General features: G+C 40.3%; 41 protein-coding genes and 2 pseudogenes. 21 read left to right on the forward strand and 22 right to left on the reverse strand.

What is annotated here, in order from left to right:
- Nucleotides 1-92: 92 nt before the first annotated feature.
- From EDC41_RS09360 to EDC41_RS09370, 3 genes and pseudogenes are all read right to left on the reverse strand, one after another.
- Nucleotides 93-1,445, reverse strand: a pseudogene (locus EDC41_RS09360) (AMP-dependent synthetase/ligase); the annotation flags it as partial.
- 225 nt (nucleotides 1,446-1,670) lie between these two features.
- Entirely contained in the window at nucleotides 1,671-2,240 is a 570-nt protein-coding gene (locus tag EDC41_RS09365; protein ID WP_006252200.1) for an elongation factor P hydroxylase, read from the reverse strand.
- Nucleotides 2,241-2,249: 9 nt separating this feature from the next.
- Nucleotides 2,250-4,013, reverse strand: a complete 1,764-nt coding sequence (locus EDC41_RS09370) for a protein-disulfide reductase DsbD (RefSeq protein WP_020824179.1) — start codon at nucleotides 4,011-4,013, stop codon at nucleotides 2,250-2,252.
- Between the two features lie 208 nt (nucleotides 4,014-4,221).
- Between EDC41_RS09370 and artP the strand changes: the two genes are divergently transcribed.
- From artP to artM, 4 genes are read left to right on the forward strand one after another with little or no spacing between them, the layout of a single operon-like run.
- Nucleotides 4,222-4,956: an arginine ABC transporter ATP-binding protein ArtP gene (artP, locus tag EDC41_RS09375; RefSeq protein ID WP_006247948.1), complete on the forward strand. Its 735-nt coding sequence runs from the start codon at nucleotides 4,222-4,224 to the stop codon at nucleotides 4,954-4,956.
- A 27-nt stretch (nucleotides 4,957-4,983) separates the two neighbouring features.
- Nucleotides 4,984-5,709: a transporter substrate-binding domain-containing protein gene (locus tag EDC41_RS09380; RefSeq protein WP_006252202.1), complete on the forward strand. Its 726-nt coding sequence runs from the start codon at nucleotides 4,984-4,986 to the stop codon at nucleotides 5,707-5,709.
- Nucleotides 5,709-6,380 (forward strand): arginine ABC transporter permease ArtQ, encoded by a 672-nt coding sequence (gene artQ / locus EDC41_RS09385; protein ID WP_006247946.1) that lies wholly within the window; start codon nucleotides 5,709-5,711, stop codon nucleotides 6,378-6,380. The genes EDC41_RS09380 and artQ overlap by 1 nt, the downstream gene beginning before the upstream one ends.
- Nucleotides 6,380-7,063 (forward strand): arginine ABC transporter permease ArtM, encoded by a 684-nt coding sequence (gene artM, locus EDC41_RS09390; protein ID WP_006247945.1) that lies wholly within the window; start codon nucleotides 6,380-6,382, stop codon nucleotides 7,061-7,063. The genes artQ and artM overlap by 1 nt, the downstream gene beginning before the upstream one ends.
- Nucleotides 7,064-7,161: 98 nt before the next feature.
- Here artM and ruvB read toward each other — a convergent pair whose 3' ends face one another.
- The 11 genes from ruvB to EDC41_RS09445 all read right to left on the reverse strand — a co-directional run bounded on the left by ruvB (nucleotide 7,162) and on the right by EDC41_RS09445 (nucleotide 15,136).
- Nucleotides 7,162-8,166: a Holliday junction branch migration DNA helicase RuvB gene (ruvB, locus tag EDC41_RS09395; protein ID WP_006252203.1), complete on the reverse strand. Its 1,005-nt coding sequence runs from the start codon at nucleotides 8,164-8,166 to the stop codon at nucleotides 7,162-7,164.
- Nucleotides 8,167-8,302: 136 nt separating this feature from the next.
- Complete coding sequence (gene ruvA / locus EDC41_RS09400; RefSeq protein WP_006252204.1) at nucleotides 8,303-8,908, reverse strand: Holliday junction branch migration protein RuvA; 606 nt, start codon at nucleotides 8,906-8,908, stop codon at nucleotides 8,303-8,305.
- A gap of 111 nt (nucleotides 8,909-9,019) precedes the next feature.
- The gene (locus EDC41_RS09405) at nucleotides 9,020-9,643 is read right to left on the reverse strand and encodes a LysE family transporter (RefSeq protein WP_006247941.1); all 624 of its coding nucleotides are present in this window, start codon (nucleotides 9,641-9,643) and stop codon (nucleotides 9,020-9,022) included.
- A gap of 6 nt (nucleotides 9,644-9,649) precedes the next feature.
- The gene (locus EDC41_RS09410) at nucleotides 9,650-10,123 is read right to left on the reverse strand and encodes a phosphatidylglycerophosphatase A family protein (RefSeq protein WP_006247940.1); all 474 of its coding nucleotides are present in this window, start codon (nucleotides 10,121-10,123) and stop codon (nucleotides 9,650-9,652) included.
- Between the two features lie 4 nt (nucleotides 10,124-10,127).
- Complete coding sequence (thiL, locus tag EDC41_RS09415; protein WP_006247939.1) at nucleotides 10,128-11,108, reverse strand: thiamine-phosphate kinase; 981 nt, start codon at nucleotides 11,106-11,108, stop codon at nucleotides 10,128-10,130.
- A 62-nt stretch (nucleotides 11,109-11,170) separates the two neighbouring features.
- A complete protein-coding gene (gene nusB, locus EDC41_RS09420; RefSeq protein WP_006247938.1) occupies nucleotides 11,171-11,584 on the reverse strand; it encodes a transcription antitermination factor NusB in 414 nt (137 codons plus the stop codon).
- Between the two features lie 80 nt (nucleotides 11,585-11,664).
- Complete coding sequence (gene pilQ, locus EDC41_RS09425) at nucleotides 11,665-12,978, reverse strand: type IV pilus secretin PilQ (RefSeq protein ID WP_006252205.1); 1,314 nt, start codon at nucleotides 12,976-12,978, stop codon at nucleotides 11,665-11,667.
- A gap of 8 nt (nucleotides 12,979-12,986) precedes the next feature.
- Nucleotides 12,987-13,400: a hypothetical protein gene (locus EDC41_RS09430; RefSeq protein WP_006247936.1), complete on the reverse strand. Its 414-nt coding sequence runs from the start codon at nucleotides 13,398-13,400 to the stop codon at nucleotides 12,987-12,989.
- 2 nt (nucleotides 13,401-13,402) lie between these two features.
- The gene (locus EDC41_RS09435; protein ID WP_006247935.1) at nucleotides 13,403-13,939 is read right to left on the reverse strand and encodes a hypothetical protein; all 537 of its coding nucleotides are present in this window, start codon (nucleotides 13,937-13,939) and stop codon (nucleotides 13,403-13,405) included.
- 1 nt (nucleotide 13,940) lies between these two features.
- Nucleotides 13,941-14,462, reverse strand: coding sequence for a hypothetical protein (locus EDC41_RS09440; protein ID WP_006247934.1), 522 nt, complete (start codon nucleotides 14,460-14,462; stop codon nucleotides 13,941-13,943).
- Nucleotides 14,438-15,136 carry a hypothetical protein gene (locus EDC41_RS09445; RefSeq protein WP_006247933.1) on the reverse strand — a complete coding sequence of 233 codons (699 nt, stop codon included), beginning with the start codon at nucleotides 15,134-15,136 and terminating at the stop codon, nucleotides 14,438-14,440. The genes EDC41_RS09440 and EDC41_RS09445 overlap by 25 nt, the downstream gene beginning before the upstream one ends.
- A 123-nt stretch (nucleotides 15,137-15,259) precedes the next feature.
- Between EDC41_RS09445 and EDC41_RS09450 the strand changes: the two genes are divergently transcribed.
- The 12 genes from EDC41_RS09450 (at nucleotide 15,260) to EDC41_RS09510 (ending at nucleotide 28,705) form a co-directional block, all read left to right on the forward strand.
- Nucleotides 15,260-17,824 (forward strand): penicillin-binding protein 1A, encoded by a 2,565-nt coding sequence (locus EDC41_RS09450; protein ID WP_020824178.1) that lies wholly within the window; start codon nucleotides 15,260-15,262, stop codon nucleotides 17,822-17,824.
- Nucleotides 17,825-18,060: 236 nt separating this feature from the next.
- Nucleotides 18,061-18,582 carry a shikimate kinase AroK gene (aroK, locus tag EDC41_RS09460; RefSeq protein ID WP_006247930.1) on the forward strand — a complete coding sequence of 174 codons (522 nt, stop codon included), beginning with the start codon at nucleotides 18,061-18,063 and terminating at the stop codon, nucleotides 18,580-18,582.
- 23 nt (nucleotides 18,583-18,605) lie between these two features.
- On the forward strand, nucleotides 18,606-19,694 hold the full coding sequence (gene aroB, locus EDC41_RS09465) for a 3-dehydroquinate synthase (RefSeq protein ID WP_006247929.1): 1,089 nt from the start codon (nucleotides 18,606-18,608) through the stop codon (nucleotides 19,692-19,694).
- A 13-nt stretch (nucleotides 19,695-19,707) separates the two neighbouring features.
- Nucleotides 19,708-20,535, forward strand: coding sequence for a Dam family site-specific DNA-(adenine-N6)-methyltransferase (locus tag EDC41_RS09470; protein ID WP_006252207.1), 828 nt, complete (start codon nucleotides 19,708-19,710; stop codon nucleotides 20,533-20,535).
- 69 nt (nucleotides 20,536-20,604) lie between these two features.
- Nucleotides 20,605-21,963: a sodium-dependent transporter gene (locus EDC41_RS09475; protein ID WP_006252208.1), complete on the forward strand. Its 1,359-nt coding sequence runs from the start codon at nucleotides 20,605-20,607 to the stop codon at nucleotides 21,961-21,963.
- 255 nt (nucleotides 21,964-22,218) lie between these two features.
- The gene (locus EDC41_RS09480) at nucleotides 22,219-23,394 is read left to right on the forward strand and encodes a phosphoglycerate kinase (protein ID WP_006252209.1); all 1,176 of its coding nucleotides are present in this window, start codon (nucleotides 22,219-22,221) and stop codon (nucleotides 23,392-23,394) included.
- Between the two features lie 96 nt (nucleotides 23,395-23,490).
- Complete coding sequence (gene fbaA / locus EDC41_RS09485) at nucleotides 23,491-24,567, forward strand: class II fructose-bisphosphate aldolase (protein WP_006247925.1); 1,077 nt, start codon at nucleotides 23,491-23,493, stop codon at nucleotides 24,565-24,567.
- A gap of 100 nt (nucleotides 24,568-24,667) precedes the next feature.
- Nucleotides 24,668-25,462 carry a peptide ABC transporter ATP-binding protein gene (locus EDC41_RS09490; protein ID WP_006252210.1) on the forward strand — a complete coding sequence of 265 codons (795 nt, stop codon included), beginning with the start codon at nucleotides 24,668-24,670 and terminating at the stop codon, nucleotides 25,460-25,462.
- A 141-nt stretch (nucleotides 25,463-25,603) separates the two neighbouring features.
- A complete protein-coding gene (locus EDC41_RS09495) occupies nucleotides 25,604-26,242 on the forward strand; it encodes a nitroreductase family protein (RefSeq protein WP_006252211.1) in 639 nt (212 codons plus the stop codon).
- Nucleotides 26,243-26,336: 94 nt separating this feature from the next.
- Nucleotides 26,337-26,861, forward strand: a complete 525-nt coding sequence (locus tag EDC41_RS09500; RefSeq protein WP_006247922.1) for a TIGR00645 family protein — start codon at nucleotides 26,337-26,339, stop codon at nucleotides 26,859-26,861.
- A gap of 76 nt (nucleotides 26,862-26,937) precedes the next feature.
- Complete coding sequence (gene gorA, locus EDC41_RS09505; RefSeq protein WP_006252212.1) at nucleotides 26,938-28,308, forward strand: glutathione-disulfide reductase; 1,371 nt, start codon at nucleotides 26,938-26,940, stop codon at nucleotides 28,306-28,308.
- A gap of 10 nt (nucleotides 28,309-28,318) precedes the next feature.
- Nucleotides 28,319-28,705: a hypothetical protein gene (locus EDC41_RS09510; protein ID WP_006247920.1), complete on the forward strand. Its 387-nt coding sequence runs from the start codon at nucleotides 28,319-28,321 to the stop codon at nucleotides 28,703-28,705.
- A gap of 69 nt (nucleotides 28,706-28,774) precedes the next feature.
- Here the strand turns inward: EDC41_RS09510 and fdhE are convergent, their stop codons facing one another.
- The 4 genes from fdhE to fdnG are packed head-to-tail and all read right to left on the reverse strand — an operon-like array spanning nucleotide 28,775 to nucleotide 34,406.
- Complete coding sequence (gene fdhE / locus EDC41_RS09515) at nucleotides 28,775-29,692, reverse strand: formate dehydrogenase accessory protein FdhE (protein WP_006247919.1); 918 nt, start codon at nucleotides 29,690-29,692, stop codon at nucleotides 28,775-28,777.
- A 55-nt stretch (nucleotides 29,693-29,747) separates the two neighbouring features.
- Nucleotides 29,748-30,425: a formate dehydrogenase subunit gamma gene (locus EDC41_RS09520; protein WP_006247918.1), complete on the reverse strand. Its 678-nt coding sequence runs from the start codon at nucleotides 30,423-30,425 to the stop codon at nucleotides 29,748-29,750.
- Nucleotides 30,418-31,332 carry a formate dehydrogenase subunit beta gene (gene fdxH / locus EDC41_RS09525; RefSeq protein ID WP_006252214.1) on the reverse strand — a complete coding sequence of 305 codons (915 nt, stop codon included), beginning with the start codon at nucleotides 31,330-31,332 and terminating at the stop codon, nucleotides 30,418-30,420. Before fdxH ends, EDC41_RS09520 begins: the two co-directional genes overlap by 8 nt.
- A 2-nt stretch (nucleotides 31,333-31,334) precedes the next feature.
- Entirely contained in the window at nucleotides 31,335-34,406 is a 3,072-nt protein-coding gene (gene fdnG / locus EDC41_RS09530) for a formate dehydrogenase-N subunit alpha (protein ID WP_080549952.1), read from the reverse strand.
- Nucleotides 34,407-34,641: 235 nt separating this feature from the next.
- Here fdnG and fdhD point away from each other — a divergent pair, with 235 nt between their 5' ends.
- Entirely contained in the window at nucleotides 34,642-35,454 is an 813-nt protein-coding gene (fdhD, locus tag EDC41_RS09540) for a formate dehydrogenase accessory sulfurtransferase FdhD (protein ID WP_006247915.1), read from the forward strand.
- A gap of 2 nt (nucleotides 35,455-35,456) precedes the next feature.
- Nucleotides 35,457-36,384: pseudogene (locus tag EDC41_RS09545) on the forward strand (AEC family transporter).
- A gap of 91 nt (nucleotides 36,385-36,475) precedes the next feature.
- Here the strand turns inward: EDC41_RS09545 and EDC41_RS09550 are convergent.
- Nucleotides 36,476-36,985 (reverse strand): peptidylprolyl isomerase, encoded by a 510-nt coding sequence (locus EDC41_RS09550; RefSeq protein ID WP_006247913.1) that lies wholly within the window; start codon nucleotides 36,983-36,985, stop codon nucleotides 36,476-36,478.
- Nucleotides 36,986-37,140: 155 nt separating this feature from the next.
- Between EDC41_RS09550 and cysS the strand changes: the two genes are divergently transcribed.
- A complete protein-coding gene (cysS, locus tag EDC41_RS09555; protein ID WP_020824176.1) occupies nucleotides 37,141-38,520 on the forward strand; it encodes a cysteine--tRNA ligase in 1,380 nt (459 codons plus the stop codon).
- A 114-nt stretch (nucleotides 38,521-38,634) separates the two neighbouring features.
- Here the strand turns inward: cysS and thrB are convergent, their stop codons facing one another.
- On the reverse strand, nucleotides 38,635-39,582 hold the full coding sequence (thrB, locus tag EDC41_RS09560) for a homoserine kinase (RefSeq protein WP_006252220.1): 948 nt from the start codon (nucleotides 39,580-39,582) through the stop codon (nucleotides 38,635-38,637).
- Entirely contained in the window at nucleotides 39,582-42,038 is a 2,457-nt protein-coding gene (thrA, locus tag EDC41_RS09565) for a bifunctional aspartate kinase/homoserine dehydrogenase I (RefSeq protein WP_006247909.1), read from the reverse strand. The genes thrB and thrA overlap by 1 nt, the downstream gene beginning before the upstream one ends.
- A 443-nt stretch (nucleotides 42,039-42,481) precedes the next feature.
- On the opposite strand from thrA, the gene sodA reads away from it, so the two are divergent.
- A complete protein-coding gene (sodA, locus tag EDC41_RS09570; RefSeq protein WP_006247907.1) occupies nucleotides 42,482-43,123 on the forward strand; it encodes a superoxide dismutase [Mn] in 642 nt (213 codons plus the stop codon).
- Nucleotides 43,124-43,185: 62 nt separating this feature from the next.
- Here the strand turns inward: sodA and alr are convergent, their stop codons facing one another.
- A complete protein-coding gene (alr, locus tag EDC41_RS09575) occupies nucleotides 43,186-44,310 on the reverse strand; it encodes an alanine racemase (protein ID WP_006252221.1) in 1,125 nt (374 codons plus the stop codon).
- A 129-nt stretch (nucleotides 44,311-44,439) separates the two neighbouring features.
- On the opposite strand from alr, the gene recD reads away from it, so the two are divergent.
- A complete protein-coding gene (gene recD / locus EDC41_RS09580; protein WP_006253010.1) occupies nucleotides 44,440-46,401 on the forward strand; it encodes an exodeoxyribonuclease V subunit alpha in 1,962 nt (653 codons plus the stop codon).
- Nucleotides 46,402-46,535 lie beyond the last annotated feature (134 nt).

Below are 46,535 nucleotides of genomic sequence, written 5' to 3' on the forward strand. Positions count from 1 at the left end.
CCTTTTTGTTTAGATTGATTTTTGACACTCATATTCTAAACGGGAAACTCTCACTTTTTAGAGTGAATTGTCAGATCAAGTCTGATCTTCTACATATAAAGATTGCCTTCCGAATCCAGTTCACCGGCATCTCCCGTTTTTAGAAAACCTTCAGCAGTAAAGGCTTGAGCAGTGGCTTCCGGTTTTTTGTAGTAACCTTTCATAACCAAGCCTCCACGCACTAAAATTTCATTTTCTTCACTAATTTTGACCTCAACATCAGGCATTAAGGTACCGGTTGAGTTGATATTAAAGCCTTTTTCCTGCCAGCATGAAATAGTGGCAGTAGTTTCGGTCATTCCGTATCCAAGTTTTACATTGATGCCTATACTTTGGAAAAATAGCCCGATAGACGGATCTAATTTAGCTCCTCCACACGGCATCATACGAATACGACCGCCTAGTAAGGCTCGTAATTTTCCTAGCACCAATTTATCTGCCATAATGTACTGCAAGCGGTGGAAAAAGGCTGATTTTTTACCAAACAGATTGTCTTCGGCGGTACGGATTGCCCATTTAAATAACGCTCGGCGATGTATCGGTGCTTGTTGGACTTTATCCCACACCGCAGTATAGATTTTTTCATAGAACCTTGGTACGGCACACATTAATGTAGGTCGTACCGTTGAGAGTGCTTGACGTACCTGTTGAGGATCTTCCAGATAGCAATTTACTGCCCCTCTGTATAGCACATAAGTGACCCAAGCACGTTCAAAGATATGCGATAAAGGTAAAAATGAAAGGGATATATCATTTTCGTCAATATGAGGGAGTGCTTTATTATGTGCCTGAAGTTGATGAGCTAAATTAGCATAATCTAACATAACACCTTTAGGCTCACCGGTTGTTCCCGAGGTATAAATTAAAGTGAATAAATCCTCTAAGCATTTATCATTTAAACGTTTGGTTAATTCAGCTTCATCTTGATTAACCTTAATGAAATCTTGCCAATGTTGAGCGATAGGGAAATCACGCAGATCTATTGAGTCTTTCATCGCGACAATTTTTATTAATAGCGAACAGTTGTTCGCTATTTCTATGGCTTGATCATATTGTTCCTGATCGCCAACAAAGAGGATTTTTATATCCCCGTCATTCAGGATATATTCAAGTTGTTTGGTGGTACTGGTTGCATAAATCGGCACTGCTACCGCACGAATTTGCATTGCAGCAATATCGGTAATTGTCCAACGAGGCATATTTTGTGCAAAAATAGCGATTTTCTCTTGAACGGCAAGACCGTTTGCCAGCAAGGCATAAGAAAGATTATTGACCTGTTTTTGTAATTCTAACCAACTTATTTCTGACCATTTTTCATCTTGCATAAAACGTAAAGCTGGGTGGTGGCTAAGAGCCTGAACTTGCTGGTGGAAACGGTGGATAAAGTGAAAATCTAAAGTGCTCATAATCTTATTTTTACTTTCTATTTCAGTGAACAGTTGTACGCTAATATAATAGAAAATATGAAAAAAAGAAACAGTTGTACTCTGAAACAAAGGGTTTTGGATAGGAAGTAATCAAGGCAATAGAAATAGATAAGTAGGGTATCGTTTAGTACAAATGCAATATTTTTCAAAAATGAGACCGCTTGTATATGCAACAAGCGGTCTGTTTTGTTAAAAATTTTGCAACTAAATTCGTTCAATATCAAATTGAGCTAAATCAATCACATCAGGTGTACCGTAAAAAGCACAGAGGGCTTTACGCAAGGTTTCAGCTCGTTTGGGAAGGTAGCCACGTTCTGCATAGAGCTTGACTTGGTCGTACACTGCTTGTTTAAAGGCTGAATTATCGCCGGGATTGCCCGAGAGATTGTCGGCACTAGCAAAATAACGAAAACCGGCAGCAGTTGCTAACACCCATTCAATCGCTTGCGGTTTGATTTCCGCACTTTCAAATTCACGTTGGCGTTCGGCAGAGCGTCCGTCCGGCTCGTACCAATAGCCAAAATCTTCAAGTTTACGCCGAGCTTCTCCAGCAACGAGCCAATGGGCAATTTCGTGCAAGGCACTGCTGTAATAGCCGTGAGCAAATAAAATCACATTGTAAGGGCGTTCGCTCGGCACACCATCTTCGTCCATAAATTCGGGCAAGTAAATCGGATAATTACCCCCCCGCTCTAGGCGAGTGTTATATTCATTAGCAAAGCATTGATTAAAAATGCGAATAATGTCTTCAATTTTATGATTTTCTTGATTCATTTCTTTTCTTTATAACTTATTCAGCCAAGCTAAAAATTGCTCGGCATCCAAAAAGCCAGTAACACGAGATTGGCTCATTTCATTGCCGTTTTCATCAAAAAACAGAATCGTTGGCAAACCTAATACATTAAAGTGTTTCATCAGCTCGATATTTTCAGCCGAGTTTTTCGTCATATCGATTTGCAACACTACCATTTCATTCAGTTTGTTCTGAACATTTTGGTCACTAAAGGTGTATTTTTCAAACTCTTTGCAGGCGACACACCAGTCGGCATAGAGATCGAGCATCACTTTTTTACCTTTGGAAGCGGTCAATTTTGTCTCTAAATCGGCAAGTGATTGAATTTTTTCTAACGCTAAGTGCGGTGTAGTTTGCTGTTGAGTGGTTGAGCCGTTCCAAGCTAAATCTGCCCAAGGTTTAGCGGCAATGGCTAAAGCGAGCAATAATAAGACTTTGATGATCTTTTTCGTGATTGAATTAGATGGAATCGCATCCACCAACCAGATCAAAAATGCAACCGCAAGGGCCGACCATAAAAACGGTTCATAGTGGCTTGGCAGCACACGGCTTAATAAGAACACCGGTAAGGCAAGCATAACAAAACCGAATGCAGCTTTCACTTTTAACAGCCATTCGCCGGATTTTGGCAGAATTTTGTTGCCGAATAAGGTAATCAAAATCAGCGGTAAGCCCATTCCCAGTGCGAGTAGATAGAGGGCTAAGCCACCGGTGACTAAATCGCCACTTTGTGCCACATAAAGCAACGCACCGGAAAGTGGGGCAGAAGTACAAGGGGAAGCAATTAAGCCTGCGATCATCCCCATTAAAAACACGCTACCCAACGCACCACCTTGCTGTTTTTGGCTCATTGCATTGAGTTTTTGTTGCCAGCTATTTGGTAGCTGGATTTCGTATAAGCCAAACATTGAGCAGGCAAGCAGAATAAAGACGATAGATAAACCAATCAACACCGGTGGGCTTTGTAAGGCGATTTGGAAAGGCAAGCCGATAGCCGCTACAATTAAGCCAAGTAAGGTGTAAGTAACTGCCATTCCTTGCACATAGGCAATACTTAACAGCAATGCTTTAGCGGTAGAAGGGCGTTGCTTATTTCCAATTACAATCGCAGAGAGAAGTGGTAGCATCGGCAGTACGCAAGGAGTGAATGCTAATCCAACGCCTAATACAAAAAACCAAAAAATGGAAAAACGATTGTTAGCTAAATTTTCAGCCAGTTGATCTTGCTCTGCTTTTGCCACATTTTCAGGGGGCGCCATATTGTCGGTTTTTGCAAAATTTTCGCTCTTTTCGACCGCTTGTGCTTCCAGTTGCGCCAGTTCTTCAGGTGTAGCAGAGAGAATACTGTCTAATTTAAGCTCAACCCGTTCCGGTGGATAGCAAAAGCCTTTGGTACACCCTTGATATTCCACTGCGATTGAGGCGTTGTCTTTAATTTCTTTAAACGGTACCTTTAGCCCTAAGTGGTTGCGATAGATTTCCACCTGCCCGAAAAATTCATCGTTATATTGCTCGGCAGCGGGAAAAGTGATGTCGCCTATCTCAATATTCTGTGGCGTGACACGGATTTCTTTTTTATAAAGATAATAATTGTCTGCAATATCCCAATTTAACTGTAATGTTTCATTTTCATTTTGGATTGAAAAAACAAAGGCTTCTTCCGATTTTAGGAATTTGGGCTGAGAGAAAAGATTTGCGTGAGATGAGTTTATCATCAATAAACTCAAGACGAGTGAAAAAAAGTATCTAATCATATTGAAATCCTATTTTTAATTGTCTCGGCGAAAATTATAGCGTAATCAGTATTCATATTCCGAATAAATTACGCCATTTAACGATGTTAGACGATGTAAGTGCTATTTTATTACAAAAATTTTGTTCTAAAAGAAAAAAAATATTGCATAGTTATGCAAAAATAATTAGTATTCATTCATTATTTTAAATGTAGTAGGATTTTAACGAATGGCAATTCGTATTCAAAATGTCAATTTTTTTTATGGCTCAAACCAAGCCTTATTTGACATTAACTTAGAGATTGAAAAAGGGGATACTGTTGTATTGCTTGGCCCGAGTGGGGCAGGTAAAAGTACCCTAATTCGAACCTTAAACTTAATGGAAGTACCGCAATCAGGCACTTTGGCGATTGCAAATCATCAATTTGATTTAACTGCTAAAACCGACAGCAAAGCGGTGAGTTTGTTACGCCGTGAGGTGGGAATGGTGTTCCAGCAGTATCATTTATGGCCGCATTTAACCGTAATGCAAAACTTAATTGAAGCCCCGATGAAAGTGCTTGGGTTAAGCAAAGAAGAAGCGGTTGCCAGAGCAAAAGGACATTTGGCACGTTTGCGTTTGAGCGAGTTTGCCGAGCGTTTCCCACTGCATCTTTCAGGTGGTCAGCAACAACGGGTGGCGATTGCCAGAGCACTGATGATGCAGCCACAGGTCTTATTATTTGATGAACCTACCGCAGCACTTGACCCGGAAATTACTGCACAAGTAGTTGATATTATTAAAGAATTGCAATCTACAGGCATTACTCAGGTGATTGTGACTCACGAAGTAGGCGTTGCTCGTAAGGTGGCAAGCAAAGTGGTGTACATGGAAAAAGGTACAATTATTGAACAAGGTGATGCAAGTTGTTTTGAATCACCGAAAACAGAGCAATTTGCTCAATATTTATCTCACTCAGAGTAATCTATAACAACAGAAAAGGACACAACAATGAAAAAATTATTATTAGCTTCTGCTATCGCATTTGCAACGCTTTCTGCCAATGCACAAGAAACTATCACTTTTGCGATGGAGCCTTCTTACGCCCCTTTTGAAACAACAAATGAAAAAGGTGAAGTTATTGGCTTTGATGTAGATATTGCAAAAGCATTATGTGAAGAACTAAAAGCAACTTGCGAATTTAAAACGCAATCATTCGATAGCTTAATTGCGGGATTAAAATTTAAAAATTTTGATGCAATTATTTCAGGCATGGATATTACTGAAGTGCGTCAAAAACAGGTTGCCTTTACCAATGCTTATTTAGAAAACTCAGTAAGTTATGTCGCAATGAAGGGGAAATTTACACCGGAAACAGCTAAGAATGTCGGCGTGCAAAATGGTACAACTTTTCAACAATACTTAAGCAAAAATGCCAAACAATATAATTTAAAACCTTACGCTAGCCTACAATCAGCAGTGTTAGATTTAAAAAATGGACGTGTTGATATGGTATTTGGTGATACACCAGTATTGGCAGAGTGGCTAAAAACCGAAAAAGAGTTAGATTTCGTGGGTGAAAAAGTAGTCGATAAAGCCTTTTTTGGTAATGGATATGGTATTGCGGTAAATAAATCTAACACTGCATTGCTTGAAAAATTAAATTCGGCTTTAGCTACCATCAAAACAAATGGTAAATATGAGCAAATTTATAATACTTGGATGGCTGGGAAATAATGTCTAGCGATATTTTAAACTTACTTGTCAACGCAACCCTGATGACCTTAGGGATTGCGCTGGCAAGCCTCTTGATTGGAATGTTATTGTCAATCTTTTTTGTGGTACTTGAAACCAGTAAGATTGCATGTATCCGTAAACCAACTAGTATAATAATTACATTATTGCGTGGGTTGCCGGAGATTTTAGTGGTATTTTTGATCTATTTTGGTCTTATCCAAGTTATTTTCTTGATCACCGATGAGTTTGCGGAGTTAAATGCTTTCTGGTGTGGGGCTATTGCGCTGGGTATTATTTTTGCTGCTTATGCTTCCCAATCTTTACGTGGTGCAATTAAAGCTATTCCAGTTGGGCAGTGGGAATCTGGTACGGCGTTAGGGTTAAGCCGAGCGCAAGTATTTGTTCGCATTATTCTCCCTCAAGTCTGGCGACACGCTTTACCAGGCTTAAGCAATCAGTGGTTAGTGCTGTTAAAAGATACAGCATTGGTATCGTTAATTGGGGTAGATGATTTAATGCGTCAATCGGAGTTAATTAATGCTAATACTCATCAACCTTTTACTTGGTATGGGATAGCAGCACTTATTTATTTAGCGATTACTCTAATTAGCCAGCGAGTGATTAAAGTATTAGAAGGTAGATTTACCCGTTTTGAGCGAGGAGTTGCTTAATGTGGTGGGATTATTTAGTTGAAATTTCACAGGGTATTGGCACCAGCCTACAGCTCACTTTTGTGGCGCTCATCATTGCCTTTATTTTAGCGATCATTCTTACGTTTATTCTCTCGTTAGAAAATCGTCCGTTAAAGTGGTTGGTAAACGGATTTATTACGCTTTTTACCGGAACGCCTTTATTAATTCAATTTTTCTTGATTTATAGTGGCCCGGGGCAATTTGAATGGATTACAGAAAGTGCGGCTTGGGTATTATTATCCGACGCTTGGTTCTGTGCAATGTTGGCTTTAGCGTTAAACAGTGCTGCCTATTCGACATTGTTGTTCCACGGTGCGGTAAAAGCGATTCCGAAGGGGCAATGGGAAACTTGCGCAGCCCTTGGTTTGAGCCGTTTAGATACACTGAAAATTTTAGTGCCTTACGCATTAAAACGTGCTTTACCTTCTTATAGTAATGAGATTGTGCTAGTTTTTAAAGGCACATCGCTTGCTTCAACCATTACGATTATGGATATTATGGGCTATGCTCGCCAGCTTTATGGTACAGAGTATGACGCATTATCAATTTATGGTATGGCAGGGGTTATTTACTTGGTAATTACCGGCATTATGACAATCGTTCTCAGAAAATTAGAAAGCAGAGTATTAGCTTTTGAGCGTTTTGAGACTGAAAAAGCCTAGCGGATAAGCGGTCAAATTTTATTGATTTTTTGCAAATGAAAGCGGATAGTACTAACTATCCGCTTTTTATTTATGTATCAATGCCTTTAGAAATATGACTAATCTATTTGGGTTATACCTAAATGGGCATAGGTTCTGCTGGTAGCAATTCTGCCTCTTGGTGTGCGTTGTAGAAAGCCTTGCTGAATCAGATAAGGCTCTAGCACATCTTCAATCGTATCTCGTTCTTCGCCGATAGCTGCCGCAAGATTGTCTAATCCAACCGGCCCGCCATCAAAGCGTTCTACAATCGCTTGCAACAGTTTAATGTCCATAAAATCAAAGCCTTCCGAATCCACATCGAGCATTGCCAGAGCTTGTTTGGCAATGTCGGAGGTAATAATGCCATTATTACGCACATCGGCGTAATCCCGAACTCGGCGGAGTAAGCGGTTGGCAATACGGGGTGTGCCACGGGAGCGGCGAGCCACTTCATAAGCACCGTCTGCCGACAAATTGAGATTTAAGCAATCGGCGCTGCGTTTGACAATCAGAGTAAGATCGTCCACTGAGTAAAATTCTAAGCGTTGTACAATCCCAAAACGATCTCGTAACGGTGAGGTCAGTGAGCCGGCACGGGTGGTTGCCCCTACAAGGGTAAAAGGCGGTAGATCGAGCTTGATGGAACGAGCAGCAGGTCCTTCCCCAATCATAATATCGAGCTGGTAATCTTCCATTGCAGGATAAAGCACTTCTTCAATCGCTGGAGAAAGGCGGTGAATCTCATCAATAAACAGCACATCGTAAGGTTCAAGGTTGGTCAGCATTGCTGCCAAATCGCCTGCTTTTTCCAGCACCGGCCCTGAAGTTGTGCGAATATTCACCCCCATTTCGTTTGCCACAATGTTGGCAAGGGTAGTTTTCCCCAAACCGGGCGGGCCGAAAATGAGCAAGTGATCTAATGCCTCTTCCCGCAATTTAGCGGCTTTGATGAAGATCTCCATTTGATCACGCACAGAAGGCTGCCCGACATAGTCGGCAAGCAGTTTCGGGCGGATTGCTCGGTCTATAACTTCTTCCTCACGCTTAGGCGAGGCACTGATGATTCTATCTGCTTCAATCATACATTTAGATTATTGTTGTAGTGGAATGGTATTACCCTATATTACTCATGAGGGCAAATATTGATTTGCCCCTACACATATATTTTTAAAAATGAGATTGTAGGGGCGAAATATCTTTCGCCCTATACTATCAATATCATAATGAATTTTTTAACGCCTCACGAATAAGCTGTTCGCTCGTTGCACCGGATTTATTCACTTTCTTAATCATTTTTTCCGCATCGGCAGGTTTGTAGCCTAGGGCTATTAAGGCATCAAGGGCTTCATTTGCCGGGTCTGGCGTATTACTTGCCACAATTTGCTCGTGCGATACTTCCACAAAGAAATCACTCTGTGCCATTCTTTTAAATTTGCCTTTGAGTTCCACCAATAAGCGTTCTGCGGTTTTCCGACCGATTCCCGGAATTTTGGTTAATTTTGCCAGCTCTTCATTTTCAATCGCGGTGGCAAATTGCGACACCGACATTGCTGATAGAATTGCCAACGCGAGCTTCGGCCCGACACCGTTGGTTTTAATTAATTCACGGAATAGAGTTCTATCTTGTTTTTGGGCAAAGCCGAATAGCAAGTGAGCATCTTCTCGCACCACTAAATGGGTGAAAATAGTCGCCTCTTCGCCAATTTGTGGCAGGCTGTAGAAACTGGTCATCGGGAGCAGTAGTTCATAGCCTACCCCTTGCACGTCTAATAAAATTTCAGGCGGTTGCTTTTCAATAATTTTGCCGTGTAATCGTCCAATCATTTTGTTCTCTCAGAGTTAAAATTGGCAGTAGCATAGCAGAAACTGTATAAAATAACACTATTTATTGATAGCGGAATTTGCAAATTTTTAGTGAAATCAGACCGCTTGTGATTAGATAAAGTGGCTGAATCCTTCATAAATCAGCATCGAGCCGAATAAGATGAAAATTACGCCTGAGATATTGTCAATATAGCGACTATATTTGGCATAGAACAGTCTGACCGGTCGGCGAGAAAAGAGTAGTGCCACCACACAGAAATAAATAAAGGTACTTACCACAAAGAGTAGAAGTAGTTCGAACATTTGTAGGGTATTGCTTAAATTATCTACATAGGCTGAAATGACGCTGGTAAAGTAAACGCCAGCTTTGGCATTAAAGATATTGATTAATAAGCCTTTTTTAATTTCCTGCCAAGGGTTTAGCGGCGTGAGTTGAGCTTTATTTTCAACAAAAATGATATTTTCGGTTACCCGTACCATTTGAGAGCCAATATAAACCAGGTAACAGCCACCGATAATCATAATGGCATATTGAAACAGCGAGCCAATACTATTACTGAGCCACGCTAAACCAAAAATCGCAAAGGCTGCCCAAAAAATAATGCCGATTGAGATTCCGGTTGCGGCAAGTACCCCACTTTTAACTGAGTGGCTGGCGGATTGTCTGACGACATAGAAGAAATCGGGGCCGGGGCTGATAAGCCCGGCAAAATGAATAAATAAAATAGTGAGCATAAATTTTTAAATGAAATAATATAAAAGATGAAGTGAAATCAGGGCAAAAATGGCTGCGAGAATATCATCAAACATAATGCCTAAACCGCTTTCTAATTTTTCATCAAAATAGCGGATTGGAAAAGGCTTCAAAATATCAAAAATGCGAAAGCTGATAAAGGCGAGCAGGTAGCCAAGAAGATTGTATTCAGGCAAACAGGTGAACATCAAAAAGATGGCAACTATTTCGTCCCAAACAATTCGCCCGTCATCGTGTACTTCTAGATCTTGGCTGGCTTTGGTGCAAATAACACAACCGGCAATAAAAGAAACTAGGGTGAGTAAGCCGAAAAACAGGGCGGATTGTGTGATAGACCACAAGGCTATTGCTACAATTAGCCCGGCGAGGCTACCCCAAGTGCCGGGAGCAGGCTTTAATAAGCCTGAACCAAAGCCAAAGGCAAAAAAATGAATCGGATTTTTAAGATTAATTGGTTTCATTGCGTTATTTTTTAAAATGATCGTAGCCTCGTTGTGAGGGCAAGGTGACAGGCTGATTATGACGTAATAGGGTTAAACCTTCTTTAGCCGAACGAATTTGCCCAATACATGTATAAGTTACTCCGATATTGGCTAATGCTTTGTCTAATTTGGCTTTGTTGTCATTTGGCACGGTAAAGCAGAGTTCGTAATCTTCGCCACCGTTTAAGGCAAAATATTCTGCCTCTGTTCGAGAATAACAACTAAGTAAGACGTCAGACAAGGGGAAATTCTCAAGGTTTAATACTGCACCACAGTCACTGCGCTTTAAAATATGGCTTAAATCAGACAATAGACCATCTGAAATATCAATCGCTGCATTAGCAATAGAGGCGATAGTCAAGCCAAGTAAAACTCGAGGTGTTGGGCGTAAATGGCGTTGAATCAGGTAGCTTTGCTCTTTATTCCAATTCACTTGCTCGCTTTGCTGATTTAGCAGAAGTTGCAAACCACCTGCACTGTCACCGAGTGTGCCGGAAACATAGATCCAATCGCCTACTTTAGCATTATGGCGGAATAAGCCTCTATCTTGTGGCACAATCCCTTGAGCTGTGATTGTCAAAGATAGTGGTCCACAAGTAGTATCCCCTCCAATCAAATCAACATTATAGTGATCAAGAATCTCAAAGAAATGTTCACTAAATTCAGCTAGCCAATCGTGATTAATTTCAGGTAAGGTTAAGGCTAAAGAGATCCATGCAGGTTCTGCACCCATTGCGGCAAGATCGCTTAAATTGGACGCCACACTTTTATAAGCGAGATCGGCAGGTGAAATAGTCGGTAGAAAATGAGTGCCGCAAACAAGGGTATCGGTTGTGATCGCAAGTTGCTGATTTGGTTTGAGTGATGTGAGCGCACAGTCATCGCCGATAGAAAGTAAAACATCTTTGCGAGGTGGGCGTTGAGAAGCATTAAAATAGCGTTCGATAATATCAAATTCACCCATAAAAAATCTCCTTGAGCGTTATAATCAAAATCCCCAATTTATGTATAAATTGGGGAATCTTATTATTTTCTGCCTAATGCTGGGGCTAATTTATCTAAAATGCCGTTAATGTATTTGTGGCTGTCATCAGAGCCGAACACTTTAGCGACTTCAATCCCTTCATTGATGACTACACGGAAAGGCACATCGTGTTCAAATTTTAATTCGTAAGTTGATAAACGCAAAATAGAACGTTCAATAGGATCAACATCTGACTCTTTACGATCTAAATAAGGGCGTAATGCTTCATCAATGGCTTCTACATTATCCACAACGCCACGGAAAAGTTTACGGAAATAAGGCATATCAACGCCTTTCATATCTTGATCGGTCACAAACGCCAATTCCACTTCTTCAACCGTGTTTTGGGAAATATACCAAGAATAAATGGCTTGCACCGCACATTCTCTTGCACGGCGACGTGGGGAAATTTTCATAAAACCTCTAAATCTTTAACTCAAAAAATGACGGCTGATTCTATCACACTTCCCCTATTTTTGCTTGCGTTTATGATGTGCTATTTTGATTTTTTGTGGTTGCTGCTCTTTTCATTAGATTGAAGGATATAAGGCGTCACAAAAATGACTAGCTCTCTTTTGCTGATTTTATCTCGAGTTTGACTAAATAACCGCTTGATGAAGGGAATTGAGCCTAAAATCGGCACTTTATCTTCGCCTTTTTGGGTTAAATGTTGAAAAATACCACCAAGTACAATGGTTTCGCCGTGTTTGGCAAATACTTGCGTATTTAGCTCTTGTTTATCAATCGTAATTAAGCCACTACTGCCGGATTGGGAATTTGGCGAATTTTGGGTAACGATCAGATCGAGTAGAATTTGATTTTGGGTTGAAAGGTGTGGAACGACTTCAAGCCCTAATACCGCTTCTTTAAATTCGACATCGGTGGCTTCCGATTTGGTGTTGTACATCACATAAGGAATTTCCGTGCCTTGCTTGATACTTGCCGGCTTTTTATTGGTGGTTAACAGGCGTGGGCTGGCAATAATTTCCACACTATTTTCTTGTTCTAATGCACTTAATTCTAAATCAAGCACTCTGCTATTAATGGACGCAACCTGTAATACGGCAGATGCTCCACCAGTAATCGGAAAATTTACATTTAAGTTATTGGTGACATCGTTGAGTCCATTGCCTTCCAGCCGTCCGCCAAATTTATAGTGCCCAGCCCCACGAGAAAAAATTCCCCAGCGAACGCCAAGCTCTTGCAAATGCTCGCTACTGATAGTGACAATTCTAGCCTCAATCGCAATTTGCTCGGTGGGTTGGTCGAGCTGTTTTACTAAATTCTCGATATTTTTAAGCGATTTTGCACTGTCTTTCACAATCAGGCTATTGCTTCTTTCATCAAAGTGAATATAACCGTTTTCCGATAAAAACGTTCCGCTGCCTTTGGTTAACGACTCAATCACCTCTGAAGCCTTTGCATAATGTAGTTTCAAGGTTTTTGTGATTAACTTAGGGGCGGTGACAAGCGGTGTATTTTGCCCATTATTTTGCAAATTCATTATTGGCAGAGGCGTTAAGTCAGCCGCTTTTTCCTCTTTTTTGTGAATATAAACAATATCATCTTCTTGCGTTAAGGATAATTTATTGACTTTGCCAAGCGTTTTAAAAATCTCGTCAACCGATTTATTTTCTAATCGTAGTGTTGATTTGGTTTCAATATTATCATCAAGCACCATATTTTTACCGGTTTCTTCCGCTAAATAAGTAAAAATAAGCGAAGTTGGAGCATTTTTTAAAACTATGGAAATGGTATTCGCATAGGCTAATGAAAAACCGCATAAGAAATATATAAAAATTCGCCACATATCAACCTCTATAATTTGATGTTAATTTCATAAGGGATATTACAATCTTTAGTTAATTTCCAGTTAATATAAGTAATGGATTTAAGATTAATATGTTTTATTTCAATTTCATTGTTAAGCAAGTCATTTTCTTTTAGAGCAAGTAATTGTTGTTTTTCATCAATAAATAATGCACGCATTACTTCATTGATTTTAACTAATCCTATCAGTGTCATTTTGTCAAAATCAGTTACTATATTTTTTGCAGAAAGGTTATCAGGTACTTTACAAGCGGTGATGTTTTCAGTATTTTTTGCAAATTCCACATTGCTTTCAGCGATGTTGCCTGAGGCTTGAGTTTCCTGTTTTTCTCCAAAGAAAGGATCATTTGCTTTTACAGAAAAACTGATAAATAAAGTAATAAATAAAAACCAATTACGCATTGTTATTCCTTATTAGCTAATATGACTAAGGTAGTATTCATTTCAACTTTTCTGTCTTGCCGAGATTTGATGAGGCTAATCGCATTGTATTTCAAATAAGGTATTTGCTTAACTGAATGGATAAAATCAAATAAAGATCGGCTATTGCCGATAATACTCAATTCAATACTTTTACCTTGTTCTAAATTCCATTGTAAACTTTCAATGGTTAGTTGGTGTTTTTCAGCTAATATTTGTATGTTGCTGTTTATTTCGGTTAAATTATTCTCTTGGCTGTTCTGATTTTTAGCTTTATTGATAATTGAGTCATATTTGTTTTGTTGATGATTAAAGTTAATCTTGTCATTTTCTATATTTTTTAAAATATGATTAACCTCAATATAGGATTTTATCAACATAATCATAGGTGGAATGATGAATATCATCATAATGCCAAATGGTAATGCTTTAGGATATTTTCGGATAAAGCAAATAAACTGAAATAATGAACTGTTTGGATTGGAATATGCAGCTTCAATTTTAGAATGTATAGAAAACATATTAATTACCTTTATGTTTCAGTGTGAAAATAAATTGGATTTCATTTTTATGATTAACATTAATTTGCTCGGTTTTGGTTTCAAATAAATCTTGCTGATATAAATAAGATTCTAGACTTTGAAAATCAGATTGATTATCTAAATTACCGATTATTTTTAAATAGAGATCGGTTTCAAGATAAATTTGTATCGTTTCAATTCCCCCATTTTTGAGCGGTAAGTTATCTATTATTGCCAGTAGTTGTGCTATTTTTTTAGGCTCGGCAAAGGGCAAGGTGTTTGTATGATTACTATTCAAGCTGATAATTTTATTTTCAATATTTAATATATCGGTTTTTACCAGCTCTAATTGCTGTGCAAGCGGTTGAATTTCTTGATTTTTTTGCAAATAGAGAAAAATCAGAGCCAAGCTAATGAGGGCAGATAATAAAAGTGTATAAATCACGTTTTTGATGCCTTTATCACTGCCGGCAAACCAGTTATTTTTTCGATTAGCACTTAAATCAATACCTTGCCATTCCATAAACTTGCTCCTAAGGCGAGGCAATATAGCTGTTTCTCTTGCTCACACTCGATTTCAAGATGGTCAATTTTGAGATCAGATAGATGAATACAATCCTCAGGTTCTGTTTGCAATATCAGTAATTCCGTCTCGGTAAATTGGAAGTACTTCTGTTTAAATGAAAAACAGGGCGCAGGCTGATTATTTTGGGATTGTGTTAAATGAATTATAGCCCGTGCATAGCAATGCAGCTCACAATCTAAGATGCTGTTAAATTGGCTCAAATTCTCGGTATAACTTTTTCGCACGGCGTAGATAACCACTTTATCCAGATTATCGTTGCTGCTTGGAAATCGCTGATAGTCAATATTGAGTAGATCCAATGCAAGTGGCTGCTCATTTTTTAAAATGTGAATTACCTTACGGTGTAATTGAGCTTCATTGAGGGTGTTAGCCATAAAAACGGTTTTTCGCCAAATGTATTGGTAAGGGATCGGGCGAACCAGCGTCATCATTGCTTGTTCTTGTGGGGTGAGATTACCGATAAGCTCTTCGATGCTCGCAGGCTTGGCTTGCCAAAAAACGGTGAATTTTTCTGCTTTATTTTTGACTAAGCAGTAACGTTGTTCATCTTCACTTAAGCCTAAGATGATACGGTTTGAAGGTGTTTTTGAATGTGCTTTAAGTAATTTCATAGTAAGTATAGTAAGTAAAGTTTTGCAATTAGTTATGCGAAGTAAGCGTTTTTAGCTTATACTTAGTGACCTAATATTGGCTTTAAATTTATGTTTCGTCATTAACCAAAAGAGATTTTTTCGATGCGGATCGCAAAAATAATATTTAGTGCTTTACTTTCACTCTTGGTTTTAGGTGGGGTAATTGGTGGTTTACTGTACATGCATTTCAAATCTGATTTGCCTGATGTGGCAACGCTGAAAAATGTAGAGTTACAGCAGCCTATGCAGATTTTTACCTTAGATGGTAAATTAATTGGTGAAGTAGGAGAAGAACGCCGTATTCCGGTCAAGCTTGATGATATTCCACCGATGTTAGTAAAAGCGATTCTTGCTACCGAAGATGCACGTTTTTACGAGCATAAAGGGATCGATCCTAAAGGTATTATGCGTGCAATATGGCGCACTAGCCAGGGAGATACTCAAGGCGCAAGTACAATCACCCAGCAGCTGGCGAAAAACTTTTTCTTAACACCTGAACGTAGTTTAGAGCGTAAGGCCAAAGAGGCAATTTTAGCTTTAGAAATTGAACAGGTTCTCAGTAAAAATGAGATTCTGGAGCTGTATTTAAACAAAATTTACCTAGGGTATCGTTCTCACGGTGTTGCCGCTGCGGCTAAAACTTATTTTAATAAAGCTTTGAAAGATTTAACCCTTTCTGAAATAGCAATTATTGCAGGGCTTCCAAAAGCGCCTTCAACGATGAATCCACTTTATTCAGTAAAACGGGCGGAAGACCGTCGTAATGTAGTGCTTGGGAGAATGCTAGAAACCGGAGATATTACAAAAGAGGAATATGAGAAAGCTAAAGCAGAGCCAGTAGTAGCTAACTACTATGGTGCGACATTAGAATTTCGAGCGGATTATGTGACAGAAATGGTTCGTCAAGAAATTGTGAAACGCTATGGAGAAAATATTGCTTATAACAAAGGCTTAAAAGTGTACGCCACGGTACTTTCAGCAGACCAAAAAGCAGCACAAGATGCGTTACGTGAAAATTTGATTGATTATGACCGCCGTCATGGTTGGCGAGGCGCTGAAAAATTATGGACAGGTAGTTCTGCTTGGGACGATGAGAAAATTATCGATCATTTAAGTAAGCTGCCAAAATCAGAGCCGTTTACACCAGCTGTTGTAATGCAAGCAGATAAATCAAAATATACAATTTTATTGGCAAATGGTGATATCTCTGTTTTAAAACGTACAAATGCTTCTTTTGCACCTAAAGGGTTAAAAGCAGGTGAACAAATTTGGGTACGTCAAAATAAAAATAGGGAGTGGGCTTTAGGACAAATTCCGGAGGTAAATTCAGCCCTAGTGTCAATTAATAGTGAAAACGGTGCCATTGAATCTATCGTTGGAGGCTTTAGCTTTGAACAAAGCCGTTTCAATCGTGCGACTCAGTCATTAGTTCAGGTAGGCTCTGCGATTAAACCGTTTATTTACACAGCGGCAATGAATAAAGGGCTAAGTCTTTCAACAACAATTAGCGATTCTCCTATTGTCATTAAAAAGAAGGGGCAAAAAGAGTGGCGACCTAAAAATGCCGATGGGGTTTATGGCGGCCCGTTGAGAACTCGTGTTGCATTAGGTAAATCGAAAAATATGGTGGCTATTCGTATATTACAAATGGCAGGGATTGATTATGTTGCAGACTACTTACAACGTTTTGGCTTTAACCGAAATCAGTATGTTGCAACAGAATCTCTTGCATTGGGTGCTGCATCTTTTACGCCATTAGAAATGGCTCGAGCTTATGCAGTATTTAATAATGGAGGTTATTTGATTGAACCATATATCATTGACCGTATTATTGATGCCCAAGGCTACGAGTTATATCAAGCAAATCCTGTAGTAGCTTGTAATAGTTGCGATAGCCCAGTTGTTTACCCTGAGCCTAAATATTTTGAATCAGTCAAAATTCATGATGAAGCTCAAGTCGGTGTACAAACTATAGCGAATTCCTCGAATAATGATGACGACGATGTTGTGGAAGATGTTGGCGATTCAGAACCTGAATTACAAGCGAACAATAGCGAGAAAAATGCGCCGAGCTTAATGGCAGAATCTTCTCATCATGTCAAAGGGTTACGTTACGCTCCTCATGTTATTAGTGATGAACTCGCTTTTTTAATGCGTAGTGCTTTAGCTACAGCAATTACTGGTGAGCCTGAATATGGCTGGCGAGGAACAAGCTATAAAATGCTCAATACGATAAAACGAGCGGATGTGGGCGGGAAGACTGGTACAACCAATAATGCCAAGGCAACTTGGTATGCGGGATTTGGTGCTAATATTTCTACTGTTGTGTACGTTGGCTTTGATGATAATAAAAGAGTATTAGGTAGAGGTGCTTCAGGTTCTAGTACTGCTTTACCAGCTTGGACAAATTATATGAAAGTTGCATTGTCAGATAAGCCTGTCGAAAAAAGTACCCTTCCAAAAAATATTATTGAGGTTAATATTGACCCTAATAGTGGTTTCTTAGGAAATGGACGTAAAGAGTATTTTATTAAGGGTACTGAGCCTACAAAACGTTATATTGTAGAGAGAGCTTATACTGAAAAAGCGCCTCAAAAAACAGAATCTGCGCCGTTACGTTTAGGATTACCTCCACCAGGGGTGCTAAAAAGCGGTGAATTATTCTAATAATTTATTACAAGGATAATGCTCTTAAAAGTTGAAAAATAGGGGGATTTCTTGCGATAATAAGTGCCAATTTTATTTTGGGCGATTTGTGAGTTATATTTGTATATTCCTTAGTCAATAAATGGGTTTTATTGCAATTTTTTAAAGAAATCAGACCGCTTGTAGAACAAGCGGTCATTTTTTCTTTTAATTTCACAGATCAAATGTTTAGTAAATTTTAAAATGAAGAAGAAATAATGGCTGAAAAACGTAATATTTTTTTGATTGGGCCGATGGGAGCAGGTAAAAGTACGATTGGTCGTCAGCTTGCTCAAACATTAGGTATGGAATTTATGGATTCCGACAGTGTGATCGAAGAACGAGCAGGTGCGGATATTGATTGGATCTTCGATGTTGAAGGTGAAGAGGGTTTCCGTAAGCGTGAAGAACGTATTCTAAATGAACTGACGCAAAATTATGGTATCGTGCTTTCAACTGGCGGTGGTTCGATTTTATCTAAAGATAACCGTAATGTGTTATCGGCTCGTGGTATCGTTATTTATTTAGAAACGACAGTGGATAAACAGTTTGAACGTACTCAGCGAGATAAAAAACGCCCTTTATTGCAAACAGAAGACCCCCGTAAAACGTTGGAAGAGTTAGCGAAAATCCGTAACCCATTGTATGAAGAAATTGCAGATATTACTATTCATACGGACGAGCAGAGCGCTAAAGTAGTGGCAAATCAAATTATTGATATGATTGATAATTTACAGTAGCCAGGTAAGAAAGGAGCTAAGATATGTTACAAGTCAATGTGGAATTAAAAGAGCGTCGTTACCCGATTATAATTGGTGCAGGGTTATTAAATCAGCCTGCTAGTTATAGCCCATTAAAATCTGGAGATAAGGTGATGATTGTCTCAAATCCAACGGTGGCGACACATTATCTTAGTGTGGTAACAAATGCGTTAAAGGAGCTGGGTTGCCACGTTGATTCGGTATTGATTCCCGACGGTGAAGAATATAAAACGCTAGAATCATTAAATTTGATTTTTACCGCATTATTAGAAAAAAATCATAATCGCGATACCACTTTAATTGCTTTAGGCGGTGGTGTAATCGGTGATGTTGCAGGCTATGCAGCTGCCTCTTACCAACGTGGTATTCGTTTTATACAAATTCCGACCACTTTACTGGCTCAAGTTGATTCTTCAGTAGGCGGGAAAACGGCAGTAAACCACCCACTCGGTAAAAATATGATTGGGGCTTTTTATCAGCCTGTTTCTGTGATTGTTGATACCAATACGCTCCATACCTTATCCAAAAGAGAAGTCAGTGCTGGTTTGGCGGAAGTCATCAAATACGGTGCAATCTTTGATGTTACTTTTTTTGAATGGCTTGAAAAGCATATTGATGATTTGGTCAGTCTCAAGCAAGATGAGCTGGAATATTGTATTCAGCGTTGTTGCCAGCTAAAAGCTGACGTGGTTGCTCGAGATGAAACGGAAAAAGGAGATCGTGCATTACTAAACTTAGGACATACCTTTGGTCACGCCATTGAAGCACGTATGGGCTATGGTGTATGGTTACACGGAGAGGCTGTTTCGGTTGGTATGCTAGAGGCTGCGGAATTATCTCGTATTCTGGGGGATTTAAGTCCTCAAGAGGTTGCTCGCTTGGAAAAATTATTGGCCCGAGCCAATTTGCCAACAATTTCACCTGATGGAATGGAACCGGCAGAATATCTACCTTATATGTGGCGAGATAAAAAAGTACTGGCAGGTCAATTACGCCTAATTTTATTGAAATCACTTGGTGAAGCTTACGTTTCATCGCAAGCCACAGAATCTCAAGTATTAGCCTCTATTGAGCGTTTTACCCAACGTTAATGTTTAAAATGAAATGAATCACCCTAAGCATCGAGCCTTTTTAAAATGGGCTGGCGGTAAATATCGCTTAATTCCAGATATTCAAACCCATTTGCCAAAAAAGGCTTGTTTAGTCGAGCCTTTTGTTGGTGCAGGTTCGGTCTTTCTGAATACAGATTTTGAACGTTATATTCTTGCTGATATTAATCCTGACTTGATTAATCTTTTCAACGTGGTGAAAGCAGATGTTGAGGAATATATTGCGCAAACAAAGCAACTGTTTCTTCACCCACAAGCGAATACAGAAGCCTTTTATAAAGCATGCCGTGCGGAGTTTAATCGCTCAAAAGATATTTTTCGTCGCTCGGTGATTTTTTTGTATTTAAATCGATTTGGCTATAACGGACTTTGCCGTTATAACCAGAAAAAAGGGTACAATGTTCCCTTTGGGCGTTATAAAACCCATTATTTTCCAGAAAAAGAACTACGTTTTTTTGCTGAAAAAGCACAAAAGGCAACTTTTGTGTGTGCGGATTTTGAACAGGTCTTTGAGTTGGCAAAAAATCAATTAACGGATTATGTGATTTACTGCGACCCACCTTACGCTCCTTTAGCACAAGAAACGAATTTTACGCAATATGCTGGCGGTGGTTTTAGCCTAGAGCAACAAGGGCGTTTGGCAACACTGGCTTTAGAAATGAAAGGATTAGGCGTTCCCGTATTAATTTCAAATCACGATACTGATTTTACCCGTAGGATTTATCAATCTGCCGATATTACCCAAATTCAGGTACAGCGTTCAATAGGGCAGAAGGTGGGCTCAAGGGTTAAAGTTGGCGAGTTATTCGCACTCTTCATTTAATTTGTAATATTTTCTAAAAATCTGACCGCTTGTTGGTTGAAGCGGTATTGTTAGCCGATGGAGTATTAAATGGCAAATCAACAACAAGAACGCCAATCTTGGTCTAACCGATTGGCGTATATTATGACCGTTGCTGGTGCAACAGTCGGTTTTGGTGCAACTTGGCGTTTCCCTTATCTTGTGGGGGAACACGGAGGCGGTGCTTATGTGTTTTTATTTTGTATTGCGATGATCGTAATTGGTATCCCTATGATATTAGTGGAGAATGTAATTGGTCGCCGAATGAGAGTGAATGCTATTGATGCTTTTGCCGGTTTTGCTAATGGTAAAAAAATTGCCTCAGGTTGGAAAATTCTTGGCTATATGGGCTTGCTTGGAGCATTTGGTATTCTTGCCTACTATATGGTACTTGGTGGTTGGGTATTAAATTATATCGGTGGCTTACTCACGGGGACACTAGATCTGTCTCAACCTGTTACCGTTGGCACGACCCAACAATTCTTCCAACAAAGTATTTTTAATAGCCCAATGACAATTATTGCTTATACGGCACTTTTTGTATTGGTGAATTATTTTATTTTGGTAAAAGGCATTGTGGACGGTATTGAGCGTTCAGTGAAATATTTGATGCCGATTCTGTTTATTTTCCTGATTGTGATGGTGGTTCGAAATATTACCTTACCGGGGGCTGCTGAAGGCATTGCCTTTTATCTGATGCCCGATTTTTCAAAAATCACACCAAAATTGTTTGTGTTTGTGCTGGGGCAAGTATTTTTTGCATTAAGCCTTGGTTTTGGTGTGTTGATAACCCTTTCAAGCTACCTTGATAAGAGCGAGAATTTAGTAAAAACAGCAACAATTACTGGGGTGATGAACACCTTAATTGCGGTACTTGCCGGTTTTATGATTTTTCCGTCATTATTTAGCTTTGGCGTTGCTCCAAATTCAGGTCCGACTTTAGTATTCCAAAGTTTGCCGATTGTGTTCTCAAATATGTGGGGGGGAACAGTTTTTGCGGTTATCTTTTTTAGTCTATTAGTGGTGGCGGCATTAACAACCTCGTTAACTATTTATGAAGTTATTATCACTGCATTGCAAGAGAAGGCAAAGATTAGCCGTCAAAAAGCTATTTTTATTACTTTGGCTACTATTTTTCTGTTGGGTAATATTCCATCAGCATTAAGTGACAATATATTGCAAGATGTGCAGGTTATGGGCAAGAGCATTTTTGATGCCTTCGATTATATTAGTGGCAATATTCTGTTTATTTTAACCGCCTTAGGTAGCGCGATTTTCGTTGGCTTTGTTCTAAAAGAAGAGGCGAAGGAGGAATTAGGTGCGGGTAAAATGTTTACCACTATTTGGTTTAACTATGTTCGCTTTGTGATTCCGGTGATTATCTTGGTGATTTTCTTTAATTCACTCTAAATTCTATAAGCTGTTTGAATGGATTTTCAAACAGCTTTATTTTTAGTGACAAGCGGTTAAATTTTGTGGGGAATTTGCAATTCTTGCTTAATTAACCAAGCATATTGGGGGGGAAATAAGAACAGTCAGGATAATAGCATTCTAAAATGATAAAAAATTAATCATTTATTTGATCTAGGTTAGCCCAAAATGATTAGAAACTGATATAATCCGACCGTTATCACTTTTAAATTTTAATCTAAAGAGGAACAAACTATGTCTGTTATTAAAATGACTGACCTTGATTTAGCGGGTAAACGTTTATTTATTCGTGCTGACCTTAACGTACCGGTAAAAGATGGCAAAGTAACATCAGATGCCCGTATTGTTGCTACCATTCCAACCTTAAAATTAGCGTTACAAAAAGGTGCTAAAGTAATGGTAACTTCGCATTTAGGTCGTCCGACAGAAGGCGTATTTGAAGAGGAAAACTCTTTACAACCTGTAGTTGATTACTTAAATGCATCAGATTTAGGTGTTCCTGTTCGTTTAGTGCGTGATTACTTAGACGGTGTTGAAGTAAACGAGAATGAAATCGTGGTGCTTGAAAACGTGCGTATTAACAAAGGTGAGAAGAAAAACGACCCTGAGTTAGCAAAAAAATATGCATCACTTTGTGATGTGTTTGTAATGGACGCATTCGGTACAGCTCACCGTGCGGAAGGTTCAACTTACGGTGTGGCAGAATATGCCCCTGTTGCGTGTGCAGGTCCGTTATTAGCCGCTGAATTAGATGCATTAGGCAAAGCATTAAAAGAGCCACAACGTCCAATGTTAGCGATTGTGGGTGGTTCTAAAGTATCTACTAAATTAACTGTGCTTGATTCGCTTTCAAAAATTGCCGACCAATTAATCGTGGGCGGTGGTATTGCCAATACCTTTATTGCCGCAGAAGGTCACGCTGTGGGTAAATCATTATACGAAGAAGATTTAATCCCTGAAGCAAAACGTTTAGCACAAGTAACCAATATTCCTGTTCCGGTTGATGTGCGTGTAGGTACTGAATTCTCTGAAACTGCACCGGCAACGGAAAAAGCGGTGAGTGAAGTACGAGCTGATGAATCAATTTTCGATATTGGTGAAAAATCGGCAGAGCAATTAGCTGAAATTATCCGTAATTCAAAAACCATCCTTTGGAATGGTCCGGTCGGCGTGTTTGAGTTCCCTAACTTCCGTAAAGGAACAGAAGTGATTTCAAATGCGATTGCAGAAGCAACGGCAAACGGTGCATTCTCAATTGCCGGTGGTGGCGATACCTTAGCTGCGATTGATTTATTCGGTATCAAAGACAAAATTTCTTACATTTCAACCGGTGGCGGTGCGTTCTTAGAATTCGTGGAAGGTAAAGTATTACCGGCAGTGGAAATCTTAGAAAAACGAGCTAACGGCTAACAGTTACAAGCGGTCAAATTTTGTGAAAATTTTGCAAGATTTGGCCGTATATTTTAACAATGTGCTTTTGCACATTTCATACAAAGGAAGCAAAAAATGTCATTATTAAACATCGTAAAACCGGGTGTAGTAACAGGCGACGACGTACAAAAAGTTTTCGCTTATGCTAAAGAACACAACTTCGCTATTCCGGCAGTAAACTGCGTGGGTTCAGATTCAGTTAATGCCGTATTAGAAACAGCCGCTCGTGTAAAATCACCGGTAATCGTGCAATTCTCAAATGGTGGTGCGCAGTTCTATGCGGGTAAAGGCATTAAGCCGGCTTCAGGCGCTCGTGCAGATGTATTAGGGGCGATTGCGGGTGCAAAACACGTTCATCAATTAGCAGAAGAATATGGTGTGCCTGTGATTCTTCACACCGACCACGCTGCGAAAAACTTATTACCTTGGATCGATGGCTTACTTGAAGCAGGCGAAAAACACTTCGCAGAAACCGGTCGTCCGTTATTCTCTTCACATATGATCGATTTATCTGAAGAGCCAATCGAAGAAAATATGGAAATCTGCCGTGAATATTTAGCCCGTATGGACAAAATCGGTATGACCCTTGAAATCGAAATCGGCGTAACCGGTGGTGAAGAAGATGGCGTAGATAATTCTGATGTAGATGAATCTAAACTTTACACCCAACCTTCTGAAGTTTTATATGTTTACGACCAATTAAGCCCAATCAGCCCACGTTTCACGATTGCGGCAGCATTTGGTAACGTACACGGTGTTTACAAGCCGGGTAATGTAAAATTAAAACCATCAATCTTAGGTGCTTCACAAGAGTATGTATCTAAAGAGCGTGGTTTACCGGCAAAGTCATTAGACTTCGTTTTCCACGGCGGTTCTGGTTCTTCACGTGAAGAGATTCGTGAAGCAATCAGCTACGGTGCAATCAAAATGAACATTGACACTGACACCCAATGGGCTGCGTGGGACGGTATTCTTCAATTCTACAAAGCAAACGAAGCATATTTACAAGGTCAATTAGGTAACCCGACAGGCCCTGATGCACCAAACAAAAAATACTACGATCCACGTGTTTGGTTACGTAAAATGGAAGAGTCTATGTCTAAACGCTTAGAGCAATCTTTCGAAGACTTAAACTGTGTGAACGTTTTATAATTTGCAAAAAATTCCATAAATCAGGCCGCTTGTATAAGCGGTCTTTTTTTATTTATTTTTTGCGGTAAACTATCACTTTATTTCCAAGCACCAATTTATTATGGCATTACTTGAAGTTAATCATCTGAATAAGCGTTTTGTTGAACGTAGTAGCCTATTTCATAAACAAGATTTTTATGCGGTAAAAGAAGTTTCTTTTACCCTAAATCGCAAGGAAACTTTAGCGATTATTGGTGAAAACGGAGCTGGGAAATCTACCTTGGCTAAAATGGTTGCTGGTATGGTTGAGCCAACATCTGGAGAACTGATTTTTAGAGGAACACCGCTTTCATTTGGCGATTATAAATACCGAGCTAAGCATATTCGTATGATGTTTCAGGACCCTAACGATGCCTTTGATCCTAATTATAATATAGGACAAATTTTAGATGCTCCGCTCCGCTTGGCGACAGATTTAAATGAAGAGGAAAGAAATGAGCGTATTTTTAATACGCTAAAATTGGTAGGAATGTATCCTGAGCAAGCGCTCGTTCCTATTTCAGAGGCTTCCAGTGGGCAAAAGCAGCGTATTGCGTTTGCTCGTGCTTTAATTTTAGAACCGGAAATTATTATTGCGGATGATACGATTAATTCACTGGATTTTTCAGTCAAAACACAATTAATTAATTTAATGTTAAGTGTCCAGCAGCGACAAGGGATTGCTTATATTTATGTGGGGCAAAATTTAGGTCTGATCAAACATATTGCCGATAAAATAATGGTGATGCAAAGTGGCGAAGTAGTAGAGTATGGCTTGACGAAAGAGGTTTTACTGAATCCGCAACATCAAATTACGAAACGTTTAATTGAAAGTCATTTTGGAAAGCACCTTAGTTCCTATGCTTGGGCAAGCTAAATCTTTACTCCTGCTCTAATATGATTACTTGATAATTTTGACCTATTTCAATAAATATGCAGAATAACTCTTTTCAATTATTACATTCCTAATCTTTAAATTATAGACTATCTCAATTGTTTGAAAGATAGGAGAAAAGAGATGGAATTGAAACATACGATTGAACAGCGTAAAACTATCAAAGCTTTTAATTCAACAATTAAGATTAGTAGAACTGAATTAGAAGAAATGGTCGCTTTATCCCAGCTTGCTCCCTCAAAAGCAAATCTGCAACCTTGGCGTTTTGTCATTATTGATGATGAAATTCTTAAAGCAGCATTATCAAAAAATGTTGCCTTTAATGGCCCACCTTGTGAAACAGCGTCTGCTATTGTGGTGATATTGGCAGATTTGCAATATGAAAAATTATTAGGCGCAATTGTTGATCAATCGGTAGAAACTGGGTGTTTGCATAAAGAGTTTCGTGAACGTAAATTTGATTTTTTACTAAATCTTCATAACCAAGCAACTCAAGCAGAAATTAGAGATCAGGTATTAATTGATACTAGTTTGGCGGCAATGCAATTAATGCTAATTGCCAAAGATAAGGGCTATGATACTCATGCGATAGGCGTGTTTGAGCGCCCTGCTGTATTAAAATTATTGAATATAGATGCAGAACGTTATTTGCCTGTTATGCTACTAGCTATCGGTAAAGCAGCAAACCCAGCGTTGCCAAGTTGCCGTTTACCTCTAGAATATACGGTTTCTTGGAACGATGGACAAGGTTTTAAAATATAAGGTGCAAGCGGTTAAATATCTTAATTTTTTGGCAAAAAATTGTTAAAATTTGAGCGTTGTAATTTATTTTTGTATTGCTATTTATAGGAGATATATGCATTCGGAATTAAATACTAGGGCAAATATTTTAGGTAAAATTATTTTCGCAAGTCGTTGGTTACAATTACCTATTTATTTAGGGTTGATTGTTGTACAGGGGATATATGCGTATAAGTTTATTAAATCATTGTATCATCTAGTTATCAATTTAAATGAAATGGATTCAAATACTGTTATGTTAGCGGTATTAAATTTAATAGATGTGGTGATGATTGCAAATCTTTTGGTTATGGTTATTGTTGGAGGATATGAAACTTTTGTCTCTAGATTAAAAGTAGATGATCACCCTGATCAGCCAGAATGGTTGGATCACGTTAATGCGACTATTTTGAAAGTAAAACTTTCAATGGCAATTATCAGTATTTCTTCTATTCATTTATTACAAACATTTATCAATGCTTCAAATCTTGATGAAAAGCAAATGATGTGGCAAGTAGTTATTCACTTAGCCTTTATTGTTTCAGCATTAGCGATGGCGTATATTGATAAAATGTTGAATTCAGGGCATATGAAACATTAGTCTTCTATGCAAATTTAATTTGATAAAGCGCTTAACGAATAAGTTGCTTTTGTTTTTATAGATCGAGGAATAGCTTATGGCTAAACATTATGATTATATTGCTATCGGCGGTGGTAGTGGTGGTATTGCTTCAATTAATCGAGCAGCAAGCTATGGGCAAAAATGTGCCATTATTGAAGCAAAACATTTAGGTGGCACTTGTGTGAACGTGGGATGTGTACCCAAAAAAGTGATGTTCTATGGTGCACAAGTTGCAGAAGCGATTAACCATTACGCCCCTGATTATGGTTTTGACATTACGGTAAATAATTTTGATTATGCCAAATTAGTTGAGAGTCGCCAGGCCTATATTGGGCGCATTCATACCTCATATGGTAATGTGCTGGCAAAAAATAATGTTGATGTTTTAAATGGTTTTGCTCGCTTTAAAGATGCTAAAACATTAGAAGTGAGTTATGCTGATGGTTCCGTTGAGGAGGTCACAGCAGACCATATTCTGATTGCAACAGGTGGTCGTCCAACTGTACCCAATGTGAAAGGGGCTGAATACGGTATCACTTCTGATGGTGTATTTGCACTAGATGCTTTACCGAAGTCCGTAGCAATTGTGGGGGCAGGGTATATTGCAGTTGAATTAGCTGGAGTATTTAATAGTTTAGGAGTAAATACCCATCTTTTTGTTCGTCAACATGCTCCAATGCGTAATCAAGACCCATTAATAGTGGATACATTGCTTGAAGTATTAGCTCAAGATGGGATCGAATTACATACACAAGCGACTCCTCAAGAAGTAGTTAAAAATGCAGATGGTTCATTGACATTAAAATTGCAAGATGGTCGTGAAACCTCTGTTGAAAGCTTGGTGTGGGCTATTGGTCGTGAGCCAGCGACAGATAAGATTAATTTAGAGGCTGCTGGTGTTGAAACCAACGAGCGTGGTTTTATCAAAGTGGATAAATTCCAAAATACTAATGTGCCAAATATCTATGCTGTTGGTGATATTATTGAAGGTGGTATTGAATTAACTCCTGTTGCAGTTGCAGCTGGTCGCAGGCTATCGGAACGGTTGTTCAATAATAAACCAAATGAACATTTGGATTATAGCTTAGTACCGACAGTCGTTTTTAGCCACCCACCAATAGGTACTGTTGGTTTAAGTGAGCCAAAAGCGATTGAGCAATATGGGGCAGAAAATGTGAAAGTGTATAAATCTTCATTTACTGCAATGTATACTGCGGTTACACAACATCGTCAACCTTGCCGAATGAAATTAGTTTGTGTTGGGGAAGAGGAAAAAGTGGTTGGGTTACATGGTATTGGTTTTGGTGTTGATGAAATGATTCAAGGTTTTGCTGTTGCAATTAAAATGGGCGCAACGAAAGCTGATTTTGACAACACAGTGGCTATTCACCCGACAGGATCTGAAGAATTTGTAACCATGCGCTAAATGTAATAAAATGTTACGTAATTTTATGATTATGCTACATTTTATTTATGGGTTTGCTATGAAAAACGCTTTTAGCTTTTTTGTTATTTCTCTTTTTCTTACGATGAATAGTATTAGTTATGCAAGTAATCCTATTCCTAGTAATAAAGAAAAATTAAACGGAGTAAAAAAACAGCAAGACAAGCCTAAGTTTAGAATATCTGAACGTAAGGTATTGAAAAATAAAGAGAAAGATGAAGAGGTTAGTAATTTTTCTATGGAGGAATTACGTGTTGGAGCACAACGACCTCTTGATGATTCTGTGATTCAATATTTTAAATCTCAATGCCGATACGCATTTATGTCAGATCGGGAGATTATTGCTAACCGCTGTGAAGTTAAAAAAATAGCTGATTAAAAAAGTATAGTGTATGAGTTAAATGTAATAAAAAACGGAGCGTTATGCTCCGTTTTTGTTGTAAATGAGTTACTCTACTTGAAATAAAAATGGATTTATCCCACTTCTTGAAAGACCTTTTTGTTCCATCTCGGAATCTAAGAATAGAGTTGCTAAATCATCAGCAACAGGTTCCACATTCACGTCTTTATCTTGATAGAGTACTTTTAAGTAGGAATGGCAGTCGCCACAACTTTCAGCTTTAACTGCTGCTTCTACTGTATCTAAGCTCCAATAATCCAGTTTGCCGGTTTCATCACAGTTTGTACACTTTGTACGTACTACATGCCATTCACTTTCACATAAAGAACAGTGTAGATAACGTAACCCTTGAGCTTCACCGAAATGAATCACACTGCTTACAGGTGCTGAGTTACATACCGGACATAAATGTTTATGGCCTATTTCTGCACGAGAATTACGTGGTAATTGTTGAGCTAATTGTACCCAGTAAAGTGAGAGAGCAGCCCAAATAAAGACAGCTTTATCTGCGCCCACAAGTTCGTATCGTTCATTTAGCAAATTATCAGCAAGTGTGTCTAGCTCTGACTTAGCTGCCTTTTCCAATACTTCAATTGTTGCAAGAACAGTATCATTTGCATAAGGCTTGAATTTCTCAATAATGGCTAAGAGTAGTGTCCGCCATTCATCAGTACGCTGAAAATTCTGTGCATTTAGCGGTGTTTCTCCTTGCGTGCGCTCTACACAAGCGGTTATTTTTTGAGAATAATCTGCAATTGGCTGGCTTTCAAGTAATGCTAATTGAATGTCCACGAGGTTAGCAGAAAACTCCATATATTCACCGAATGGGTTTTGCTTGGCTAATTCACGTAGCCGCTTAGCGCGGCGTAAATACAGATTTTTGGGATTAGCAAATAAGAGCTCGGGTTGCTGAAATGAACTAGCTGCTTGTTTGATATCATCTTGAGGTAGTATTTTGATACTCATAATATTCTTTTTAAACCAATAAAATAAAAGTGCGGTAATAATACCGCACTTGAGGTTATTTATTATTTTGCTCAGCTACTTGTCTTTCTAATTCAGGTAGCACTTCTTCACGGTACCATCTTGGGTGGTGTTTTTTTGCCCAGCGAACGGTAACCCAACCCTCAACCATACCTCTGATTGAGCCTTTTACCCAGAATGCCATATACATATGTACTAAAATTCCGGTAAATAGCATAAATGCACTTGCTGAATGAAGTAAAATTGCAATTCTTAGCATAGGAATCGAGAAGTAGTGAGAGAAAAATTGTCTCCACATAATAATCCCTGTGGCTAAAAGAGTGAACATCGCAAGAATAAGAGTCCAAAAGAGTAATTTTTGACCCAAATTGTATTTTCCATTATCGGAAACCTTATGCTCATTACCTTTTAGTACTTCAACAATGCCTTTTGCCCAACGAATATCATTTTTCTCAGGGATATTATGGTGCCAATATATTAACGCCATAATAATAAATGCAATAAACATTATAATCCCGGTAAATGGGTGGACTGCACGGGCAATCTGTGGAGTACCTAAAATCTCGGTAAGCCAAGCAAAGTCAGGGAAGAAGAAGGCAACACCGGTAAACATCGTCATAAAAAACGAGATTACTAAGAACCAGTGGCTAACACGAGCTAAGGGCTTATGACGAACGATTTTGGTATCGTTCGTGATTTCAAATTTCTTACTCATGTTTGCCTCCTTCTGCATTTTCGCTATGGTGGTGTTCTTCAAGATCTTCCTCAACGTTTGGCCCAACGGTAATATAGTGTGCAACTTCTGCTAAAGCTAAACCACCCAACGCTACTGCCGCCACAGGTTTTAAAACGTCTTTCCATAAGGTTACTGTGGTATCAATCTTCGGATCTTTCGGTAAGCCTGAATAAAGCTCCGGTTTGTCGGCATGATGTAATATATACATTACGTGCGTACCGCCAACGCCTTCAGGGTCGTACAAGCCGGCATTTTCATAGCCACGAGATTTCAGATCAGCAATGCGTTGTTCTGCATAGAACTTCATCTCTTCTTTGCTACCGAAGCGGATTGCACCGGTCGGGCAGGTTTTCACGCAAGCCGGTTCTTGACCAACATTGACACGATCCACACACAGGGTGCATTTGTAAACACGGTTATCGTCCGGATTCATACGAGGAATGTTGAACGGACAACCTGCGATACAGTAGCCACAACCGATACATTTGTCGGATTGGAAATCAACAATACCGTTGGCGTATTGGATAATCGCACCCGGTGACGGGCAAGATTTCAAGCAACCCGGCTCGGCACAGTGCATACAGCCGTCTTTACGGATCAACCATTCTAAACGGTCGTTTTCTTCTACTTCGTTAAAGCGCATTACTGTCCACGCTTTCGCATTTAGATCCGCAGGGTTGTCGTACACGCCGACACAGTTTGCATTTACATCGGAGCGAATGTCATTCCATTCTGAACAGCCCACTTGACAGGCTTTACAGCCGATACAAGTGGTGACATCGATCAGTTTCGCTACTTCCACTTGGTGCGAACGAGCCTGCGGCGCCGGTGTCAGCGCCGAGGTTGCGGAGATTTTAATAATGTTTTGAGTTTGAACTGTACTCATTGTTAAGCCCCCACAATTTTCTCAATGTTTAATAACATACATTTCGATTCAGGTGTATTTGAGTTTGGTTCACCTGTTCGCACGGTTAAGTTATTGGCAAAATAGCCTTTTTTCGCACCGGTTGTAGCCGCAAAGCCCCAGTGGATCGGCACACCGATAGTGTGGATTGGTTTGCCGTCAGAGACCAATGAACGGATACGTTTAGTCACCACGGCAACGGCTTTAATTTCGCCACGTTTAGACCAAACACGTACTTTGTCGCCATTTTTAATGCCTTTCTCTTCGGCAAGTTTCTCGCCGATTTCCACGAATTGCTCCGGTTGAGCAATGACGTTAATCAGGGCATTTTTCGTCCAGTAGTGGAAGTGTTCGGTTAAGCGGTAAGTTGTACCGACATATGGGAACTCATCGCTGGTGCCTAAATCCGCTTTATCGCTCGGCAGAATGCGTGCCACCGGACTGCTGATTACATTCGGGTGTAACGGGTTCGTGCCGATTGGCGTTTCAAACGGTTCATAATGCTCAGGGAATGGACCGTCTTGCATACGTTCACGCACGAACAAGCCGGATACCCCTTCCGGTTGCATAATAAATGGTGTCACAGGGCTATTTGGTGGTGCTGTACCGTAATCGGCAACGTCCACATAGTTCCAGTTTTTACCGTTCCATTTAACTAGCTGGCGTTTCGGGTTCCACGGTTTACCGCTTAAATCTGCCGATGCACGGTTGTATAGAATACGGCGGTTTACCGGCCACGAGAATGCCCAGCCTAAGGTGTTACCTAAGCCTGATGGGTCGGAGTTATCACGGTTCGCCATTTGGTTACCTTTCGGAGTCCATTGACCACAGTAGATCCAACAACCACCGGAGGTTGTACCGTCATCACGCATTTGTGCAAAGCTGGATAATAGTTCGCCTTTTTTCACGATGATGTTGCCGTCTGCATCTTTCAGATCTTCCAATGCATAACCGTTGTTCTCTTTGGCGATCTCTTCCGGCTTCGGTTCTAACGGGTTCATATAGTTCCACGTCATCGCTTCTAACGGTTCAAGCGGTGCTTTTCCGCCTTCTTTATGATAAAGGTGGATCAGTTCGGCACGGATTTCAGACAGAATATCCACGTCCGGTTTTGCCTCGTGTGGTGCGTCTGCTGCTTTCCAGTGCCATTGTAACCAGCGACCGGAGTTCGCAATTGAACCATCTTCTTCCGCAAAGCAAGTGGTCGGCAAGCGGAACACTTCGGTTTGAATTTCAGACGGGTTCACATTGTTGAACTCACCGTGATTTTTCCAGAACTCGGAAGTATCGGTAATAAGCGGGTCAAAAATGACTAAATATTTCAAATTGCTCAACGCTTTAATTAACTTCTGCGAGTTAGGGTAAGAGGCAATCGGGTTCATACCTTGGCAGAAATAGCCGTTCACTTTGCCTTGATACATCTGTTCGATAAAGCGGAAGTGATCTGTACCGCCTTTCGGGTATTTCGGTAAATAGTGATAGCCGAACTCGTTCTCTTTGGTTGCCTTATCGCCGTAGAAGGTTTTGAGCATACTCACAGCGAATTTCGGGTTGTTTTGCCCGTAGTTTACTTGCCCTGCCACTAAGGTTTTCGGTGCAATCGCATTTAAGTAGCTTTCTAAGGTTGCGTCCGCTTCGGTTGGCAGGCGGATATAGCCCGGCAACATATGTGGGAACAAGCCTAGGTCGGTAATCCCTTGTACGTTAGAGTGACCACGCAGTGCGTTTACCCCACCGCCGGAGACACCAATGTTACCGCACAGCAACTGAATGATCGCCATTGAGCGAATGTTTTGTGCGCCCACGGTGTGTTGTGTCCAACCTAAGGCATAGAGGAAGGTGGCGGCTTTATCCGGCGCTGAGGTTTTCGCAATCTCTTCACAGAAAATCAGGAAATCTTTTTGTGGCGTACCGGTAATGCGTTCTACCATTTCAGGCGTATAGCGGGAAACGTGGTCTTTGAGCATATTGATCACACAACGTGGATCTTGCATTGTCATATCCCGTTTCGGCTGACCCTGTTCATCTAACTGATAAGCCCAAGTGGATTTGTCTTTATAGGTACGAGTGGTTTCATCGTAGCCGGTGAAAAGCCCGTCTTCGAATTTAAACCCTTCGTTGAGTAAGAATGTGGCATTGGTGTAATGCTTCACATACTCGTGTTGAATTTTGTCGTTTTTAAGCAGGTAGTTTACCGCACCTAACAAGAACGCAATGTCCGTACCCGGACGCAATGGTATATAAATATCCGCCACCGCAGCACTACGGTTAAAGCGTGGATCTACCACCATTAACTTCGCACCGTTCTGTTTTTTCGCTTCAACTGCCCAACGGAAACCCACAGGGTGAGCTTCGGCTGCGTTACCGCCCATAACGATCACTAAATCGGAGTTTTTAATATCAACCCAGTGGTTGGTCATCGCACCGCGACCAAATGATGGAGCAAGACTTGCTACCGTTGGTCCGTGTCAGATACTCGCTTGGTTGTCGGTAAAAATCATACCGAGAGAGCGGATAAACTTCTGGGTGACGATACCGGTTTCGTTACTACACGCCGAGCCTGCCAAGAAACCTGCCGTCATCCAACGGTTTACTTCCAGCCCTGCTTCATTGTGGGTGACGAAGTTCTCATCACGGTCATTTTTCATATGGCGGGCAATACGTTCAATTGCCTCGTGCCAAGAAATGCGTTTCCACTCACTTGAACCGGCTTCACGCACTTCCGGATAATGCACACGGCGGTCACTATTAACATAGTCCAACGCCCCTGCACCTTTCGGACATAACGCCCCACGGCTTACTGGATGGTCAGAATCACCCTCAATATGAATTAACTTTCCTTTGCTGTTCATTGCTTCGCCGCCTAAGCTGTACATAATCATGCCACAGCCTACCGCGCAGTAAGTACAGGTTTGTCGAGTTTCTTTTGCTCTTAAGAGCTTATACTCACGCGGTGCAGCTAATGCTGTTGCTGGAGCAAAACCCAACATTGCAGCAGAAGTTCCCGCCATACCACCTGCACAGACCTTGAAGAACTTACGTCTTGAGATCTGCATAATCACTCCAAATCACATAATGTGAGAAATAAAATAAAATTTGATCAAAATTAATTTAATAAATTGATCTAAGAGGTGTATCATTTTCCCCCTAATAAAAGAAAATGAACATACTCTTTTTTTGGTAAATAGATAAAATCTTAAATTAATTTGATGTAAACCAAATTTAAACAATTTAATGATACAACTTTTTAACAAAATAAACTACTTTTTAGTCAAGTGAGAGATAAATATTGTGAATAAGATCACAAAAATAAATGCCAAAAAATTATCATTATCAACTAATAGTATTAAACAAAAAGATGATGAAGAAAATTTAATTTCAGAAGTGCCGGTTGCTTTGGTATATAACGGTATTTCTCATACTGTAATGATGGCAACACCGGCTAATTTGGAGGACTTCGCTTTAGGATTCTCATTGGCGGAAGGGATTTTAAATGCCCCATCGGAATTATATGGTTTAGATGTAATTGAACAAGAAAATGGAGTAGAAATTCAGCTTGAAATATCGAGCCGCCAATTTGTTGCATTAAAAGATAAACGCCGCTCAATGGCAGGCAGAACAGGTTGCGGTATTTGCGGTGTAGAGCAATTAGAGCAGGTTAATCAAAGTTGCAAAATTGTTAAGAAAAATAACCGCTTGCAGAACGTCAATCCACTGATTTTAGAGGATTGTTTATTACAGCTAGAAAATGCTCAATTCTTATCGAAAGAAACCGGTGCAAGCCACGCCGCTGCATTTTTTACCCCGGATGGAAAACTGCTTGCCATTCGTGAAGATGTGGGCAGACACGTGGCGTTGGATAAATTAATCGGTTGGTATGCTAAAGCTGATTTTCCGATTGGATTTGTGTTTGTAACCAGTCGTGCCAGCTTTGAAATGGTGCAGAAATGCTTAGCCGTCGGCATTGAAATGTTGTGTGCCATCTCAGCGACCACTGAAATGGCAGTGAATATGGCTCGTGAAAATCAATTTACCTTACTTGCTTTTGCCCGCAAAGGCAAAGCGACCATTTATGCAGGAGAAGAGAGACTCGCTCTTAATTGATAATGGAAATAGCCCTTTTATTAGCCGATAAAATTCTACAATTAACCCTGATGGTGCTGCTCGGCTACCTCATCGTTAAAACCAAATTACTCAAATCGGAGCACAGTTATCCGATTTCGGTTATCGGACTACATTATCAGCCCGGCAATGCTGATTACTGCTTTTCAAGTAGATTACACCACCGAAATACTAAACGGCTTGTATCTGGCATTTTTAATCTCCGTCTTATTAAACGGCTTGTTAATTCTGCTTGGTTGGCTGCTCAAAAGAGCGTTGAAATTAGACAACATAGAACAAGCCACCGCTATTTATTCCAACTCCGGCAACTTAATTATTCCGATTGTTGCCTCCCTGTTCGGCAATGAATGGGTGATTTATTCAACGGCTTTTATTGTGGTGCAAAATGTGTTGTTTTGGTCTCACTTACGGCTGCTGATTTGTGGCAAAGGCAATGTGCCGTTTAGAAAGATGATCTTTAATATCAACATTATTGCGATTGTGATTGGTATGATGTTGTTTTTGCTACATATCAAACTGCCCGCTACGCTTGCAAACACGCTCTCAACTTTAGGGCATATGTTAGGGCCTTTAGCAATGCTTGTGGCAGGGATGTTAATTGCAGCAATTCCATTTAAAGAGATTATTACCGATAAACGCATTTACTTGGTGGCTTTTCTCCGCTTGATTTTTATTCCGCTGATTTTGTTAGCGGTGATTAAACTCGGCGGTTTTGCGAGCTGGGTAGAGAATGGAAAAACGGTGGTAATGATTACATTCTTAGCCACCATCAGCCCTTCTGCTGCAACGGCGACCCAAATGGCGGTGGCTTACGGGCAAGATGCCAAAAAAGCCAGTGCGATTTATGGCGTAACCACTTTACTTTGTGTGTTTACAATGCCGCTGATTATTTGGTTGTATCAATTTCTATAAAAACAAGCGGTCGATTTCTGCTACTTTTTTGCAACGCTGAGAAATGCAAAAAATTGTGAAAAATCAACCGCTTGTAGGCTAATTTGCGGAATTAGGCAACGCTTACAGACTCAATCACCACATCTTCAACCGGCACGTCTTGGTGGAAGCCTTTATTGCCGGTTTTTACGCCTTTGATTTTATCGACCACGTCCATACCTTCAACCACTTCGCCAAATACTGCATAGCCCCAATCTTGCACTACACTTCTGCCGAACATCTCTTTTGAGCGATAATCTAAGAAAGTATTATCCGCCACATTAATGAAAAACTGTGACGAAGCAGAATGCGGATCAGAAGTGCGAGCCATTGCGATTGTGCCACGCTTGTTGCTTAAACCGTTGTTCGCTTCGTTTTGAATCGGATCTTTTGTCGGTTTTTCAGCCATACCTGCCGTCATTCCGCCACCTTGAATCATAAAGCCGTCAATCACACGGTGGAAAATCGTGCCGTTATAAAACCCTTCTTTAGCGTAATCTTCAAAGTTTTTAGCGGTAATCGGGGCTTTTTCAAAGTTTAATTCGATTTTAATGTCACCGAAATTGGTATGTAATGTAATCATTCTTTGTTCCTTTATAAATAAAAATGGAATGGAAAATAAATTTCGCTCGCTATTATTAAAAAGTTTACGCCAAATTGCAAAAAAATCTCAAAATCAGACCGCTTATTCGCTATACTTAGCCCCATTTGTTACTGAATGTTACACAAGAGGACTTTATGCTCAAAATTTATAACACCTTAAAACGTGAAAAAGAAGAATTTAAACCGATTAACCCAAATCAGGTGGGAATGTACGTCTGTGGCGTCACGGTTTACGATCTTTGTCATTTTGGGCACGGTCGCACTTTTGTCTCTTTCGATGTGATTGCCCGTTATTTACGTTATTCAGGCTACAATTTACGCTATGTGCGTAACATTACCGATGTGGACGACAAAATCATCAAACGTGCGTTAGAAAATAACGAAACTTGCGATGAATTAGTGGATAGAATGATTGCTGAAATGCACAAAGATTTTGATGCGTTAAACATTCTTCGCCCGGACGTTGAGCCACGAGCCACCAAGCATATTCCTGAAATTATTGCGATGGTAGAAAAACTGATTCACAACGGACACGCTTATGTCGCAGCCGATGGCGATGTGATGTTTGATGTGGAATCGTTCCAGAAATATGGTGCATTATCCCGCCAAAATTTAGAGCAACTACAAGCCGGTGCAAGGGTTGAAATTAAATCCATCAAGAAAAACCCGATGGATTTTGTCTTGTGGAAAATGTCGAAAGCCGGTGAGCCAAGCTGGGAAAGCCCGTGGGGCAATGGCAGACCGGGCTGGCATATTGAATGTTCGGCAATGAATAGCAAAGAGTTGGGCGAACATTTTGATATTCACGGCGGTGGCTCGGATTTAATGTTCCCGCATCACGAAAACGAAATTGCACAATCTTGCTGTGCTCACGGTGGCGATTATGTCAATTATTGGTTACACACTGGAATGCTCACCATTGATAAAGAAAAAATGTCGAAATCTTTGGGCAATTTCTTCAGCATTCGCCATATGTTAGGCTTATACGATGCCGAATCGTTACGTTATTTCTTCTTAACCGCTCATTACCGTTCGTTATTAGATTACAGCATTGACAACCTTGATTTAGCCCGTTCGGCTCTTGAGCGTTTATATACCGCTCTGCGTGGTTGTGATGTGTCGGGCGAAGCCATTGGCGGAGAACACTATGTAGAAGCCTTTAAAACCGCAATGGACGATGATTTCAACACCCCGGGGGCATTAGCGGTGTTATTTGAAATTGCCCGTGAGTTGAACAAACTCAAAACCGAAGATATGGCAAAAGCCAACGGTTTAGCCGTTCGTTTAAAAGAGTTAGCCGGCGTGCTAGGCTTACTGGAACAAGACCCCGATGCGTTTTTAAAAGGTGATGCGAATGACGATGAAACGGCAGAAATCGAAGCCTTAATCAAACAACGCAACGAAGCCAAAGCGGCTAAAAACTGGGCGGTTGCCGATGAAGTGCGAGATAAGCTCAAAGCGATAAATATTGTCCTCGAAGACACCCCAAACGGCACAATTTGGCGTAAGGCATAGCCTTCGATTGTTTATAAGTGATAGACTTTTCAAAAAATTAATTAAAAAGGGCTGCTCCAAGTGGTATTGGAGTCAGTCCTTTAAGTTATTTAGTGATATGGTTGTTCGAGAGGGCTATTTCAGCTCTCTTGCTCCTTGATTATCGACTTTACAGATATGAATAAAGCCTTCGTTGTTTTGCAGATATTCTTTCTCTAAATAGCTCACTAAACGTTGAGCGTGTTCGAGATCAGGGGCTATCGCAAACATTGTCGGACCGGAACCTGAAATACCAACCGCTAACGCACCTAAGTCTTTACAGCCTTGACGAACAGCCGGAAAGTTCGGCAGTAAATCTTCACGGTAAGGCTCAGCAATTAGGTCTTTCATCATTGTAGCAGCCAAGATATCTTGATGTGTATGGCAAGCATGGACGAAAGATCCTAAGTAGCGGGCTTGCTGAATCATATCTTGACGAGTATAGCTTTTCGGCAAAATAGCACGGGCTTCGGCGGTTGATACTTCCACGCCCGGGTAGGCAAGCACCCAATACCATTCATCAAAGAATGGCAGAGGTTGGCAAATATTGCCGAGCGATTGTGTCATTAATTGCAGGCCACCTAAATAGCAAGGGGCAACGTTGTCGTAGTGGATTGAGCCTGAAATTCTGCCTTCCAATTCGCCCATCATTTCCAGTAATTCCATTTTGGAGAACTGTTCATCGTGGAATTTATTGAGTGCCACTAATGCTGCAACAATCGAGCAGGCACTTGAGCCAAGCCCTGAACCAATCGGCATATTTTTTTCGAGGGTTAAACGCAAATTTTTTACGTTGCCACCACGCAGTTTTAAGCGTTCACTGAACAGCACATAGGCTTGGTAAACAATGTTCTTTTGTGGTTCTTTTGGCAATTTACGCACAAAATAACCTGCACTTTCTAGCTCAAATTGTTGTTCACTCTCTTCAATTTGAACTACATCGCCGAGCAAAGAGCCGTCAATCGGGGAGATTGCAGCGCCTAATGAGTCAAAACCCACACTAATATTTGCACTTGAAGCTGGGGCATAAATTCGTAACGCCATTAGTTCACTCCTCCTTGTAAAGTACGCAGAATATCTGCAAAGATACCGGCAGCGGTTACGCTATTGCCCGCACCATACCCACGCAATAATAATGGAATAGGGTTGTAGTAACGTGTGAGAAAAGCAAGGGCATTTTCGCCGTCTTTAACTTTGTAAAGTGGGTGGTTTTCGTCCACGGCTTCAATGGCAACTCGGCATTTATCACCTGTGATCGAGCCCACATAACGCAACACTTTGCCTTCAGCCTTGGCAGCTTCTACACGCTTGCTGAATTCTTCGTCTAAAGACGGTAGAGCTTGTAAAAACTCATCACGACTCATTCCTTCCGAGAAGCCTTTTGGCAATACGCCTTCAATTTCAATATCTTCAAATTCAAGCGGTAAGCCGGTTTCACGAACAAGAATTAAGAGTTTACGAGCAACATCTGCACCGGATAAATCATCTCGTGGATCTGGCTCGGTAAAGCCTTTTTCTTTGGCGATTAAAGTTGCTTGCGAAAGGGTTAAACCTTCTTCTAATTTGCCGAAAATGAAAGAGAGCGAACCGGATAAAATCCCTTCAAATTTCTCTACTTCGTCACCGGCAGCTAATAGGTTTTGTAAGTTTTCAATTACCGGTAAACCTGCCCCTACATTAGTTTCGTAGAGGAATTTGTGCTGGCTTTGGCGGGCGTTTTCACGCATTTCTAAGTAGTAATCGTAACCTGATGTATTGGCTTTTTTGTTTGGTGTTACCACGTGGAAGCCCTCTTTTAAGGCTCGTGCGTACAGGTTCGCCACCGATTGTGCCGAAGTGCAATCTACAAATACTGGGTTTACCACGTGGTGGAATTTGATGAAAGAAAGCAATACATCAAAGTCTGACGGCTGAATTGCTTTTTCTAAATCTTCTTTCCAGTTGTCTAAATTTAAGCCGTTTTCGTTGAGTAACATTTTATCAGAATTAGCTAAAGCACACACACGGATCTCAATATCCTTCTTTGCCAAAAACTCCTTTTGTTGTTTGACTTGCTCGATGAGTTCGCTACCCACACCGCCTACACCCACTAAAAACATATCCACCACACGTTTACTGTTAAATAGCGATTTGTGAGTTGCTTTTACTGCTTCAATCGCTTTGTTTAACGGCACGACAGCAGAAATGGAACGCTCAGATGAACCCTGTGCAATTGCCACAATACTGATGTTGGCTTGGGCTAGGGCAGAGAAGAAGCGAGCCGCAATTCCTTTGGCGGTACGCATACCATCACCCACCACCGAAACAATGGATAAATCTTTAATAATATCAATCGGGTCAAGTAAGTTTTCAGATAACTCTTGTGCAAATTCAGTATTTAGAGCCGCTAACGCTTTTTCTGCCGATTTTGCCGGCACGCAGAAGCTGATGCTATATTCTGATGATGATTGGGTAATTAAAATCACCGAAATACCGGCTTTTGACATCGTCGAGAACACACGGGCAGCCATGCCCACCATTCCCTGCATTCCTGAACCTGAAACGTTGAACATCGCCACGTTATCAAGGTTGGTAATCCCTTTTACTTTGAGATTATCGTTCGCCACATTGCCATCAATTAATGTGCCTTTTCCGTCCGGATTGCCGGTATTTTTGATTAAACAAGGAATATTGAGCGGCACTAATGGCCCGATGGTGCGAGGGTGGATCACTTTCGCCCCAAAGTAGGAAAGCTCCATTGCCTCTTGATAGCTCATTGTTTCTAAGCATACTGCATCAGGCACCAAACGAGGGTCGCAGGTGTAAACGCCATCTACGTCCGTCCAGATTTCACAAACATCGGCTTTTAAACACGCTGCCAAACAAGCGGCAGAATAATCTGAACCGTTACGCCCTAATAACACCAGTTCGCCTTGCTCATTACCTGCGGTAAAACCAGCCATTAGCACGATATTTTTCTTTGGAATTGAACCTGCATCAACTCGCTTGGTGGATTCGGCAATATCGACCGAAGATTCCAAATAGCTGCCGTGAGCCAATAATTTTTCAACAGGGTCGATACGAGTGACTTCATAGCCTTTTGCCTCGAACCACGCTTGCATCATCGCAATAGAGAGTTTTTCACCACGGCAGTGAATAGTGGCAGCAATTTTATCTGACAACGATTTAGTTTGAGCTGCTTCTGCTGCCACTTGCTGAATTTGGTTTAATTCCGCTTCCACTAAGGCTAACAGTGCTTCTTTAGCAAAGTGATTATTTGTAGCATATAAGCCGTTAATGATGTTGTGGAAAATCTCGGTAGCTTCGGAAAGGTTAGATTGAAATGATTCACCGGCAATCGCTTTATCTACAATAGCGACAAGATGATTGGTAATTTTGGCTGGGGCGGATAATACGCCGGCAGCTTGATCTGCCAAATGAGCTTTCTCGATAATCTCTGCCGCTTGCATAAAGCGTTCAGGGTTGGCAAGAGAAGTGCCTCCAAATTTAAGAACTCGCATAGTTACTCCTGATAAATTATTTGTAAATTTTTATACAAAAAAACCCGCTTGTAGCGGGTTTTCGGTTTATTCTTTCATTATTTCAGCCAATTAAAACCCGCACTATGTTGGTGACATAATGGTGGTAATAATCGTTGTCATCATATTAAAACAATTCATTGGCGGAATCTCGGTCAAGAGAGTGAATAATGGTTCAAGAATGCGTGAAAATAATGCCTTTGTCAATGGGCTTAACGCTGTTTTTCACCACATTTTTTTAAATTTCTTTGTCTTTCTATATAAAACAATTAAAAGCAAGAATTTGATTAGGAACCTTTCTAAATTAGATAGTGAAATAATTTTGTTCTAGATCAAAAAAATGTGCATTTTTTGTGTGTTTCTTGATAAAATGTACTCGGAGTTTAACTCTGATTAACCTATTTACTATTTGAGAGGAATTAACTATGGCATATACATTACCAGAATTAGGCTACGCTTATGATGCGTTAGAGCCACATTTCGATGCTAAAACAATGGAAATCCACCATTCTAAACATCACCAAGCTTACATCAACAATGCAAATGCAGCATTAGAAGCTCACCCTGAATTATTAGAAAAATGTCCGGGTGCATTAATCAAAGATTTGAGCCAAGTGCCTGCAGAAAAACGTATCGCAGTGCGTAACAACGTAGGTGGTCATGTAAACCACACTTTATTCTGGAAAGGTTTAAAAACAGGCACTACCTTACAAGGTGCATTAAAAGAAGCGATTGAGCGTGATTTCGGTTCAGTTGAAGCTTTCCAATCAGAATTTGAAAAAGCAGCGACTACTCGTGTTGGTTCAGGCTGGGCGTGGTTAGTATTAGAAGAGGGTAAATTAGCCGTTGTTTCAACCGCTAACCAGGACAACCCACTAATGGGTAAAGAAGTGGCAGGCGTTTCAGGCTATCCGATTTTAGTCTTAGACGTTTGGGAACACGCTTACTACTTAAACTACCAAAACCGCCGTCCGGATTTCATTAAAGCATTCTGGAACGTTGTAAACTGGGACGAAGCCGCTCGCCGTTTTGAAGAAAAAGTAGCAACCTGCGGTTGTGCGAAATAATATTTTCGATCTTGAATAAGATACAAGCGGTAAAATTTGTTGAAAATTTTACCGCTTGTTGTCTATTTATATTCAAAAATCACACGAGGAGTGAGTTTAGTAATCAGCTCATAGCTAATCACGCCAATGTGTTTCGCCACATCTTCAATTAATAGTTGCTCTCCCCAAAAAATGGCTTTATCGCCCACTTTATCTTGGCTCTCTGCACCTAAATCGACCGTCAGCATATCCATCGAAACTCGACCGACAATCGGCACTATTCTACCGTTAATCAACACAGGGGTACCTTCAGGAGCATTGCGAGGGTAGCCATCGCCGTAGCCCATTGCAATCACGCCGAGTTTGGTATCTTTAGGGCTTACCCAAGCACCACCATAGCCTACAGGCTCGCCGGCTTTATGGGTACGCACAGCGATCAGGGAAGAGGAGAGCGTCATTACCGGCTTAAAACCTAAATCGGTAATCGGCGTATAGTGGGGAGAAATGCCGTGCATAATAATACCCGGGCGAACCCAATCATAATGAGCCTGTTTCCAATAAAGAATACCGCTTGAGGCGGAAATACTGCGGTCGTGATCCTGATATTTTTGCGTAGCTTGCTCAAACACCGCAATTTGTTTTTCGGTATAGCCACAATCGAGTTCATCGGCACGGCTAAAATGACTCACAAAGCTGATTGAATTGACCAAGGCACAATTTTTCAAACGTTCAACAAAGTGATCGACTTGCTCCGGGTGAATGCCTAAGCGGTGCATTCCGGTGTCGATTTTTAGCCAAATGTTAATCGGGAAGTAGATTTTCGCTTTACGAGTCCAAAAGCCTTTTTGTTGCTCTGCCTGCCATTCTTTTGCTACTTGCTCGAGTAATTCCAGTTGTTCGAGGTTATGAATGACGGTATCAAACTTGCGGGAAAGGGTTTTGAGTAGCTCTTCTCGGTCAAAAAAACCTTCAACTAACACAATTTTGCCTGTGTATCCGGTTTCTTGAATTTCTAAGGCTTCACGCAAACGGGCAACTCCAAAGCCATCAACCATATCTGCTAATGTGCCGGCAGCCGGCAATAAGCCTTGCCCGTAAGCATTGGCTTTGATCATCGCCAATAATTTTTGCTGTGGAGCGAAAGATTTGATCAAGCGAATATTATGGCGGAGGGCTTGACTATCAATGGTTGCTGTTGCTGGTTTCATACTTATCTACATAGTTAAAATCACAAGAAAGGCTAAATTATACGCCTAAAATAAAAAATCCCTTAGAAAATAATGCAAAAAAGATTAGTATTATCACTTAATGTTAGGTGGTCGATTTAAGGTTTGATTATGCTGAATTTATTATTGGAACTTAAACAAGAAAAGGCGATTTCTGACTTAAATTATCAATTTGCCCGTTTTATTGATAATAAGCAGAAACCCTATGGGTATTCGCCTTTGGAGCAAGATTTAGCTGTGTTAGCCGCTGCGTTGGTTTCTTACCAAGTGGGACTTGGGCATACGGCATTACGTTTGGAAAATCTCAGTCTTTCTTCTCTTTTTGAATTAAATAGCAAGCCACAAACTTATCATTTGCTCGAACAAATTTTGCAAAAAATTGAGCAAATTCCACCGCTTGAATGGCAGAGTGTGCTGAAAAATCATATCGCTTTTAGCTATTCTCCCGAAACAATTAAACCGATGTTATTCCAAAACAGCTTGCTCTATTTTTATCGCTACTGGCAAGCGGAGCATCGCATTGCCGGTTATTTACAACAAGCGGTTGATTTTTCGGAAAAATTTGCAAATACCGAATTAAACCAAAGCATTCTCAACCAACTATTCACTGGGAAAGCTCAAACTATCGACTGGCAAAAGATTGCCGTTGCAACAGCATTAGAAAAGCAGTTTAGCTTAATTTCAGGTGGGCCGGGAACCGGAAAAACAACTACGGTAGTAAAATTATTACTCGGGCTGCAATTAAAACAGCAAGCACTACAGAAACCATATTTGCAAATCGCTCTGGCTGCACCAACCGGAAAAGCAGCAGCAAGAATGAAAGAGTCGCTGGAAAGCAAGTTGGCGGAAGAAAAGGGGTTATCTGAGGAGTTAAAACGCTCTATTCCAACTGAAGCAGTGACTATTCATCGCTTGCTTGGTGCGAGACCATTAACTGAGAAAACCAAATATCATACCAAAAATCCGTGGCACTATGATTTGGTCGTATTAGATGAGGCTTCAATGATTGATTTATCAATGATGGAGAAAGTTGTTCAAGCGCTCAAACCAAACTCTCGCTTGATAATGCTGGGAGATAAAGATCAGCTTGCTTCTGTGGAAGCTGGTTCAATTATGGGGGAACTTGGCTCTTTTATTGATAATGGTTATAGCCAATCCCATTGCGATTACTTAAAAGCCGTTACCGACTACCAAATTGAAGCCGGTAATGCGTTGCCGATTGGTGATTGTTTATCTCACTTAAAACATAGCTATCGATTTGGCGAAAAAGCCTGGATTGGAGAGCTTGCAAATGCAGTAAATGATCAAAAAATTAACCTTTCGTGGGAGATTTTCGACAAATATAAAAACAGTGATAAGTTAGAAAATTTCTGTTATCCGGAAACGAAAGAGACAACGGATAAATCAAGCTGGATTGAAAAAAGTGTGCAAATGGTGGTGGATAAAGCGGTTGAACTTTATCGTGATTATTTACAAGCGGTTCAAAAACGGGAGAAAAATCCAGATTCAGTGAGTGTGAAAGCGATTTTTGAGAAATTTCAAAAAGTCCGAATTTTATCAGCCTTAAGGGTAAGTGAACTGGGGGTTGAACGTCTTAATATGGCGATTGCGGAAGGCTTGCGGAAAGCTAGCTTAGTGAAATTTAATCATAGCCGAGACCGCTATATCGGAAAACCGATTTTAATGACAGAAAATATGCCGATAAATAGCATAGCCAGCGGTGATGTCGGCATCATTTTGCCGGACGAAAATGGAGAAAGCCGAGTTTATTTTGATTCCTTACAGGAAAATAGAGAACACCATAGTTTGCCTCTAGGTAGGGTTTCAAATTATGAAGCAGCTTATATTATGACTGTGCATAAATCGCAAGGTTCTGAATTTGAACATACGGTATTGGTGTTGCCCCATTCGATTTCCCCGGTGCTGACGAAAGAGTTGATTTACACCGCAATCACAAGGGCAAAAGATAAATTTACCTTATTTGGTAGCGAAAAAGTTTGGAAATACAGTGTTGGTGCCAAAACCGAAAGACAAAGTGGGCTAAAAGAACAAATAAGAGGCAGGTTTAGCTAAATTAATACTCGTTTTGCCGTAAAAATACGCAAGCGGTCATTTTTTTCAAATTTTTTACAAAAACCGCTTGCGTTGTTTTTGTTTTTCCCTATAATACGCAGCACACAACGACGCACTGTTGTGAACGATTTAAA

This window comes from Mannheimia haemolytica, assembly GCF_004342115.1.
GTDB classification, from domain to species: Bacteria; Pseudomonadota; Gammaproteobacteria; order Enterobacterales; family Pasteurellaceae; genus Mannheimia; species Mannheimia haemolytica.

Bases quoted from the DNA above. Each gene is read 5' to 3' on its own strand.
- EDC41_RS09365 (WP_006252200.1), bottom strand. From the start codon at position 2,240: ATGAATCAAGAAAATCATAAAATTGAAGACATTATTCGCATTTTTAAT.
- EDC41_RS09370 (WP_020824179.1), bottom strand. From the start codon at position 4,013: ATGATTAGATACTTTTTTTCACTCGTCTTGAGTTTATTGATGATAAAC.
- artP (WP_006247948.1), top strand. From the start codon at position 4,222: ATGGCAATTCGTATTCAAAATGTCAATTTTTTTTATGGCTCAAACCAA.
- EDC41_RS09380 (WP_006252202.1), top strand. From the start codon at position 4,984: ATGAAAAAATTATTATTAGCTTCTGCTATCGCATTTGCAACGCTTTCT.
- artQ (WP_006247946.1), top strand. From the start codon at position 5,709: ATGTCTAGCGATATTTTAAACTTACTTGTCAACGCAACCCTGATGACC.
- artM (WP_006247945.1), top strand. From the start codon at position 6,380: ATGTGGTGGGATTATTTAGTTGAAATTTCACAGGGTATTGGCACCAGC.
- ruvB (WP_006252203.1), bottom strand. From the start codon at position 8,166: ATGATTGAAGCAGATAGAATCATCAGTGCCTCGCCTAAGCGTGAGGAA.
- ruvA (WP_006252204.1), bottom strand. From the start codon at position 8,908: ATGATTGGACGATTACACGGCAAAATTATTGAAAAGCAACCGCCTGAA.
- EDC41_RS09405 (WP_006247941.1), bottom strand. From the start codon at position 9,643: ATGCTCACTATTTTATTTATTCATTTTGCCGGGCTTATCAGCCCCGGC.
- EDC41_RS09410 (WP_006247940.1), bottom strand. From the start codon at position 10,123: ATGAAACCAATTAATCTTAAAAATCCGATTCATTTTTTTGCCTTTGGC.
- thiL (WP_006247939.1), bottom strand. From the start codon at position 11,108: ATGGGTGAATTTGATATTATCGAACGCTATTTTAATGCTTCTCAACGC.
- nusB (WP_006247938.1), bottom strand. From the start codon at position 11,584: ATGAAAATTTCCCCACGTCGCCGTGCAAGAGAATGTGCGGTGCAAGCC.
- pilQ (WP_006252205.1), bottom strand. From the start codon at position 12,978: ATGTGGCGAATTTTTATATATTTCTTATGCGGTTTTTCATTAGCCTAT.
- EDC41_RS09430 (WP_006247936.1), bottom strand. From the start codon at position 13,400: ATGCGTAATTGGTTTTTATTTATTACTTTATTTATCAGTTTTTCTGTA.
- EDC41_RS09435 (WP_006247935.1), bottom strand. From the start codon at position 13,939: ATGTTTTCTATACATTCTAAAATTGAAGCTGCATATTCCAATCCAAAC.
- EDC41_RS09440 (WP_006247934.1), bottom strand. From the start codon at position 14,462: ATGGAATGGCAAGGTATTGATTTAAGTGCTAATCGAAAAAATAACTGG.
- EDC41_RS09445 (WP_006247933.1), bottom strand. From the start codon at position 15,136: ATGAAATTACTTAAAGCACATTCAAAAACACCTTCAAACCGTATCATC.
- EDC41_RS09450 (WP_020824178.1), top strand. From the start codon at position 15,260: ATGCGGATCGCAAAAATAATATTTAGTGCTTTACTTTCACTCTTGGTT.
- aroK (WP_006247930.1), top strand. From the start codon at position 18,061: ATGGCTGAAAAACGTAATATTTTTTTGATTGGGCCGATGGGAGCAGGT.
- aroB (WP_006247929.1), top strand. From the start codon at position 18,606: ATGTTACAAGTCAATGTGGAATTAAAAGAGCGTCGTTACCCGATTATA.
- EDC41_RS09470 (WP_006252207.1), top strand. From the start codon at position 19,708: ATGAATCACCCTAAGCATCGAGCCTTTTTAAAATGGGCTGGCGGTAAA.
- EDC41_RS09475 (WP_006252208.1), top strand. From the start codon at position 20,605: ATGGCAAATCAACAACAAGAACGCCAATCTTGGTCTAACCGATTGGCG.
- EDC41_RS09480 (WP_006252209.1), top strand. From the start codon at position 22,219: ATGTCTGTTATTAAAATGACTGACCTTGATTTAGCGGGTAAACGTTTA.
- fbaA (WP_006247925.1), top strand. From the start codon at position 23,491: ATGTCATTATTAAACATCGTAAAACCGGGTGTAGTAACAGGCGACGAC.
- EDC41_RS09490 (WP_006252210.1), top strand. From the start codon at position 24,668: ATGGCATTACTTGAAGTTAATCATCTGAATAAGCGTTTTGTTGAACGT.
- EDC41_RS09495 (WP_006252211.1), top strand. From the start codon at position 25,604: ATGGAATTGAAACATACGATTGAACAGCGTAAAACTATCAAAGCTTTT.
- EDC41_RS09500 (WP_006247922.1), top strand. From the start codon at position 26,337: ATGCATTCGGAATTAAATACTAGGGCAAATATTTTAGGTAAAATTATT.
- gorA (WP_006252212.1), top strand. From the start codon at position 26,938: ATGGCTAAACATTATGATTATATTGCTATCGGCGGTGGTAGTGGTGGT.
- EDC41_RS09510 (WP_006247920.1), top strand. From the start codon at position 28,319: ATGTTACGTAATTTTATGATTATGCTACATTTTATTTATGGGTTTGCT.
- fdhE (WP_006247919.1), bottom strand. From the start codon at position 29,692: ATGAGTATCAAAATACTACCTCAAGATGATATCAAACAAGCAGCTAGT.
- EDC41_RS09520 (WP_006247918.1), bottom strand. From the start codon at position 30,425: ATGAGTAAGAAATTTGAAATCACGAACGATACCAAAATCGTTCGTCAT.
- fdxH (WP_006252214.1), bottom strand. From the start codon at position 31,332: ATGAGTACAGTTCAAACTCAAAACATTATTAAAATCTCCGCAACCTCG.
- EDC41_RS09550 (WP_006247913.1), bottom strand. From the start codon at position 36,985: ATGATTACATTACATACCAATTTCGGTGACATTAAAATCGAATTAAAC.
- cysS (WP_020824176.1), top strand. From the start codon at position 37,141: ATGCTCAAAATTTATAACACCTTAAAACGTGAAAAAGAAGAATTTAAA.
- thrB (WP_006252220.1), bottom strand. From the start codon at position 39,582: ATGGCGTTACGAATTTATGCCCCAGCTTCAAGTGCAAATATTAGTGTG.
- thrA (WP_006247909.1), bottom strand. From the start codon at position 42,038: ATGCGAGTTCTTAAATTTGGAGGCACTTCTCTTGCCAACCCTGAACGC.
- sodA (WP_006247907.1), top strand. From the start codon at position 42,482: ATGGCATATACATTACCAGAATTAGGCTACGCTTATGATGCGTTAGAG.
- alr (WP_006252221.1), bottom strand. From the start codon at position 44,310: ATGAAACCAGCAACAGCAACCATTGATAGTCAAGCCCTCCGCCATAAT.
- recD (WP_006253010.1), top strand. From the start codon at position 44,440: ATGCTGAATTTATTATTGGAACTTAAACAAGAAAAGGCGATTTCTGAC.